This window comes from Flagellimonas maritima, assembly GCF_003269425.1.
Taxonomy (GTDB): Bacteria; Bacteroidota; Bacteroidia; order Flavobacteriales; family Flavobacteriaceae; genus Flagellimonas; species Flagellimonas maritima.
Genome location: NZ_CP030104.1, coordinates 1,275,576 through 1,333,246, shown reverse-complemented (window position 1 = coordinate 1,333,246; position 57,671 = coordinate 1,275,576). Strand labels below are relative to the sequence as shown.

The 57,671-nt window shown below is 37.9% G+C and carries 59 protein-coding genes (2 of these 59 cut by a window edge); 36 read left to right on the top strand and 23 right to left on the bottom strand.

The genetic code is table 11. The features are described from left to right. The 3 genes from HME9304_RS05875 to HME9304_RS05865 form a co-directional block, all read left to right on the top strand. Positions 1–2,501, top strand: partial view of a TonB-dependent receptor gene (locus HME9304_RS05875; RefSeq protein ID WP_112377695.1) — the 3' portion only. Its footprint begins 286 nt before the window's first position; 2,501 of the gene's 2,787 nt are visible here — the last part of the coding sequence; its start codon lies beyond the left edge, outside the window; its stop codon occupies positions 2,499–2,501. A gap of 163 nt (positions 2,502–2,664) precedes the next feature. Next, positions 2,665–4,173 (top strand): F0F1 ATP synthase subunit beta, encoded by a 1,509-nt coding sequence (atpD, locus tag HME9304_RS05870; RefSeq protein ID WP_112377694.1) that lies wholly within the window; start codon positions 2,665–2,667, stop codon positions 4,171–4,173. An 81-nt stretch (positions 4,174–4,254) separates the two neighbouring features. Next, positions 4,255–4,533, top strand: coding sequence for a F0F1 ATP synthase subunit delta/epsilon (locus HME9304_RS05865; RefSeq protein WP_112377693.1), 279 nt, complete (start codon positions 4,255–4,257; stop codon positions 4,531–4,533). Positions 4,534–4,635: 102 nt separating this feature from the next. On the opposite strand, the gene HME9304_RS05860 is transcribed toward HME9304_RS05865, so the two are convergent. After that, a complete protein-coding gene (locus HME9304_RS05860) occupies positions 4,636–5,115 on the bottom strand; it encodes a GNAT family N-acetyltransferase (RefSeq protein ID WP_239023396.1) in 480 nt (159 codons plus the stop codon). Positions 5,116–5,152: 37 nt separating this feature from the next. Here HME9304_RS05860 and HME9304_RS05855 point away from each other — a divergent pair, with 37 nt between their 5' ends. Genes HME9304_RS05855 through bioD form a run of 3 tightly spaced genes read left to right on the top strand, consistent with a single transcriptional unit; the run spans position 5,153 to position 7,304 of the window. After that, positions 5,153–6,307, top strand: a complete 1,155-nt coding sequence (locus HME9304_RS05855) for an aminotransferase class I/II-fold pyridoxal phosphate-dependent enzyme (protein ID WP_112377692.1) — start codon at positions 5,153–5,155, stop codon at positions 6,305–6,307. Then, positions 6,307–6,693, top strand: a complete 387-nt coding sequence (locus tag HME9304_RS05850) for a putative signal transducing protein (protein WP_112377691.1) — start codon at positions 6,307–6,309, stop codon at positions 6,691–6,693. Before HME9304_RS05855 ends, HME9304_RS05850 begins: the two co-directional genes overlap by 1 nt. Further along, the gene (gene bioD, locus HME9304_RS05845) at positions 6,690–7,304 is read left to right on the top strand and encodes a dethiobiotin synthase (RefSeq protein WP_112377690.1); all 615 of its coding nucleotides are present in this window, start codon (positions 6,690–6,692) and stop codon (positions 7,302–7,304) included. Before HME9304_RS05850 ends, bioD begins: the two co-directional genes overlap by 4 nt. On the opposite strand, the gene HME9304_RS05840 is transcribed toward bioD, so the two are convergent. Continuing rightward, entirely contained in the window at positions 7,296–8,780 is a 1,485-nt protein-coding gene (locus HME9304_RS05840; RefSeq protein ID WP_164674776.1) for an ArnT family glycosyltransferase, read from the bottom strand. The two genes, bioD and HME9304_RS05840, sit on opposite strands and share 9 nt — an antisense overlap. A 53-nt stretch (positions 8,781–8,833) precedes the next feature. Between HME9304_RS05840 and bioA the strand changes: the two genes are divergently transcribed. The 5 genes from bioA to HME9304_RS05820 all read left to right on the top strand — a co-directional run bounded on the left by bioA (position 8,834) and on the right by HME9304_RS05820 (position 13,761). Next, a complete protein-coding gene (gene bioA, locus HME9304_RS05835; RefSeq protein ID WP_239023395.1) occupies positions 8,834–10,129 on the top strand; it encodes an adenosylmethionine--8-amino-7-oxononanoate transaminase in 1,296 nt (431 codons plus the stop codon). Between the two features lie 3 nt (positions 10,130–10,132). Then, entirely contained in the window at positions 10,133–11,428 is a 1,296-nt protein-coding gene (locus HME9304_RS05830) for a beta-ketoacyl synthase N-terminal-like domain-containing protein (protein ID WP_112377688.1), read from the top strand. A 10-nt stretch (positions 11,429–11,438) separates the two neighbouring features. Further along, on the top strand, positions 11,439–11,603 hold the full coding sequence (locus HME9304_RS16900) for a hypothetical protein (protein ID WP_164674769.1): 165 nt from the start codon (positions 11,439–11,441) through the stop codon (positions 11,601–11,603). A 127-nt stretch (positions 11,604–11,730) separates the two neighbouring features. Then, positions 11,731–12,831, top strand: coding sequence for a biotin synthase BioB (gene bioB, locus HME9304_RS05825; RefSeq protein ID WP_112377687.1), 1,101 nt, complete (start codon positions 11,731–11,733; stop codon positions 12,829–12,831). A gap of 60 nt (positions 12,832–12,891) precedes the next feature. Next, on the top strand, positions 12,892–13,761 hold the full coding sequence (locus HME9304_RS05820) for a cupin-like domain-containing protein (protein ID WP_112377686.1): 870 nt from the start codon (positions 12,892–12,894) through the stop codon (positions 13,759–13,761). 19 nt (positions 13,762–13,780) lie between these two features. Here HME9304_RS05820 and HME9304_RS05815 read toward each other — a convergent pair whose 3' ends face one another. The 4 genes from HME9304_RS05815 to HME9304_RS05800 form a co-directional block, all read right to left on the bottom strand. Next, positions 13,781–14,251, bottom strand: a complete 471-nt coding sequence (locus tag HME9304_RS05815) for a regulatory protein RecX (RefSeq protein WP_112377685.1) — start codon at positions 14,249–14,251, stop codon at positions 13,781–13,783. Positions 14,252–14,269: 18 nt separating this feature from the next. Beyond that, positions 14,270–14,527, bottom strand: a complete 258-nt coding sequence (locus HME9304_RS05810) for a hypothetical protein (RefSeq protein ID WP_112377684.1) — start codon at positions 14,525–14,527, stop codon at positions 14,270–14,272. 84 nt (positions 14,528–14,611) lie between these two features. Then, a complete protein-coding gene (locus HME9304_RS05805; protein ID WP_112377683.1) occupies positions 14,612–16,159 on the bottom strand; it encodes an Rne/Rng family ribonuclease in 1,548 nt (515 codons plus the stop codon). Between the two features lie 269 nt (positions 16,160–16,428). Continuing rightward, on the bottom strand, positions 16,429–16,719 hold the full coding sequence (locus HME9304_RS05800; protein WP_112377682.1) for an HU family DNA-binding protein: 291 nt from the start codon (positions 16,717–16,719) through the stop codon (positions 16,429–16,431). A gap of 122 nt (positions 16,720–16,841) precedes the next feature. Between HME9304_RS05800 and mutY the strand changes: the two genes are divergently transcribed. The 4 genes from mutY to gldD are packed head-to-tail and all read left to right on the top strand — an operon-like array spanning position 16,842 to position 20,261. Next, complete coding sequence (gene mutY, locus HME9304_RS05795; RefSeq protein ID WP_112377681.1) at positions 16,842–17,879, top strand: A/G-specific adenine glycosylase; 1,038 nt, start codon at positions 16,842–16,844, stop codon at positions 17,877–17,879. Between the two features lie 23 nt (positions 17,880–17,902). After that, the gene (locus tag HME9304_RS05790; RefSeq protein ID WP_112377680.1) at positions 17,903–18,361 is read left to right on the top strand and encodes a single-stranded DNA-binding protein; all 459 of its coding nucleotides are present in this window, start codon (positions 17,903–17,905) and stop codon (positions 18,359–18,361) included. Between the two features lie 24 nt (positions 18,362–18,385). Beyond that, positions 18,386–19,714 (top strand): gliding motility-associated protein GldE, encoded by a 1,329-nt coding sequence (locus tag HME9304_RS05785; protein ID WP_112377679.1) that lies wholly within the window; start codon positions 18,386–18,388, stop codon positions 19,712–19,714. Further along, on the top strand, positions 19,704–20,261 hold the full coding sequence (gene gldD, locus HME9304_RS05780; RefSeq protein ID WP_112377678.1) for a gliding motility lipoprotein GldD: 558 nt from the start codon (positions 19,704–19,706) through the stop codon (positions 20,259–20,261). The genes HME9304_RS05785 and gldD overlap by 11 nt, the downstream gene beginning before the upstream one ends. A gap of 2 nt (positions 20,262–20,263) precedes the next feature. Here the strand turns inward: gldD and HME9304_RS05775 are convergent, their stop codons facing one another. The 4 genes from HME9304_RS05775 to HME9304_RS05760 all read right to left on the bottom strand — a co-directional run bounded on the left by HME9304_RS05775 (position 20,264) and on the right by HME9304_RS05760 (position 23,123). Continuing rightward, entirely contained in the window at positions 20,264–20,686 is a 423-nt protein-coding gene (locus HME9304_RS05775) for a hypothetical protein (protein ID WP_112377677.1), read from the bottom strand. A gap of 23 nt (positions 20,687–20,709) precedes the next feature. Then, positions 20,710–21,585, bottom strand: a complete 876-nt coding sequence (locus HME9304_RS05770; RefSeq protein WP_112377676.1) for a DJ-1/PfpI family protein — start codon at positions 21,583–21,585, stop codon at positions 20,710–20,712. A 65-nt stretch (positions 21,586–21,650) separates the two neighbouring features. After that, positions 21,651–22,670 carry a transporter gene (locus HME9304_RS05765; protein ID WP_112377675.1) on the bottom strand — a complete coding sequence of 340 codons (1,020 nt, stop codon included), beginning with the start codon at positions 22,668–22,670 and terminating at the stop codon, positions 21,651–21,653. 78 nt (positions 22,671–22,748) lie between these two features. Then, a complete protein-coding gene (locus HME9304_RS05760; protein ID WP_239023393.1) occupies positions 22,749–23,123 on the bottom strand; it encodes a hypothetical protein in 375 nt (124 codons plus the stop codon). An 88-nt stretch (positions 23,124–23,211) separates the two neighbouring features. On the opposite strand from HME9304_RS05760, the gene HME9304_RS05755 reads away from it, so the two are divergent. Beyond that, positions 23,212–24,117 (top strand): DMT family transporter, encoded by a 906-nt coding sequence (locus tag HME9304_RS05755; RefSeq protein ID WP_239023392.1) that lies wholly within the window; start codon positions 23,212–23,214, stop codon positions 24,115–24,117. A 7-nt stretch (positions 24,118–24,124) separates the two neighbouring features. On the opposite strand, the gene HME9304_RS05750 is transcribed toward HME9304_RS05755, so the two are convergent. Together HME9304_RS05750 and HME9304_RS05745 are read right to left on the bottom strand one after the other, a co-directional pair. Continuing rightward, positions 24,125–26,197 (bottom strand): M16 family metallopeptidase, encoded by a 2,073-nt coding sequence (locus HME9304_RS05750; RefSeq protein WP_112377672.1) that lies wholly within the window; start codon positions 26,195–26,197, stop codon positions 24,125–24,127. Between the two features lies 1 nt (position 26,198). After that, on the bottom strand, positions 26,199–27,521 hold the full coding sequence (locus tag HME9304_RS05745) for a M16 family metallopeptidase (protein WP_112377671.1): 1,323 nt from the start codon (positions 27,519–27,521) through the stop codon (positions 26,199–26,201). 177 nt (positions 27,522–27,698) lie between these two features. Here HME9304_RS05745 and HME9304_RS05740 point away from each other — a divergent pair, with 177 nt between their 5' ends. From HME9304_RS05740 to rpmA, 3 genes are all read left to right on the top strand, one after another. Next, on the top strand, positions 27,699–28,145 hold the full coding sequence (locus tag HME9304_RS05740; RefSeq protein ID WP_112377670.1) for a DUF4199 domain-containing protein: 447 nt from the start codon (positions 27,699–27,701) through the stop codon (positions 28,143–28,145). 103 nt (positions 28,146–28,248) lie between these two features. Next, positions 28,249–28,806 (top strand): 50S ribosomal protein L21, encoded by a 558-nt coding sequence (gene rplU / locus HME9304_RS05735; protein WP_112377669.1) that lies wholly within the window; start codon positions 28,249–28,251, stop codon positions 28,804–28,806. A gap of 24 nt (positions 28,807–28,830) precedes the next feature. Further along, positions 28,831–29,091 (top strand): 50S ribosomal protein L27, encoded by a 261-nt coding sequence (gene rpmA, locus HME9304_RS05730; RefSeq protein ID WP_112377668.1) that lies wholly within the window; start codon positions 28,831–28,833, stop codon positions 29,089–29,091. Positions 29,092–29,149: 58 nt separating this feature from the next. Here the strand turns inward: rpmA and HME9304_RS05725 are convergent, their stop codons facing one another. From HME9304_RS05725 to ahcY, 3 genes are all read right to left on the bottom strand, one after another. Next, on the bottom strand, positions 29,150–30,262 hold the full coding sequence (locus HME9304_RS05725; RefSeq protein WP_112377667.1) for a D-TA family PLP-dependent enzyme: 1,113 nt from the start codon (positions 30,260–30,262) through the stop codon (positions 29,150–29,152). Between the two features lie 12 nt (positions 30,263–30,274). After that, a complete protein-coding gene (locus HME9304_RS05720) occupies positions 30,275–31,378 on the bottom strand; it encodes an SDR family oxidoreductase (protein ID WP_112377666.1) in 1,104 nt (367 codons plus the stop codon). A 111-nt stretch (positions 31,379–31,489) separates the two neighbouring features. Beyond that, the gene (gene ahcY, locus HME9304_RS05715) at positions 31,490–32,806 is read right to left on the bottom strand and encodes an adenosylhomocysteinase (RefSeq protein ID WP_112379740.1); all 1,317 of its coding nucleotides are present in this window, start codon (positions 32,804–32,806) and stop codon (positions 31,490–31,492) included. 72 nt (positions 32,807–32,878) lie between these two features. Here ahcY and HME9304_RS05710 point away from each other — a divergent pair, with 72 nt between their 5' ends. The 7 genes from HME9304_RS05710 (at position 32,879) to HME9304_RS05680 (ending at position 38,934) form a co-directional block, all read left to right on the top strand. Continuing rightward, positions 32,879–33,520 carry a 4'-phosphopantetheinyl transferase family protein gene (locus tag HME9304_RS05710; protein ID WP_112377665.1) on the top strand — a complete coding sequence of 214 codons (642 nt, stop codon included), beginning with the start codon at positions 32,879–32,881 and terminating at the stop codon, positions 33,518–33,520. 36 nt (positions 33,521–33,556) lie between these two features. Continuing rightward, positions 33,557–33,817: a YkoF family thiamine/hydroxymethylpyrimidine-binding protein gene (locus HME9304_RS05705; RefSeq protein WP_112377664.1), complete on the top strand. Its 261-nt coding sequence runs from the start codon at positions 33,557–33,559 to the stop codon at positions 33,815–33,817. Beyond that, positions 33,801–34,439, top strand: coding sequence for a nicotinamide riboside transporter PnuC (gene pnuC, locus HME9304_RS05700; protein ID WP_112377663.1), 639 nt, complete (start codon positions 33,801–33,803; stop codon positions 34,437–34,439). The genes HME9304_RS05705 and pnuC overlap by 17 nt, the downstream gene beginning before the upstream one ends. After that, complete coding sequence (locus HME9304_RS05695) at positions 34,394–34,957, top strand: AAA family ATPase (RefSeq protein ID WP_112377662.1); 564 nt, start codon at positions 34,394–34,396, stop codon at positions 34,955–34,957. The genes pnuC and HME9304_RS05695 overlap by 46 nt, the downstream gene beginning before the upstream one ends. Then, a complete protein-coding gene (locus HME9304_RS05690) occupies positions 34,954–36,492 on the top strand; it encodes a DUF4301 family protein (RefSeq protein WP_112377661.1) in 1,539 nt (512 codons plus the stop codon). Before HME9304_RS05695 ends, HME9304_RS05690 begins: the two co-directional genes overlap by 4 nt. A 650-nt stretch (positions 36,493–37,142) precedes the next feature. Then, positions 37,143–37,448, top strand: a complete 306-nt coding sequence (locus HME9304_RS05685; RefSeq protein WP_112377660.1) for a hypothetical protein — start codon at positions 37,143–37,145, stop codon at positions 37,446–37,448. 136 nt (positions 37,449–37,584) lie between these two features. Further along, on the top strand, positions 37,585–38,934 hold the full coding sequence (locus tag HME9304_RS05680) for a sigma-54-dependent transcriptional regulator (protein WP_112377659.1): 1,350 nt from the start codon (positions 37,585–37,587) through the stop codon (positions 38,932–38,934). Here HME9304_RS05680 and HME9304_RS05675 read toward each other — a convergent pair. After that, complete coding sequence (locus HME9304_RS05675) at positions 38,909–41,380, bottom strand: ATP-binding response regulator (protein ID WP_112377658.1); 2,472 nt, start codon at positions 41,378–41,380, stop codon at positions 38,909–38,911. The two genes, HME9304_RS05680 and HME9304_RS05675, sit on opposite strands and share 26 nt — an antisense overlap. 448 nt (positions 41,381–41,828) lie before the next feature. Here HME9304_RS05675 and HME9304_RS05670 point away from each other — a divergent pair, with 448 nt between their 5' ends. From HME9304_RS05670 to HME9304_RS05660, 3 genes are read left to right on the top strand one after another with little or no spacing between them, the layout of a single operon-like run. Next, positions 41,829–44,075, top strand: a complete 2,247-nt coding sequence (locus tag HME9304_RS05670) for a TonB-dependent receptor (protein ID WP_239023391.1) — start codon at positions 41,829–41,831, stop codon at positions 44,073–44,075. 4 nt (positions 44,076–44,079) lie between these two features. Continuing rightward, on the top strand, positions 44,080–44,985 hold the full coding sequence (locus tag HME9304_RS05665; RefSeq protein ID WP_112377657.1) for an ABC transporter substrate-binding protein: 906 nt from the start codon (positions 44,080–44,082) through the stop codon (positions 44,983–44,985). Positions 44,986–45,006: 21 nt separating this feature from the next. Next, a complete protein-coding gene (locus HME9304_RS05660) occupies positions 45,007–45,984 on the top strand; it encodes a Gfo/Idh/MocA family protein (RefSeq protein WP_112377656.1) in 978 nt (325 codons plus the stop codon). Positions 45,985–46,115: 131 nt separating this feature from the next. Here the strand turns inward: HME9304_RS05660 and HME9304_RS05655 are convergent, their stop codons facing one another. After that, positions 46,116–46,556, bottom strand: coding sequence for a Rieske (2Fe-2S) protein (locus HME9304_RS05655; protein WP_112377655.1), 441 nt, complete (start codon positions 46,554–46,556; stop codon positions 46,116–46,118). A gap of 185 nt (positions 46,557–46,741) precedes the next feature. On the opposite strand from HME9304_RS05655, the gene greA reads away from it, so the two are divergent. The 4 genes from greA (at position 46,742) to HME9304_RS05635 (ending at position 51,349) form a co-directional block, all read left to right on the top strand. Then, positions 46,742–47,218 carry a transcription elongation factor GreA gene (gene greA, locus HME9304_RS05650; RefSeq protein ID WP_112377654.1) on the top strand — a complete coding sequence of 159 codons (477 nt, stop codon included), beginning with the start codon at positions 46,742–46,744 and terminating at the stop codon, positions 47,216–47,218. Positions 47,219–47,292: 74 nt separating this feature from the next. Further along, complete coding sequence (locus HME9304_RS05645) at positions 47,293–47,685, top strand: HIT family protein (protein ID WP_112377653.1); 393 nt, start codon at positions 47,293–47,295, stop codon at positions 47,683–47,685. A 180-nt stretch (positions 47,686–47,865) separates the two neighbouring features. Then, positions 47,866–50,055 carry a peptidase domain-containing ABC transporter gene (locus HME9304_RS05640; protein WP_112377652.1) on the top strand — a complete coding sequence of 730 codons (2,190 nt, stop codon included), beginning with the start codon at positions 47,866–47,868 and terminating at the stop codon, positions 50,053–50,055. 1 nt (position 50,056) lies between these two features. After that, positions 50,057–51,349: an HlyD family secretion protein gene (locus tag HME9304_RS05635; protein WP_112377651.1), complete on the top strand. Its 1,293-nt coding sequence runs from the start codon at positions 50,057–50,059 to the stop codon at positions 51,347–51,349. A gap of 182 nt (positions 51,350–51,531) precedes the next feature. On the opposite strand, the gene HME9304_RS05630 is transcribed toward HME9304_RS05635, so the two are convergent. Both HME9304_RS05630 and HME9304_RS05625 read right to left on the bottom strand, forming a co-directional pair. After that, positions 51,532–51,882 carry a hypothetical protein gene (locus HME9304_RS05630; RefSeq protein WP_112377650.1) on the bottom strand — a complete coding sequence of 117 codons (351 nt, stop codon included), beginning with the start codon at positions 51,880–51,882 and terminating at the stop codon, positions 51,532–51,534. A gap of 6 nt (positions 51,883–51,888) precedes the next feature. Then, entirely contained in the window at positions 51,889–53,037 is a 1,149-nt protein-coding gene (locus HME9304_RS05625; RefSeq protein ID WP_112377649.1) for a sensor histidine kinase, read from the bottom strand. Between the two features lie 125 nt (positions 53,038–53,162). On the opposite strand from HME9304_RS05625, the gene HME9304_RS05620 reads away from it, so the two are divergent. Genes HME9304_RS05620 through aat form a run of 3 tightly spaced genes read left to right on the top strand, consistent with a single transcriptional unit; the run spans position 53,163 to position 55,619 of the window. After that, positions 53,163–53,540 (top strand): DUF3127 domain-containing protein, encoded by a 378-nt coding sequence (locus tag HME9304_RS05620; protein WP_112377648.1) that lies wholly within the window; start codon positions 53,163–53,165, stop codon positions 53,538–53,540. Between the two features lie 6 nt (positions 53,541–53,546). Continuing rightward, positions 53,547–54,923, top strand: coding sequence for a short-chain fatty acid transporter (locus HME9304_RS05615; RefSeq protein ID WP_112377647.1), 1,377 nt, complete (start codon positions 53,547–53,549; stop codon positions 54,921–54,923). A 33-nt stretch (positions 54,924–54,956) separates the two neighbouring features. Continuing rightward, positions 54,957–55,619: a leucyl/phenylalanyl-tRNA--protein transferase gene (gene aat, locus HME9304_RS05610; RefSeq protein ID WP_239023390.1), complete on the top strand. Its 663-nt coding sequence runs from the start codon at positions 54,957–54,959 to the stop codon at positions 55,617–55,619. Here the strand turns inward: aat and HME9304_RS05605 are convergent. The 4 genes in view from HME9304_RS05605 to HME9304_RS05590 are tightly spaced (at most 43 nt apart) and all read right to left on the bottom strand, a layout consistent with a single transcriptional unit that may run on beyond the window. Next, the gene (locus HME9304_RS05605) at positions 55,608–56,249 is read right to left on the bottom strand and encodes a DUF2490 domain-containing protein (RefSeq protein WP_164674767.1); all 642 of its coding nucleotides are present in this window, start codon (positions 56,247–56,249) and stop codon (positions 55,608–55,610) included. The two genes, aat and HME9304_RS05605, sit on opposite strands and share 12 nt — an antisense overlap. 28 nt (positions 56,250–56,277) lie before the next feature. Then, a complete protein-coding gene (locus HME9304_RS05600) occupies positions 56,278–56,856 on the bottom strand; it encodes a hypothetical protein (protein WP_112377645.1) in 579 nt (192 codons plus the stop codon). After that, a complete protein-coding gene (locus HME9304_RS05595; protein WP_112377644.1) occupies positions 56,843–57,406 on the bottom strand; it encodes a DNA-3-methyladenine glycosylase I in 564 nt (187 codons plus the stop codon). Before HME9304_RS05595 ends, HME9304_RS05600 begins: the two co-directional genes overlap by 14 nt. A 43-nt stretch (positions 57,407–57,449) precedes the next feature. Further along, positions 57,450–57,671 carry the 3' portion of a hypothetical protein gene (locus HME9304_RS05590; RefSeq protein ID WP_112377643.1) on the bottom strand. Its footprint extends 144 nt past the window's final position, so the window shows 222 of its 366 coding nt (coding positions 145–366); its start codon lies off the right edge, out of view; it ends in the stop codon at positions 57,450–57,452.

The following is a 57,671-nucleotide window of genomic DNA, read 5'->3' as shown; positions in this document are numbered from 1 at the left end:
CATCCACAATCTTGGATGAAATTGTTATTTCAGCGTCTAGAACACCAGAACGTATTTTTGAATCCCCCGTTTCTGTTGAGAGGTTTGGTCTAAAAGAAATAAAAAATACTACGGCCGAGTCCTTTTATGGCGGTCTGCAAAACTTAAAGGGTGTTGACATCAATACCAATAGTTTAACCTTTCAGTCTATAAATACAAGGGGATTTGCAACCTTCGCAAATAATAGGTTTTTGCAGTTGGCAGACGGTATGGACAACTCTGCCCCAGGTCTAAACTTTGTCCTGGGTAACTTGGTGGGAATGTCGGAACTGGAAGTACAGAGTGTAGAGATACTTCCCGGCGCTTCTTCCGCACTTTACGGTGCTGGCGCTTTCAACGGTATTCTGTTCATGCAAAGTAAGAGTCCTTTTGATTTTCAAGGAATCAGTGCTTATGCAAAAACGGGAGTAACTTCCCAAGAAGCTGCGGGCGTTAATGCATATTACGACTTTGGAATAAGGGCGGCGCATGCATTTAGCGATAAATTGGCGGTCAAGGCAAATCTTTCCATATTGAAGGGAGAGGACTGGCATGCTGTAAATACTACGGATATCGATAATCCAAGCGCTGATAGAACTGATCCAAATTTTAATGGATTGAATATTTATGGCGATGAGGTCTCTACACTTTTGAATTTTGATACATTAGCTGGATTGCCTTCTGGTACTGTAGGTTCAGCCAATGTTTCCAGAACAGGGTATGCGGAAAGCGATTTGGTAGATTATGGAGCAGAAAGTGTAAAGACTGACTTTTCAGTTTTTTACAGACCTTTTGCAGATGATTTCGAGATTATTTATCAAGGTAGGGTAGGTCGCGGTAATACAATCTATCAAGGGGCCAACCGATATGCAGTCCGAAATTTCATCTTGCAGCAACATAAAATTGAATTCAGAAATAAGAATTTTTTCTTAAGGGGCTACATCACTTCTGAAAATTCTGGGGATTCTTATGATACGCGTTTTGCAGCGATTAATGTGAATAGAAGCTGGAAAAGGGATGCTCCAAATCCTAACGATCCCAGTGAAAGGTCTTGGTTTGGGGATTATGCCGGAAGGTATATACCTACATTCTTGGGACTTGTTCAACAGGGTACTCCACGTGATGACGCTTCAGTACAAGCACATGCGGCAGCAAGACAATTTGCAGACGAGGGAAGGTTGATACCTGGCACTCCAGAATTTCAAAGTGCATTTAATTCTGTAATAGCAGATGGAGATTTGAGTACGGGTGCAAAATTTATAGATAATACCAAGTTCCGTCATGTCAACGGTAATTATAATATAGCCCATTTAATAGATAATTGGGCCGATATTCAGATTGGTGGATCATTTAGAGAATATGAACTGAATTCAAGCGGAACAATTTTTACGGACATCGATGGCCCGATAACCTATAATGAATATGGTGCCTACGCACAATTACAGAAGAAATTTTTGGAAGAGCGTTTAAAATTTACAGGTTCAGTAAGATATGACAAGAACGAATTTTTTGATGGATTCTTCTCCCCTAGGGTTGCCCTGGGATATACTGCTGGTGAACAAAGAAACCATAATTTTAGGGTTTCGGCACAGCAGGGCTTTAGAAATCCTACGACACAGGATTTGTTCATTGGGTTAAATGCTGGGGCAGCTGTACTTGTTGGTTCGGCACCGGACAATTTGGATAGGGATATCAGAACTTTTGGAGTAAGCCAGAGTGGACAAGATTTGATAGGACAATCTACAGTCCAAATAGTGGGCAGGGCAGCATATGAGAATGCTTTTTCTGTGAGTTCAGTTTTAGCGGGGACCCCACAAGCAATTAACACGTCGTTGATCCAACCAGAAGAAATTACCACATATGAGGCTGGATATAGAGGCCAAATAGGGAAGTTCACCATTGATTTAAGCGGATATTACAATAGGTACAAAAATTTCATCTCTACGGTAAACGTTTTAGTGCCGCTTTACGGAGAAGCAGGAGATAATTCCCTCTCTCTTTTAGCGCTACAAAATGGGGATAGACAGGCGTACCAAGTATATACCAACTCGGAAGCAGATATTGATTCATGGGGAGGTTCAGTAGGTGTTGACACCAAAGTGTTGGGCAACTTTGATTTGGGAGTCAATTATACGTATGCAGAGTTTGATTTTGATAGGGAACGGTTTCCGGATTTTGAAACCAACTTCAATACACCAAAACATAGAGTAAAAGCATCTTTTGGGAACACAGAACTTTTTAAGAATTTTGGTTTTAACGTTAACTATAGATGGAGCGATAGTTTCTTCTGGGAAGCTACTTTTGAAGATGGTGATGTTCCAGCTTATACTGTACTGGATGCGCAGATCAATTATTCTGTGCCCAGCATCAAATCTATTTTTAAAGCAGGAGGCTCAAACCTTTTGGGAGATGAATATTTTCAAGCAATAGGCACAGGTTTAGTGGGTTCAATCTATTATGTTTCTTGGACCATAAATCCATAAGAAAAAATATAAAATTTTAAGAAAAGGTGCTGATTGTTTCAGCACCTTTTTTGTTACTAAAAAAAGGGTTTATAAGTTTCTGTTTAAAAATGGAAAAGTATATCTTTGCAGCCGGAAAAAAAGCAGTTTTTTTCTTCGTATTCAATTAAAAATAAACACGGTAATGTCGAAAGTTACAGGTAAGGTTGCACAGATTATAGGCCCGGTCATTGATGTTGAGTTTGAATCGGGAACAGAAATCCCAAAAATTTATGATTCCCTTGAAATCAATAAAGCCGACGGTTCCAAGTTGGTTCTAGAAGTTCAATCCCACATTGGTGAAAATACAGTTCGGACCATTTCTATGGATTCAACGGATGGTTTAAGCCGGGGTGTTGAAGCACATGCTACAGGAAGTGCAATCCAAATGCCAATTGGCGAAGAGGTTTATGGACGTCTTTTCAATGTAATCGGTGATGCTATCGATGGAATGGAAAATCTCCCAAAAACTGGGGATAACGGACTGCCAATTCACAGAGAAGCGCCTAAGTTTGAAGATCTTTCCACCTCTACCGAAGTACTTTTTACAGGAATAAAAGTGATTGACTTAATTGAACCTTATGCAAAAGGAGGTAAGATTGGATTATTTGGTGGTGCTGGTGTAGGTAAAACGGTATTGATTCAGGAATTGATCAACAACATTGCAAAAGGACACGGTGGTTTATCAGTTTTTGCCGGTGTTGGAGAAAGAACACGTGAAGGAAACGATTTGCTTCGTGAGATGTTGGAATCCGGTATTATAAAATATGGTGATGATTTTTTACATTCCATGGAAGATGGTGGATGGGATTTATCCAAAGTGGATAAAAATGCAATGAAAGAATCCAAAGCGACCTTCGTTTTTGGACAAATGAACGAACCTCCAGGAGCACGTGCCCGTGTTGCGCTTTCAGGTCTTACAATTGCAGAATACTTTCGTGATGGGGCAGGCGATGGACAAGGGAAGGATGTACTTTTCTTTGTAGATAACATTTTCCGTTTTACGCAAGCAGGTTCTGAAGTTTCCGCACTTTTGGGAAGAATGCCTTCCGCGGTAGGTTACCAACCAACTTTGGCTACAGAGATGGGTGCTATGCAGGAGAGAATTACATCTACTAAAAGAGGTTCAATTACATCGGTACAAGCAGTATATGTACCTGCAGATGATTTAACAGATCCAGCTCCTGCAACAACATTTGCCCACTTGGATGCGACAACGGTACTTTCACGTAAGATTGCTGAGCTGGGTATTTATCCAGCGGTGGACCCATTGGATTCAACATCAAGAATTTTGACTGCCGAGATTTTAGGAAAAGAACATTACGAGTGTGCGCAACGCGTAAAAGAATTATTGCAACGCTATAAGGAACTACAGGACATCATTGCAATTCTTGGTATGGAAGAACTTTCAGAAGAAGATAAATTAGCAGTAGGTAGAGCAAGAAGAGTACAACGTTTCTTGTCACAACCTTTCCATGTTGCTGAGCAATTTACCGGTATTCCCGGGGTATTGGTAGACATTAAGGATACCATTAAAGGGTTTAATATGATTATGGATGGCGAGTTGGACCATCTGCCAGAATCTGCCTTTAACCTAAAAGGAAGTATCCAAGATGCAATTGAAGCTGGGGAAAAAATGCTGGCTGAAGCTTAATATAGCACAGAGTAATTAGTAGTGAGTAATCAGAACTACTCCATACTAACTACTTAATACTAACTACTTAATACTAGAGTCATGTATTTAGAAATAGTATCACCAGAAGCCACCTTATTTTCAGGAGAAGTAACTTCAGTTACTGTTCCAGGGATAAATGGTGAATTTCAAATGTTGGAGAATCACGCGCCGATAGTTTCTTTACTTCAAGAAGGCAATGTAAAGTTTCAAGGAAATATTACTATCGATGAAGATTTTCAAAATAAATTTTCCAAAGGGGCAAATGGAGAAGCCATGCTGCCTATATCCAGTGGAACTATTGAAATGAAAGAAAATAAAGTGATTGTCTTAGCAGATTAGACTATTCATAATCAAAAATGATAAAAGAAGCCGTTCAATGAGAGCGGCTTCTTTATTTTAGTGCAATAAGTGACCATTGTTTATCTTGGGTGCAATATTGCTTTAGTTCCTTAAATCCAATTGCCTTGTTTGCATACAAAGAACGTTTATTGCTGGTATCCACTTCCGTAATAATGATATCAAAACCCTTTGGCAGACTTTTTTCATCTCTTTATATAGATTTCTAAAAACACCTTTGCCTCTATAATGTTTAGCAATGCAAATTTGACCCATAACCATGTAGTTGGTGTTCATATTTACCACTTTTGAAATTTCTCTGAACATAGGTTTCAATATTTCAACAGAATCTGCAAACCTGGGATGCATGCACAACGCATAACCAATAATCAAGTCATTTTCAATAGCTAGAATATGGCCGCATGCATCATTCATCGCTTTCAAGACAACAAAAGAGTGTTCTACTGTTAAAAAACCTTGATAGGATTTTTCCTTTTCAGTTAGATTTTTGGCAAGATTTTGTTTTTGTAAAAGAAGAATTTGCTCAAGTTCCTTTTTTGAAGATGCTTGCTTGTAGGTAACCATGCGCTACAAATTTCAATAAAGATAGTACATTTGGAACATGGCAAACTTCCCCAAAAAGCTGCAGCGAAAACTTGAGAAAAGAAAGCAGGAAAACGCTTTAAGGGCGTTACCTGAACCACAGCGATTAATCGACTTTTCTTCCAACGACTATTTGGGGTTTGCAAAGAAAAAAGAGTTTTCCATACAAGCAGCAAACTTATTGGAAGAATTTGATGTCCTTAAAAATGGAGCCTCTGGCTCCCGGTTACTTACAGGAAATCATAGATTGTACAAAAAACTTGAAGACTTCCTAGCTTCTTACCATCGGTCAGCATCAGCACTGGTTTTTAACTCTGGATACGATGCAAATATTGGATTTTTCTCATCCGTACCTCAACGGGGAGATTTGGTTTTTTATGATGAATTGATACATGCCAGTATACGTGATGGCATAAAAATGGGCAATGCCAATGCCTTCAAATTTGGGCACAATAATTTGGAAGATTTGAAATTGAGTATTGAGCGTATTCTAAACACTACCGATGGCAAATCAGAGATTTATGTCGTTACCGAATCCGTTTTTTCCATGGATGGAGATTCCCCGGATTTGAAAGTATTTTTAAATTTTTGCAAAGAACACGGTTATCATTTAATTGTTGATGAGGCCCATGCTACTGGAATAATGGGAAATGGAAGAGATTTAGTCTCTGGGTTAGGTATTGAAGATGGGGTTTTTGCCAGAATCATCACTTTTGGAAAGGCCTTGGGTAACCACGGAGCCGCGGTTTTGGGAAGCTCAACGTTAAAAAAGTATTTAGTTAATTTTGCCAGGAGTCTTATTTATACTACGGCCCTTTCCCCACATACCTTGGCATCCATACTATCTGCCTATCAATATCTAGAATTAAGGGGCATAAATGAGCGGTCAAAACTACAAGAGAATATTCTTTTCTTTAAGGAAAAGGTTAAAGTGCTGAACTTAGCAAATGATTTCATAGAAAGTGATTCTGCGATCCATTGTATGATAATCCCAGAAAACGAGAAAATAAAGCAGGTTTCAAAAAACCTTCAAAAAGATGGATTTGATGTGAAGGCGATTATTTCTCCAACGGTAAAGAAGGGACGGGAACGACTAAGATTTTGTTTACATTCATATAATACTGATAAAGAAATATCAGGAGCTTTATCAAGCTTAAAAAATCTAATTGGATAATGAAACAAGAATTTTATATACTTGGCAGTTTTGAGTTTCCTGCTGATGTACAAATCATAAAAGGTAAACTTGAATCTGAGGGTATACAAGTTTTTTTAAAAGATGAGAATACTATAAACTCAGACCCATTGATCAGTGCAGCTATTGGTGGAGTAAAGTTATTGGTATATTCTGTTGATAAGGATAGGGCCAGGACAATATATGACGACATTCGTAATTATGCGACGGACAAGGATGGAAAACCTATTATCTGCCCTAACTGCAGTGCCGCTAAATCAGAAATATACTATTCAAGAAATAGTATATTTTATAAACTCTTCCCTTTTTTTGAGCCCAGAAAATATAAATGTGCACAATGTAACTTCATAACCAAACCAAACCAATGAATTTTTTTATTACCGGAATATCCACCGACGTTGGTAAGACGCTTGCTTCAGCCATAATTGTAGAAGCTCTTGAAGCTGATTATTGGAAACCTATACAGGCTGGGGACTTGGAATATTCGGATAGTCATAAAGTTAAAGAGCTAATTTCGAATAACAAATCCAAAATCCACAAGAACAGCTATGCCCTCCATACACCCATGAGTCCACACGGAGCAGCTGATATTGATGGGATAAAAATTGACTTAAAAAAAATAGTTCCGCCACAAACCGAGAATCATTTGGTTATAGAAGGAGCGGGGGGACTATTGGTTCCATTGAACAATACGGACACCATTTTTGATTTAATTCGACCAGACTATAAGGTCATTGTAGTTTCCAGGCACTATTTGGGCAGTATCAACCATTCACTTTTAACTATTGAAAAATTGCAGGAAAAAAATTTGGAGATAGGGATTATTTTCAGCGGAAATGAACACCCAACTACAGAAAGTATTATTTTGAACAAGACAGGAGTTTCATTTCTCGGCAGGATCAATGAAGAAGATGCTTTTAATAAAATGATCGTGAAGAAATATGCTGATCAGTTAAAAACCGGATTGGAATCATTCTAGTCTTTGGTAAATCAATCCTCGATCTATAGTTTTTACTAAAGTGTAATGTTGGGCCAAATATAAATCTATGTAAAAATTGAAATCTACCAATTTTTTGTCGAAAATCCTTTTCCCATTTCGTGCGACAATAATTTTTGGCTGTAAAACCTCTAAAATATAGCGCAGTTCTTGCATCCCAGTTTTTCTTGGGTTTTTCATAAATGGGAAAAGCTCTTCCCTGGCTATACTACTGGGATGCGTGGCAGCTTTGGTTGGTGGGTTTACTCCCAAAACCCAATATCCAATATGATATTCCGTAAAGAATATATTTTTGGTCTCTAAATTATTTTCACTGATATAGTTAGGAACTTCAATGCCCTCTCCGTTATAATAAGTACCCTTTTCTGTTTTATTGGAAATGATATTCACATATTCCAAGTATGCTTCAATGGGTAGCAGGAACAGCAGTAATATAATGACACCTATAAACTTTTTGGGTATAGCGGAAACCTTGCTTGCGGCTATACCCGCTAGAATCAGTAAAAAAGGATAGATTTGAATCAAATAATGCCCGTTTACTTTCCCAGCTTGCATGAAGGAAAGTAAAACCCCGATAATGATAACAGCCAGGATTTGTATGGGCTTGGATTTAAAATTTATGGTCTTTGTCTTCAATCCAACAACCAACAAAAGCAGTACTATAAAAACAAATGGTAAGGTTTTTGAAATTGAATGGTGTTTTGAACTGGAATATGCCAAAGGAGCCTCAAAAATAGATTGCCACCATGTTGATATTTCACCTTGTAAATAGTAGGGTATAGCAGTTAGTATTACCAATAAAATAAATCCTATACCTATAAAAAAAAGATGTTTGAAATACATCCAAAACTGCTTTTCATTAATTCCTTTCCAGATCAGATAAATACTCAAGATAAGTAATGGGTAAGCCATATTCAATTTTGATAGCACGGAAAGCCCAAAGCTTAAACCAACAAAAAGATACCAAACCATATGTTTTTTGGTGAACAAAACATAAATGCCCATAACAAAGAATAGAATAGAAATGTGTTCGGACATGACTCCTTGCAGACTACCAAAAAGACTTTGTAAAAAAACACAGAAAACAGCACACCAAAAAGCAATTTTTTTAGATGTCAGTTTTGTAGCAATGCAAAATGTAAAAAGAGCTGTAATTGCCACAATGAGAGTTCCAAAAAAACGAATGGCAATAAAACTTTTGCCAAAAAAATAGATAACCATTGCAAAAGACAGAAATGTTATCGGGGGTTTTAGATCCCAAAGTTCTGTGTATGGCAAATGCCCTTCTACCCACGATTGTGCCATTATGATAAAAGTACTTTCGTCCCGGTCTATATAATCCCTAAAAAAGAATGGGAATCTAATAAAAAGAGCAATCAATAATAGTAGTAGAAAAACTGTTTTCCAATTTAGATTTTTGTAATCAGGAACAAGGAATTCGTTAACCTTTTTAAGCACTTTTAGGATAGAGTTTTTTACGTTTTAATCACGATCTTTGCAAGATAGATAAATTGAAGCGTTTGACTAAACCTGTTACATCGAAAAAAATTGCCGAAAGGGACAAAAAACACTTATGGCATCCACTTACCCAACATAAAATCCATTCAGAAATGTTGGCAATTTCGAGTGCAAAAGGAACAATTCTTTACGATGAGGAAGGAAAAGAATACGTGGATGGAATTTCTTCATGGTATACATGCATGTATGGGCATTGCAATCCTTATATTCTGAAAAAAGTGAGTGCCCAGATGCAAAAACTGGATCAAGTAGTTTTCAGTGGTTTCACGCACGAACCAGCGGTAAAGCTTTCCGAAGAACTCATCAAAATCCTTCCTGTCAATCAAGAAAAACTCTTCTTTTCCGACAATGGTTCCACTGCTACCGAGATTGGGATTAAAATGGCCCTGCAATACCATTTTAATAAAGGGGAAAAACGAAATGTACTTTTGGCTTTTGATGAGGCGTTTCATGGAGATACATTTGGAGCCATGTCGGTTTCCGGTCTATCCGTTTATAATGGTCCTTTCGAGGATTTCTTTATTGAGGTGAAGCGGATTCCCGTACCAACTCCAGAAAATATTGAGGATGTTCTAGAGATACTAAAAGATAGATTGAAGAATAGTTCCGTAGCTGGTTTTATCTACGAACCTTTGGTACAAGGTGCAGCAGCAATGAAAATGCATTGCCCTGTTGGTCTTAACATGATTTTATCTCTTTTAAAAGAGCACAATGTACTCACAATTGCTGATGAGGTAATGACGGGATTCGGAAAAACCGGAAAATTTTTTGCATCCGATCACATAGAAACAAAACCGGATGTTATATGCCTTTCAAAAGCACTGACCGCAGGATTATTACCAATGGGGCTTACTACCTGTACGCAAGATGTATACAGTGCATTTTATAGTGACGAGATGGCCAAAGGATTGTTTCATGGACATACCTATACTGCTAACCCTTTGGCATGTACAGCGGCTTTGGCAGCCTTGGAATTACTCCAGACCGATGAAGTTCAGGATAATATTGAAAACATTATCCAGTGGCACAAACAATTTAATGAATCGATCAAAAATCATCCTAAAATAGCTGCTACCCGCCAATTGGGAGTTATATACGCTTTGGATTTGAACGTAAAAATGGAACGTTATGGTAATTTAAGGGACAAACTTTTCAAACATTTTATGGACAATGGTGTTTTTCTTCGCCCACTTGGAAATACTATTTATATTCTGGCACCATTTACAACAACCAAAAAAGAAATGGAACAAATTTATAGCGCTGTAAAGTCCGCCATTGAAATGATATGATTCATGTTGAAAGAACCAATTTCCATTACCGCAATAGCTTCGATTTCTTCATTAGGGGATTCTCTCGAAAAAATATGGAACTCCTATCTAAATGACAACCATAATTTATCAAAAACCAGGATTGGTGAGCAGTATGTTTGGGCATCTCCTCTGCCTGAAAACACTATATCTAAAATAGAAGCCTTAAAAAATTCTAACGATACTTATAAAAATTTGGATGAATCTGTACTTTTCGCCATTTTTTCGGCAAGAAAAGCCATTGATAGTGCAGGTTGGAGAGGCACAGTTGATTTTGGAATCAATATCGGTTCTTCACGTGGGGCGACTTCACTTTTTGAGAAATACCATGAAGAATTTCTAAAACGGGGAAAATCATCTACCTTATCTTCCCCAACAACGACCTTAGGGAATATCTCATCTTGGGTAGCGCACGATTTAAAATCCAAAGGCCCGGAAATCTCACATTCCATTACCTGCTCCACGGCATTACACGCTTTGTTGAACGGTATTGCGTGGATTCAGTCTGGCATGACAGCTAAGTTTTTGGTTGGAGGCAGTGAGGCTCCATTAACACCTTTTACCATAGCCCAGATGCAGGCTTTAAAAATTTATGCCCCCTTCGACTCCGCTCAGGGTAAAAATTTGATAGCTTCGACTCTGCTCAGCTCCCAAGGAGATAATCCAAAACAGGACAATGAGGTAGCTGAGCGTAGTCGAAGCACAGGAACAGAAAATAAGGTAGCTGAGCGTAGTCGAAGCTACCCCTGCCAAGCCTTAAATTTTAACAAGAAAAAAAACTCCATGGTATTGGGAGAAGGAGCAGCAATGGCTTGTTTGGAGAGCGGAAAACAATCAAATGCACTGGCATTGATTCAAGGTATAGGGTATGCCACGGAACCTCTAAAACATAATGTATCTATCTCTACAGATGCACAGTGCTTTCAACAATCCATGAAAATGGCTCTTGGCAGTTTATCCCCAGAAGACGTAGATGTAATTGTGATGCATTCCCCAGGAACCGTGAAGGGTGATTTATCAGAATTGAAAGCAATTGAAAAAGTGTTTTGTAAAAAATTACCTTTTTTAACTACCAATAAATGGAAAGTGGGACACACTTTTGGAGCCTCGGGGATGTTGAGTATAGAAATGGCCATTTTGATGCTCCAATATCAAAAACATATTCAACCTCCATTATATCAACAAGAAGTAAAGAAAGAATCCATACAAAGAGTAATGGTCAATGCCGTAGGGTTCGGGGGGAACGCAGTTTCCGTTTTACTTTCTAAATGGACGCCCTAAAACTTATGATATGAACAAGAGAATTATTGGTTACATTTTAATAGGTTTGGCAGCTCTGGCAATGATTTTAAAATGGACTATTTTAAAAAACAGTGAATACACACATATCCTGTGGATTTCCCAATTAATTTTTTTAATTGGAGGTTTTTTGCTCCTTAGAAATGAAAAAAAGTAAATCAGCGATAGAATATAGCTACTTATTTTTTTAGTATATTCATTCTTGTCCAAGAAGAATTAAAATCCCTGAATTATAATTTCTAGTTGAATTGGCCTATTTTTGAAAGTAGATACAGCCTAAGTTTATGAGCGAATTAAGACACAACTGGACCAAAAAAGAAATTCTAGAAATTTATAACAAACCTTTAATGGAGTTATTGTACGATGCAGCAACTGTACATCGAAAACGCCATGACCCCAATACAGTCCAAGTTTCTACCTTGTTATCCATTAAAACAGGGGGTTGCTCAGAAGATTGTGGTTATTGTCCACAGGCAGCAAGATACCATACCGATATTGAAGGAAATGATTTAATGGGTGTTGAGCAGGTAAAGGCACAAGCATTAAGAGCCAAATCTTCTGGAAGTTCAAGAGTTTGTATGGGAGCCGCATGGCGTAACGTCAAAGATGGTCCAGAGTTTGATCAGGTTCTGGAAATGGTTCGGACCATAAATAAGTTGGATATGGAGGTTTGCTGTACTTTGGGAATGATTACTGAAAATCAAGCAAAACGACTGGCCGAAGCAGGACTGTACGCCTACAATCATAATCTGGATACCTCTGAAGATTATTACAAAGATGTTATCTCCACACGAGCTTTCAAAGATCGCTTGGACACTATAGAAAATGTACGGAAAAGCAATGTAACCGTTTGTAGTGGTGGTATTATTGGGATGGGAGAGAAATTGGAAGACCGTGCAGGAATGCTGGTCGCATTATCATCATTGAACCCTCAACCAGAATCAGTTCCCATTAACGCTTTGGTAGCAGTTGAAGGAACTCCTATGGAAGATATAGAACCAATTTCAATTTGGGAAATGGTCCGTATGGTTGCCACAACTAGAATTGTGATGCCGGAAACCCAGGTTAGATTATCGGCAGGCCGAACCGAAATGAGCAGGGAAGGGCAGGCTATGTGCTTTTTTGCCGGGGCCAATTCCATTTTTGCCGGCGATAAATTGTTGACGACCCCTAATCCAGATGTAAATGAGGATATGGAAATGTTTAAGCTATTGGGGTTGAATCCACAAAAACCCTTTACCAAAATTTCACAGCCCAAAACAGTTGAATCCGCCGATTCCCAATACCAATCATTGGGTGAAAAACCAAAATGGTCACGGCCAGGGCATACCATTGAGCGAAACGAAGAGGCAAAGCAAAAAGCTAAATTGGTCTCAGAGGATTAACCTTTGGGATACAGTTTAAAAACCTTTTAGTAATTTTACTGTTTCAAAATACTTTAAATTTTGGAACTTGACCTTAAACAAATCCCCAGAGTAAAGACACTTTCCAAAGAGGAGTTTCTTTCAGAATACTTCAAACCACAAAAGCCAGTTGTAATTGAACGCTTTATTGAGGACTGGCCCGCATACTCCAAATGGAATCTTGATTATATCAAAGAAGTTGCCGGACAAAAGACGGTTCCGTTGTATGATGACAGGCCCGTAAAACATGACGAAGGCTTTAACGAGCCGCATGCTACAATGAAGATGTCGGATTATGTCAATCTTCTAAAAACCGAGCCGACCAAGTTCAGAATTTTTCTTTGGAACATATTGAAGGAAGTGCCCCAGTTACAAAAGGATTTTACATACCCGGATTTCGGGTTGCGTTTGATGAAGGGATTGCCCATGCTTTTTTTTGGAGGTTACGATTCCCACACTTTTATGCATTACGATATCGACCTTGCAAATATTTTCCATTTTCATTTTGAAGGGAAGAAACAATGTATTCTTTTTCCTCAATCCGAAACCAAGTTTCTCTATAAAATCCCGCATTCACTTATTACACGGGAAGATATTGATTTTGCCAATCCTGATTTGGAAAAATGGCCTGCGCTAAAAAATGCAAAAGGCCACATTGCTCAGTTGGAGCATGGTAATGTTTTATATATCCCAGAAGGATACTGGCATCATATGAAGTATATTACGCCAGGTTTTGCAATGAGTTTACGGGCTATCGCTAGAAAGCCGCAAAATTTTGGGAAAGCGGTCTATAATATTCTGTTTATGCGTCACTTTGATGGTGTCATGCGAAGAATCAAAGGGCAAAAATGGATTGATTGGAAGAATGAACGGGCAATTACGCGCACCCATAATCTCCTATTTGGAAAATGATTATGGATATACCTAATATTTATATCAGTTCCCTAAGTTTTTCATAAACCAAATTACTTTCCCAACCACGGTAGAGTAAATAATCGGCGAGCTTCTTTCTTCTTTTTAAAATATTGGATTCACTGATTTGTGCCAATCGCTTTTTGGCCAGCTCATCGAGAGTGGTATGATAATCTTGCTCGTTTATTTCTGATAATGCACTATTTATATTATATCTGGAGATCTGACGAAATTTGAGTTCATTGATAATTCTGTTTCTGCCCCATTTTTTTATGTTGAACTTTCCTCTGGCAAAACTTTTGGCAAAACGTTCCTCGTTCAAATAATTTTCCTGGATAAGATGGGTCATGATTTGATCCACTGCTTCGGGAATCATGCGCATTGCCCTTAATTTTTCCTGTACGTCCTTATGGCACCGCTCTTGATAAGCACAATAACTTTCCAACTTTCTTTTTGCTTCGGTAAGGCTATACGCTCTATTGTGTGTCAAATCGATAAAAAAAAGGGTTTATGATTTTTCTCTTAAATCTAGCTCGGCCTGCATTTGTTTGGCCTGTTTTAGATTGAACAGAATTATTGGGATTGAAGAAAAAGCTACTACTAAAAGGGCCAACATTGAATTGTTCTTCTTGACTATTAAAAGATATAGGACTACAACCAATAGCAATATGGAGGTTCCTGCCAGCATACCTACAATTACCTTTATGGTCTTTATTTTTTGTCTTAACTCGTTAGAGGACTGAGATTCCAATTTTTCTTTTTCCATTGTAAATCAGATAGGCTTTATAAGCGGTTTCAATATACTAAAAACAAAAAAAGCGACCCCATCTCTGGAGTCGCTTTGTATTTATTATCTTATGGTTTTACCGTCTTTATCCTTAAAACGATATTCAAGGTAAGTATAAGCATCTCTGGGTTGGATCTTAACCCATTTCTTATATTCCACAAACCACTTATAACGTGGAGATGGAAATCCTTTTGTAAGATAAGCCGCTATAAAGGGATGTATGTTCAGAACAACACCATTGTTCTTCTGATTTCCTTTCATAATTCGCTCTAAATCATGATTGATTTTATCTATCAACACGATAGGAGCCTCTACTTCGGCACCTGAACCATTGGGATTTTCCTCACTGGTCTTGATGTTCATTTCTGGACGAACCCGTTGTCTGGTAATTTGAACCAGACCAAATTTACTTGGTGGCAAAATCTTGTGTTTTGCCCTATCGTCCTTCATTTCGTCTCTTAAGTGATCAAACAATTTTCTTCTGTGATCACCTTTGACCATATCGATGAAATCAATAACGATAATTCCACCCATATCGCGCAGTCTAAGTTGTCTTGCAATTTCGGATGCTGCGGAAAGATTAACTTCCAAAGCAGTATCCTCTTGATTTTTAGCCTTGTTGGAACGGTTACCACTGTTCACATCAATTACATGAAGTGCTTCAGTATGTTCTATCACAAGATATGCTCCGCGACTCATGGAAGCCGTACGGCCAAAAGAGGTCTTGATCTGGCGCTCAATTCCAAATTTTTCAAATATAGGGGACGAGCCAGAATATAATTTTACAATAGACTCTTTTTGGGGCGCAATTTCATGCAAATAATCTTTGATTTGATTGTAAAGTGTTTCATCGTCAACATGTATTCCAGTAAAGGAATCGTTGAACACATCTCTTAGTATGGAAGAGGCCCTGTTGAGCTCTATCAAAACTTTGGATGGATGGGATGCTTTTTGCAATTTCATGCACATTGTCATCCATTTGGATGACAAGTTCTGAAGATCTCTATCCAGTTCTGCAACTTTTTTGCCTTCTGCAACGGTACGTATAATAACTCCAAATCCTTTTGGCTTAATACTTTTTACAAGTCTTATAAGCCTATCTTTTTCTTCCTTGCTCCCTATTTTTTGTGATACGGAAACACGGTCAGAAAATGGGACCATGACCAAGTAACGTCCCGCTAGTGAAAGCTCTGAACTAATTCTTGGTCCTTTGGTTGATATGGGTTCTTTTACAATTTGTACCAATAATGACTGATTGGCCTTAATAACTTCGTTAATACTGCCATTCTTGTCTATATCTTTTTCAAATGGAAAATTTTTTAGCGAAAAGTCCTTGAGCTTTCCTGTCCTAACTTTTTTAATGAATTGTAACATGGAGGACAATTGTGGTCCCAGGTCATGGTAATGCAGAAATGCATCTTTTTCATAACCTACGTTTACGAATGCCGCATTTAAACCAGTGACGGGTTTTCTTATCTTGGCTAGGAAGATATCCCCAACAGAAAAGTTGTTGTCATCCTCATCTTTATGCAATTCTATTAATTTTCCATCTTTTAGTAAGGCAAAATCGACTGCATCAGGACTAGATCTTACGATTAATTCTCTATTCACCTGAATCGATTTTAATTTATCCGTCTAATGATCGGGATAAATGATTAAAAAATATATGTAGATCGGTTTTATTGCAAACCGACTGAAATTCTTTTGTTGAATCTCTATGTCAAAGAACGTTTGTGCTTAAAATGAAAAAGTAGTTGTTACAACTACTTTTTCTTGTGTCGGTTAGCTCTCCTGCGCTTTTTACGCTTATGGGTAGCTACCTTGTGTCTTTTTCTTTTTTTACCACTCGGCATATGGCTCTTTCTTTTATATTAATTATATTATTTTACTTGAACGTTGCTTTTTACACCCTCAACAAAAACCTTTGCGGGTTTAAAGGCAGGTATGTTGTGCGCAGGGATTTTTATGGTAGTGTTCTTTGAAATGTTTCTACCGGTCTTTTCTGCTCTCGTCTTTATGATAAAGCTCCCAAAACCTCTTAAATAAACATTATCACCATTCTCCAATGAAGTTTTTACCTCCTCCATAAAAGATTCAACTGTTGCTTGTACGTCTCCTTTTTCAATACCTAGTTTTTCCGAGATTCTAGTTACAATATCTGCTTTCGTCATTTCGTATTATTATTTTCTTATTTTTTAGGCTTGCAAATATAAAAATTAAAATTAATCTTTTGTTTAAACCCTTTAATTTTAAGTATATAAACTATTACATTTAACCATTAGTATTTTCCTTGATGTCTTTTTCCCAAAAAATTTTGAAATGGTACAGTGAGCATAAGCGTGAACTTCCATGGAGATCAACCAATGACCCCTATAAAATTTGGCTTTCAGAGATTATGCTGCAGCAAACACGTGTTGCCCAAGGAACACCCTATTATCATAAGTTTTTAAAGGCTTTCGCAACAGTTTACGATTTAGCAAATGCTGAAGAAGAACAAGTACTAAAACTTTGGCAAGGTCTGGGATACTATTCCAGAGCTAGAAACCTCCATGCTACGGCAAAAATTGTGGTTGAAGAGTATAAAGGAAAATTTCCCACTACCTATAGAGAGCTCAAATCATTGAAAGGTGTTGGGGATTATACTGCCAGTGCCATAGCTTCAATATGTTTTAATGAGCCAGAACCTGTTGTAGATGGGAATGTTTATCGCGTGCTGGCCAGATATTTTGGTGTGGATTTGCCCATTAACAGTACAAAGGGAATCAAATACTTTAAAGAATTGGCGCGCGAAGTAATGGATGCCAATAATATTCGGGACTATAATCAGGGCATCATGGAATTTGGAGCAATTCAATGCGCTCCCAAGAAACCGTACTGCTTGTTATGTCCTTTGAACAATAGTTGTGTGGCGCTTCAAGAAAACAAAGTGAGTGCCCTGCCCGTAAAGCTCAATAAAACAAAAGTTAAGAATAGGTTTTTTAACTATTTGGTTTTTCAGGACGATACAGGAAAGACTATGCTCGAACAACGAAAAGGCAGGGGTATCTGGCAGAACCTATATCAATTTCCCCTGTTGGAATCCGAAAGGATATTGGATAAATCAGAAATAAAAGCACTCATAAAACACCAAAAGGGAATTCCCAAGCACAATAGTACCCTATTGTATAACGAGCAACCTATAGTCCACAAACTTTCCCATCAACACCTGTATACCAAATTTTGGATTTTAAATACAGAAGATGCTTTAAAAGATGGAGTTTCTTGGGAAAATATCAGTTCTTTTCCAGTTCCTGTTTTGATTGCCGATTTCATTAAGACATATAAAATTTAGTACTTTTGACAAATTAAAGAATTATGAGCGGAACATTGAACAAAGTGATGCTGATCGGGCATTTGGGAGACGAGGTCAAAATCCATTATTTTGAAGGAGGAAACTGTATTGCAAGGTTTCCTTTGGCCACCAACGAAACATATACCAACAAGCAAACAGGGGAAAGGGTCACCAACACCGATTGGCACAACATTGTCATAAGAAATAAAGCTGCGGAAATTTGCGAAAAGTATTTGAGCAAGGGTGATAAGGTATATCTGGAAGGAAGGTTAAAAAATAGACAATGGCAAGGAGAGGACGGCAACACCAGATACACTACGGAAGTACACGTTCAAGATTTTACTTTCTTGTCCACAAAGAAAGAAAGTACGGAGAACGCACAGCAACCAGCTGGTAAAGTAGCACAGAATGAACCCGTAAGATCAACGACCGGTCCCTCTGGTACCGAAAAACCTGAACAGGACGATGACCTACCATTCTAAAACTAAGTTTAAAGCACTATAAATTTGGACCCTGACCCCTATTGTTTGGCGTTTTTCCTAACCACCTTTAGCGGTATCTTCACCATAAAAGTGATCGTACTCTTTTTGCTTCTTTGCTGCTCTGCTCTTATTTCTGGTGCTGAGGTGGCCGTGTTCGGCCTTTCCCAAACAAATTTGAACGAATTTGAAGAAGAGGATGCATCTAGGGGCAAGCTCATTGTTCAGCTTTTGGAAAAACCAAAAAAGCTTCTGGCAACTATATTGATTACGAACAATGCCATAAACATTGGTATCGTTTTACTTTTTAGTTCTATTGGTGATACTATATTCAGTGAGATTGATCAGACCCTTTTTGGAGTGCTTTCTGTTCGCTTTCTTTTGGAAGTTGTTGTGGCAACTTTCCTTATATTGATGTTTGGGGAAATACTGCCAAAAATATATGCCAACAGGAACAGGGTGCAATTTTCACAGTTTGTGGCCATACCCTTAAAGGTATTGAATACGATTTTTACCCCATTGAGCGCCCCCATGCGTTCTGCAACGCTATACCTTGAGGAAAAACTGGGAAAGCAGAAATCCAGCTTAAGTGTTAACCATCTATCTCAAGCCTTAGAATTGGCTTCAGAAGGAGATACAACCAAAGAAGAGCAAAAAATATTGGAAGGTATTGTAACCTTTGGAAATACAGATACCAAGCAGGTAATGCGCCCGCGGATAGATATTTTTGCACTTAACGAAGAAATGAAATTTCCAGAAGTCATTGAAGAAATAAAGAAAAATGGATATTCCAGGATTCCTGTTTTTTCAGAAAGTATGGACAATGTTCTTGGTGTACTTTATGTTAAAGATCTATTGCCCTACATTGACCGTAAAAATTTTAATTGGATGTCCTTGATACGGGAGCCTTATTTTGTCCCTGAGAATAAAAAGTTGGATGATCTGCTATTGGAGTTCCAAGAGAAGAAAAATCATTTGGCCGTTGTGGTAGATGAATATGGGGGTACATCAGGAATAGTGACTCTAGAAGATATAATCGAAGAGATTGTAGGGGATATCAGTGATGAGTTTGACGACGAGGATTTGATATTCTCGAAATTGGACGACTTTAACTATGTGTTTGATGGAAAAACAACTTTGAAAGATTTTTACAGAGTTGTTAAAATAGAGAACGAGGAGCTGTTTGAAGGTAAAAAGGGAGAATCCGAGACCATTGCCGGCTTTGTTTTGGAGATTTCGGGAAATTTTCCAAAGTTGGGAGAGAAAGTACTTTTTAAAGATTATCGGTTTGTAGTAGAGAGCTTGGACAAAAAAAGACTAAAACGTATCAAAGTAACATTGCCAAATGAAGTATAGTTGGACTGCATATCTTATTATTTTAATTTTTATCGCAGGCTGCAGAGATGAGGTTTTGCCCAAACCTGGTGCCATGTTACGTTTGGATTACCCCAATGCACAATATCAACATCTGAAAACCAATTGTAAGTATACTTTTGAACTTAATACATTATCAAACCTTAAAGAAAACAAAGACTGTTCTTTAATTTTGGATTATCCTATGATGAAAGGCTCTGTCTATATTACTTATAAGCCCGTAAGAGATAATCTGAAAACCTTGCTTACCGATGCTCAAAAACTATCTTACGAGCATGTGGTAAAAGCGGATAATATTGTGGAACAGCCCTTTGTCAATACTGATGAAAGAGTCTATGGTATGTTTTATGAAGTAAGCGGTAACGCAGCATCCCAATCACAGTTTTATGTAACGGACAGTACGGACCATTTTGTGACCGGATCACTCTATTTCTATGCCAAGCCCAATTATGATTCCATTCTTCCTGCAGCGGTTTATTTGCAGAAAGATATCAGAAGGATTATGGAAACATTGCGTTGGAAAAAATAGAATTATTTTTCTTTTTCCAATAAACTTTCAGCCTTTTCAATACTGGAATTTATCTGTTCCTTCAATGCCTTAACATTTTCTTCCTCTTCATTCAACCATTCTTGTTTTTGCGCACTGAGCTCCTTTCCATTAAGAATTTCATCAGAATCAAATCGGCTGCCAAAAGATTGCATCCAATCCATCATTGCAACATTGGCCTCTTGTAAATCTTTCATCGCCGCTTTATACTGTTGTCCGGTTTCAGTAGTGTCAACCTTACTTTTTAGTTCACCGACCAATTTGCCCAACTTCCCCATTTTTGGCATTACTTCGTCATGGATTGCCATTACGTTTTCCATCTGTGTTGATTTTTCAGAAGCTTTTTCTCCTTGTTTGCAGCTAATTGCCAAAAACAAGAAGGCGGCCAAAAATATACTATATTTCATTTTTCATATTTTTTCAAATGTATCTATTTTTCAATATATGGTTTTAATCCTTCATCGAACATTTTCTCGGTCATAATGGTTACCACGCGGTCAGCTTTGTCGGGATGGCCACTTTCAAAAGGGGGTTGGGGATCATATTCTAGGTTCAATGCTATAAATTCAGCGTAATTTCTACCCAAAATTTTATCTACGATTGCCAAGCCCATATCTATGCCCGCGGAAACACCTGCACTTGTCCAGTACTTACCATCATTGGTATAGCGTTCCTTTACGAAAGTTGCTCCGTATTGAGCTAACTTTTCCTCTGCACGGTACCAATGCGTAGTGGCCTTTTTACCTTCCAACAGTCCTGCAGCACCTAAAATCCATGCTCCCGTGCAGACGCTAACGGTATATTTGCTGTTCTGGTCTATTTTACGTATCCAATCCAATAGTTCTTGGTCCTTGGTAGCTTGGTAGGTCTGGATAAAGCCACCAGGTATGACCAACATATCCAACTGGTCTATATCTTCAATTCCATAATCAACTTCAATTTTTATATTATCGCTACTTGTAATAATTCCTTTCTCCCGCCCGATCAGAAGTTTTTTTGTAGGATACATGCTGTTCAATACCGAAAGTGGCCCCAGTGCGTCCATAGTAAAAAAACCATCATAAACGAAAATCCCAATGGTTTTCAGGGTATCTGTAGGAACTTCATAAAGTAAGGCCATGGATTCGGTGTGTCCCATGTTTTCCAATTCTTTATCGGAATAAGGTGTCCCATCAGGTTTTAGATTTCGTTCTGTTTTTTGTTCTGCAACTTCTTTTTTTTCGTCTAAATTGGCAGTTGACGCTGTTTTCTTTTCCTCACATGTCAAAAAACCTAATGCCAATATAATTATAATTGATTTTTTCATTCTATTTTTTTAAGAATTGATTAATGTTTTAAAGTTCGAAAACTGGGTCTTCGAGCTTTATTCAATCAAAATGCGTATTGTGTTCCGAACGTAATGGTCTCCTTTGTTCTTAATTGGATTCCATTCAAATCTTGGTATAGTGGATATCCAAATTCAACGCCAAACCTCAAATTCTTAAGCTTGCCCGTTGGAACATAAGTGTTTATACCAATTCCTGAATTGATAAAAGTTCCACCAGAATTATTGGTATCAGCGGTTATAACCATCATCGGGTTCAAATTTGGGTCTTCACCTTCAATCTCGCCTACAATAAGTCCCTCCAATCTCGCAGAAATACTTACCCAATCGCTTGCTTTTACGGCAACCCAATTATTTAGGCTGTAGTGGTTTCCGTAACGATATTCCCGATCATTTTCTCCAAAACGGAAAACTCCCCTTATTTGACTTCCCCAAGAAAGTGATTCATTTTGACCCAAATAAGTCAATGCCAAACTAGGATCAAAGGTGCCACTACCAATTTGCATTGGGTAAGGCAATTCAACTTCGTTTGGAGCGGTAGCTGGAGTAACATCACTTTCCGTAATACTTCCTGTGGGAATTGAGATGCCAAATTGCCCATGTAGTGTTTGCTTATTTTTATTGAAGAACCTATAAAGGATTGAAAATTGAATGTCCCCAAAACCATTGGCTTCAGTTGTAAATGTTCCGCCCATTCGCGTAATATGGTCCATCTCCATGGATAAATAATTGAACATTGCCATTAAAGTAACTTTGTTGCTAGGGGCGTACATAACGCCCAACATATGCATGTTCATTGGCATTTTTGTTGGGGTGACCATATAATTTGCCAAGGCATCATTAAAAGAGGCATTATCACTTCCTTGCTTGAGTTCATCCATGTTCATATACATGTAACGATAGGAAAACATCCATTCTCCTTTGCCATGCATGTGGTCTCCCATCACAGAGATGGGTGCATGTCCGTCTGGCCTGCCCGCAGACCATTTTTCAGATTCATCAGTTGTTTCTTGTGCATAGAATGCAGCGGTGGCTATTAGAAAAATAGCCGATATATAATTTTTCATCAGTTTATAAAATTGAATTGTAGGTGATTATTTTACAACATATGTTGCATCACCTAAAGAAATGTTTGTAAGCTTATGTTAAGAAAGGGCGCTGGGTGGATGAAAGCTATAAGAAGTGTATAAATAGGTATAGGAATTCCTGTAAACAAAATCATTTTGCTTTGGAACCGTATCCTTTTTCTTAGAGTCAAAAAATAATACATCAACAAAACCTATAGGGTATTCTTCCAAGGCTATTTTTGGAAGGTTCTGTTTTTTCTCGTCGTTCTGTTCGGAAAGGCGTTGCATAAGGTAACATTTACCATTACACTGTAATTCCACCTTGTCCTTATTGATACATAAAAACTCAGTAATATAGTCTTCGTAGATAATGTACTCCAACATGGGGCCAATAGGGCGGACCATGGCCATTAAGTAGAGCAATACGAATCCGTATACAATTGAATGTTTCAATTTTGATGCTTTAGCAACGCTAAATTAAGCTATAAAACACAAAAAAGTCTCAAATAAGATGCACTTTTGCATCTCTCAACATTCAACTGTGGGCAAACAAAACCGTAAGTGGGTTTATCTTATCGTACTTTCTGTAATCTGGGGCACATCCTATATATTAATAAAGAAAGGATTGGAAGGTTTTAGCCCAATTCAGTTGGGAGCTGTACGGATTGTTATGGCAGCTCTTTTTCTTTTTATTATCGGATTTAGATCTTTAAGAACTATTTCAAAAAAAGAATGGTTTTGGGTAGGGGTTTCCGGTATAATAGGAAGCTTTGTCCCAATGTTTTTGTTTGCTTATGCCGAAACCGAAATAGATAGTAGTATTGCATCCATATTGAACTCCCTGGTTCCTCTTTTTACTTTATTTATTGGATTAATGGCTTTTGGGGTTAAATTTACCAAGAACCAGTTTTTAGGGGTTACCATCGGATTAGTGGGGGCAGCTTTTCTTATTTTCTTCGGGACAAAAGTGAATCCAGATCAAAATTATTGGTATGCAGGATTTGTAGTTATTGCCACCATTTGTTATGCGTGCAACGCCAATATTATTAAAAATAAACTTCAGGATGTTTCCCCAATGGGTATCGCAGTTGGAAATTTTTCTGTGATTTTGTTGCCAGGCATAGTTATTCTGTTTTTTTCAGGTTTTTTGGATAAGGAAGTAGTTGAAGGCCCATATTTTTTGAGCTCATTGGGTTACATCGTTATTCTATGCATAATGGGTACCTGTGTCGCGAAAGTAATGTTCAACAAATTGGTTCAGATCTCCAATGCGGTATTTTCTGTATCGGTGACGTATTTGATTCCAATTGTTGGTATTTTTTGGGGCTTGATCGATGGCGAAAAATTCTCGATCAAACAGTTATTGGCAGCTCTGGTAATTTTGTTGGGAGTTTATCTTGTGAACAAAAAAAAGACGCCACAAAGGGCGTCTTCCAATAAAAATTGACTTTATCTTATTCAAAATCAGCAGCTGAAACTCCTTCATTAACTTTGATTTCCTTTACAAGAAAATCGAAACTTTGTGGTCCCATAGTCTGTGATAACTTAAATGGAAATTTGATTCCTGATACATCTTTATAATCACTATACTCCAGCGTATTTATCATTTGCTGTCCTTGTACTTCTTCAGTTCGTACTTCTTGAAGCTTAAGACCGGTTTCCATGTCATAAAAAGCGGATTTGGCATCTGTTATTTTGAGTTTATAGGCTTTTTTATCACCAACGGGTTCAACGCCCTCCAATGTTATATTGCCTGCCGCCAGATAATTCAGTTCAGGAAAAGCTGCCGATTCCTCTTTTACTTTAACTATTTCTTCATCGGAAAGGTCCTTACGCTGACCTTGAGCCACCATATAGCCCTTATCTCCATCCAAAACCTGTTTTTGCATGGAGTTGCCCATCACTTTTATATCTTGCATAAATTGGTCTTTGGTGGTTTTTTTCATTTCCAGTTCCAATTTCATTCCCTGCATTTCTGCCTCTGCAATCATGGCATAAGATTCAACAGCCTCTAGCTTTTCCTTACCTCCTATGGCTTCTATATATTTTGCAAGTATGGCGTCAACAGTTATGCCTTCAGGAATCGCAGCTTCATAGTCGGGCTTTTCTGTTTTGTTCGCATATTTATCATAATAGAGAACAGGTAATTTTTTGCCATCAAAACTTACCTTTTCAAGATTTTCCAAGACTTCACTTCCTTTGCCTGTAACCACAACCCTTGCATTATCAGTGGAAAAGTATTTTTGCGCAGCATTTTGTACATCTGCAATTGTAACGGCCTCAATTCTTTCTAAATAGGTCTTGTAAAAATCCTCTGGTAAATCTTCAGTTTCTATATTTAAAGCATAATTTGCAATTGTTTCAGGCTTTTCCAGTGCCATTACAAAACTTCCTGCATATTTAGCCTTGGCATTTTTGAGCTCTTCATCACTTACCGGCGCAGTAATCATATTATCGATTTCACCCAAAATTTGGACTACGGCACTATCAGTAACTACATTTCTTACTTCTGCGTAGGCACTGAAACGCATAGGACTGTATTTATTATCTCTAACGGAAGAATAGGAACCATAGGTATAACCCTTATCTTCTCTCAAATTTTTGAAGAGTCTTGCCTGGGAACCACCTCCAAGAATTCTATTGGCCAAAAGGGCATCCAAATAATCTTCGTCCTTCATTTTGAGTTCGGTAATATTTTGCACGGCCACTTCGGACTGTACTGCATTTGGAACATCTACAAAGTTAATTTGAGCATATTGTGCATCAGTTGGTTTGGAATAACTAAATGAGGGAGGAACCGCTTTGGACCAAGGTGTAAAATACGTGGTCACGAGTTCCTTTACATTGTTAAAATCAACATCCCCAATAATTACCAGATAAGCATTGGCAGGTACAAAGTATGATCTGTAATGCTGTTCTACATCTGCTAGCCTAACATTGTTAACGGTTTCCTCGCTGGTAATTTCACCATAAGGATGATTTTTACCGTAAGCAAGAGCCAATTGAACCCTTGTAGCAATGGCAGAAACATCTTTTTCCTGTGATTTTATTCCTGTAAGAAGCTTATCTTTTTCTTTATCAAATTCATCCTGTGTAAAATTTGGATTGATGGATGCGTCTGCCATAAGCTCCAAAATTCTAGGGAAATATTTTGAGAGACAGCGTGCCGATGCACTTTGGTCACCTATACTTATGGTTGCACCAAGAAAATCTACCTCTTCGTAAAACTCATCTTTAGGAATTGATTTGGAGCCTTTGCCCATTAAGCTTGATGTTAAATCTGCCACGCCCGCCTTGTTTCCTTGTAAAATTGGAGGGTTGTCAATAGTCAATTGCATGGAAACCCTTGGTAATTTGTGGTTTTCAACGACCATGACCTCTAGCCCATTATTTAAGCTGAAGCGTGCTGGTTCTTGTAAATTTATTTTTGGTGCAGGTCCTGGTTTTGGTTGTTTGGTTCTATCTATTTGTCCGTACGATACCATCATAAACAAGGATAGTAAAGAAAGAATTATATACTTTTTCATTTTAATTGGCTTCTTTTTGTTCTGGTAAATATTCTAGCTCCAACCTTTGATTTGTATTGAGATATTTTTTAGCAACTTCCATGATTTCTTCTCGAGTAATGGAGCGGTAAATATCTATCTCTGTATTGATGAGGTTGGTATCATCACGAAGCATATAATTTTCGGCAAGGGAATTCGCAATTCCTTGAATGCTGCTGTTTGCATTTACAAACCTGTTTTCAAACTTATTCTGTAGCTTTTGATAATCTTTTTCAGAAATCAATTCTGATTGTACCTTTAAAATTTCTTCATCAATTTCTTTCTTTAAATCCTGAATGGAATTTTCGCCCACTGGAAGGGCTCCCACAATATAAGAACTATAATCTTCGGCATCTATTGGCACTGAAAATATTTGAAGCGCCATTTTTTTCTCGTCTACCAATTTCTTGTAAAGCTTTGAACTTTCCCCGTCACTTAAATAAGTTGATATCATATTAATGACATATGCCTCTCTTTCCGCTTGACCAGGGGTTCTATAAGCCAATAATATTGCAGGAATCTGAATATTTGGGTCACGGTATTCAGCATTTATTGTTGTCGTAATGGGGTCTTCCACTATTTCTTTTCGCTGTATATCGGCTCCTCTTGGAATTGGTCCAAAGTAGTCGGAAATCAATTTTTTTGTCTTTTCCTTATCAATATCCCCTGCAACTACCAAAACGGCATTGTTCGGAACATAGTAGACTTTATTAAAGTTCTTAAAATCATCCAGCGTTGCACTTGCCAAATGGTCCAAAGATCCGATTACCCCCCATCTGTAAGGATGCTTTGTATAGAGGTTCTTCAAAATCTCATCGAAAAAAGCTCCATAAGGGGAATTGTCCACCCGTAGCCTTCTTTCTTCTTGAACCACTTCTTTCTGCGTATCGACACCTATTTGGCCTATAATGGGGTGAAGCAATCTTTCAGATTCCAACCAAAGGCCTGTTTCCAGACTATTGGACGGGAATGTCTCGTAATAATAGGTTCTATCCAAAAACGTATTGGCATTTCCGCTACCGCCGTTGGACGAGACTATTTTGTCCCATTCCCCACGTTCTATATTCTTTGTTCCCTCAAACAAGAGATGTTCAAAAAAATGGGCAAAACCTGTTTTTTGTGGATCTTCATCTTTAGACCCCACGTGGTACATAACTGCTGTAGTTACTACTGGCGCAGTATTATCCTGATGTAAAATCACATGCAGGCCATTGTTTAGATCATACTCTTCAAAAGTAACTTCTTGAGCTACAAGAAAATTGCTTGCTGTGAGTATGAAAAATGTTGATAGTAAGAGTTTTTTCATAATAGCGAACTTTGTGTTTATGTATTAAATGTATTTGTATAAATAAAGCGATGGAAGTTACACAAAAACAGTTTAAAATATAAAGGTTAAGCAGAATACACACCAAGTCTTTAACAAGATTTTTAGTATAATTCACCAACATTCAGTAAATTAAACATCCACCAAAAATTGTAAGAAATGAAAAATATAACACTGCCTATCCGTTTTGGAATAGTTACCAGTGCCTGTCTAATGGCTTATTTTTTGATTTTATCCCTTATGGGCAAGCATACCAATGTCTTTTTTAGCTTGTTTAATGGAGTTATCACGGGGTTTGGAATCTATGAAACCATAAAATATACAAAACTAAGACTGGGAAAGGAATTTTCTTATGGAAAAGGTTTTACGGCAGGCGTTACAACAGGTTTTGTGGCTACCTTGCTTTTCACTGTTTTCTTTGCACTATATGCGACTGAGTTGGATGTTGATTTTTTAGACGAACTCTCCAAAGTTTGGTCAAAAGACTATGCTAATTTCGAAGGGATAGTTTTCTTTACGGTAGCTATAATGGGATTTGCAACTGCTTTGGTTTTAACATTGTCTTTTATGCAGCTTTTTAAAACCTCCAATAATCCAAAAAAATAATGGGTCAAATGGTTGAATATAACTTGTGAATTAAGGATTTAGCAGTATATTTGCACCCGCTAATTTTGATAAAGCACAAATAAATAAATTTAATAAACGCATTATGTACGCAATTGTAGAGATGGCAGGGCAGCAATTTAAAGTTGCAAAAGACCAGAAAGTGTACGTTCACCGTTTGCAGACAGAAGAGGGTAAAAAAGTAACTTTTGATAAAGTGCTTCTTTTGGACGACGCAGGTGACGTTACCGTTGGCGCCCCGGTCATAGAAGGTGCGGCCGTAGAGGCCAAAGTAATAAAACACCTTAAAGGTGATAAGGTAATTGTCTTTAAAAAGAAAAGACGTAAAGGATACCGTGTAAAAAACGGACATAGACAGTCTTTAACAGAGATTGTTGTAGAAAGTATTTTGGCCAAAGGAGCTAAAAAAGCTACTTCAACTAAAGCCAAGGCAGAAAAACCGACTACAGAAGTAAAGAAAACTACAGAAGCAAAGAAAGCTAAAGAAACTAAGGTTGAAGCTCCAAAAAAAGAGGCTTCCAAAAAGACCGAGGATTTGAGTGCAAAAACGGTTGCTGAATTGAAGGAAATGGCGAAAGCCAAAGGAATTTCCGGAATATCTTCAATGAAGAAAGCAGAATTGATAGAAGCTTTAAGTAAATAAGAAAAGAACTAAAAATTATATATCATGGCACATAAGAAAGGTGTAGGTAGTTCAAAAAACGGTAGAGAGTCAGAATCAAAACGCTTAGGCGTTAAGATTTTTGGTGGACAAGCTGCCGTTGCCGGTAACATCATTGTTAGGCAACGTGGCACCAAGCACAACCCAGGCGAAAATGTATATTTAGGGAAAGATCATACATTGCATGCAAGAGTAGATGGTATTGTAAAATTTCAAAAGAAAGCTGGCGGAAAATCATTTGTTTCCATTGAGCCGTTTGAGGCTTAATAAACACCTCTTACTATTATATAAAAGAAACCTCGCTAACCAGTGAGGTTTTTTATTTTTAAAAGTTTATTTTACGTTTTCTAGCAGTGATTTCCCAGGTATTGGTCTTTTGACCATTTTCGATTACGGATACTTCATCGTGAAGGTTTATGGTTGGACAAACATGGTAAGGAACGCCATAAAGGACATCGCCGATTTGAAGCTCTTCCCAATTCCGAACCTTTAGAACACCGTGCTCCTCACTTTGCGAGAGCAATTCATAATCTTCCAAATTAAGAAACTTTACCCTTTTGTCGATTGGGTTTTCCGGTGCAACAGATTTATGGCCTAAATCCAATGTAACAATACCTTCGGTAGGTTTGGAAATGATTCGGGTTACCAACAGTGCGGCGTACTTAAAGTTTTGTTCCGTTAGCTTTTCACTGTATCCCCAATCCCAAAGCACGCAGGTTCCAGGGCTGGTAATTCGGTCTTTGTTCAATAGGTGAGAGGTAAAAGAAGGTGTTCCCCCACAAATCATCTGAATCGAAGGATACTCTTTTTTAAGATTTTGGAAATAATCGGTTACCGTTACAAATCCATTTTCTATTTTTTCGTTTCGGGTTGAAAAATCAGCATCGCGTAAATGTCCATCATATACATGTAATCCTTTAAATTGAAGCGCCTTGCAATCCTTCAAAAAAATAATAAGCTTATCCAAGTCTGTCCCAATCTTGATTCCTGAACGGTCCATACCATTATTGATATCAATGTAAATGTTGACTTTTATATCTATTTTGCTGGCTTTGGAGTTCAATAATTCGGCCGTTTCAATAGAATCGATCAGAGTCGAGAACGTCGTTTCTGAAAAATGGGAGATCAAAGAAAGAAATCGGTCTACTTTGGGCCCTACCAACTGGTGCGCAATCAAAACTGAATTTGCTCCCGTCTCCGCAGCGATTTCTGCCTCGGAAATGGTCGAAGCCTTAAAGTTGGAGATCCCAGCATCCATCAACAATTGCATTATTTTGGGCATTTTGTTGGTCTTGACATGTGGCATCAATCTTTCAACCTTGCCATTGACCAAAGCGACCATTTCTTTGATATTGTGCACCACATGGTTTTTAAAGATCGCAACTGAAGGCGAGTCTATCGTTTCTACGTTTTCTATTTCAAACCATTTATTATCCATTCTTTATAAAAATTACCATCGCTGATTTTTAAAACCGTTCATTTTAGCAAATTCGACCGTAGCTACAAGATAATCCTCTAGATTATACTTGGGCAAGGGCAAAATACTTTCCAACAACGTAGTATCCCACTCATAGGGTTTTGAAGTCAGGTATGGTGTAAGATGCACCCCAATGGTCTCATAATAAAACTGTTCCAACGAACTTTCAAATTCAGATGCAGTAGTAATTAGCTCTTGCGTAAGCTTAAAATTTTTAAAATTGACCGTTTCCAGGATTTTTGAAATTCCGTTAAAGATATTGGTGCCTTCAGAATTAACGATATTGAGTTGTTGAACATTGGTATCAAATACTTTGGCAATTACCTTGGCTGCATAATCCGTAGGGATAATATTTAGTTTACTATCGATATTTGCCTGTATCCGTACAGAATCGACCGAGGTGTTACGGTAGAAGAACTTTGCAAAAAGGTAGAATACCATGTACTTTGAAATAAAGAAACTTGGTTTGTCCATAATATTTCCGCCCAAAACACTAGGGCGCAATATCTGAATCGGGATTTCTTTTTTGATTCCTTCTTTAACCAAAAATTTTTCCGCTGCATGCTTTGATGCTTCGTAAAAGTTGCGATATTCCTTCTGTTCTACATTTACGTAATTATCGTTCAATAACCCATCTAATTTACCGATGGAAAATGCAGTGCTTATGTATATGAATTTTTTAAGGTAGGTCGAATACACTTCGAATATAGACTGGGTAAGTGCAAGATTTTCTCTAAAAATCTCCTCTTTACTATCAGGATTTACGGAAAGATTAACGTAGCCTGCCGAGTGAATAAAATAATATTTTTTGTTTTCCTCAAGAAATTTGTTTGGTTCCAACAACCTATCCGCACCAATTACGATTGTTTTTTTAGTAAGCTCTTCTTTATGCATCCCAATAAATTTTGGAGCTGCACTACTATCAAGCATTTTTAAAACCCTTTCTTTTGGGGAAGTCAATTTTTTCTTGCGTACAATGAGGTATACTTTTTCAAGAATATCAAATCTGTTTTCAAGTAATGAAAAAAGAATTTGAGAACCGAGTGTCCCTGTTGATCCAGTAAGGATGATATTCATTCGAGAACAATTAAAAGTGTAAATATCGCATATAATAATAAACCCTTGCAGACCTGCAAGGGTTTATTGGATTTATCTCTATTGTAAATCCTTCCAAAAACCGGAAAGTGACTAATATCTGTAATATTCCGGTTTAAAGGGACCTTCAACCGTTACACCTATATATTCCGCTTGGTCTTGTTTAAGCTCCGTTAGTTCGGCACCCAAACGCTCCAAATGTAATTTTGCTACTTTTTCATCCAGGTGTTTTGGAAGCATGTAGACATCATTTTCATAGTTGTCACTATTGTTCCATAACTCGATTTGTGCCAAAGTCTGATTTGTAAATGAATTACTCATTACAAAACTTGGATGTCCCGTTGCACAGCCCAGGTTTACCAATCGACCTTCGGCCAAGATAATAATGTCCTTACCGTCAATGGTATACTTATCCACTTGTGGTTTAATTTCATCCTTGGTATCGCCAAAAGTACCGTTTAACCATGCCATATCTATTTCATTGTCAAAATGACCAATGTTACAGACAATCGCCTTGTCCTTTAAGGCCTGGAAATGTTCTTCACGAATAATATCTTTGTTTCCCGTTGTGGTAATTACAATATCGGCTTTACCGATTACCGTTTCCAGTTTTTTGACTTCATACCCGTCCATACAGGCTTGTAAGGCGCATATTGGGTCAATTTCGGTAACGGTAACAATGGCACCTGCCCCTCTAAAGGAAGCAGCGGTTCCTTTTCCTACATCACCATAACCTGCAACCACTACACGTTTCCCTGCTAGCATGGTATCCGTGGCACGGCGAATGGCATCCACGGCACTTTCTTTACATCCGTATTTATTATCAAATTTTGATTTGGTAACGGAATCGTTGACATTGATTGCCGGCATGGGCAGTGTTCCATTTTTAACCCGTTCGTACAACCGGTGTACTCCAGTAGTAGTCTCTTCTGAAAGCCCTTTGATACCGGAAGCCAATTCTGGATATTGATCCAGAACCATATTGGTCAAATCCCCACCATCATCCAAAATCATGTTCAGAGGCTTTCTATCTTCCCCAAAGAACAAGGTTTGCTCAATACACCAATCAAATTCTTCCTCGTTCATTCCTTTCCAGGCATAAACGGGAACTCCAGCTGCTGCAATAGCTGCCGCTGCATGGTCTTGGGTAGAAAATATGTTACAGGAACTCCAGGTTACATCTGCGCCAAGTTCGACCAAGGTTTCGATCAAAACTGCTGTTTGAATTGTCATGTGCAGACATCCTGCAATACGTGTACCTTTTAAAGGCTGTTCATCTTTATATTCTTTTCTCAATGCCATAAGACCGGGCATTTCGGCTTCGGCAAGGTTAATTTCTTTTCGGCCCCAATCCGCTAAAGAGATATCTTTCACTTTATAAGGTACATAGGGAATTGTCTTTGTGCTCATAGCTTTTTTTAAATTTACTTTTGTAGTTTCGCTTAACAGCCAGCAAAGGTACAAATTACTTAACTTTTAGTCGTGCCCCTTTACAAAACCATAACAGTCTCGTCCACTACCCAAGTTTTTATTTGGAAGGTTACCGAACCTGAAGAGGAACTACAGCATAATATTCACCTAACGCCCCATTGTCAAGATCGAATGAACGGTATGAAGTCCCAAGCGCATCGAAGGGCCTTTCTGAGCATACGGCATCTACTGGCAGAAGCGGGTTATTTGGATAGTGATTTATTTTATGACGAGGTGGGGAAACCACACTTAAAAGATGGTAATTACATTTCTATTACGCACTCCCATGATTTTACGGGAATCATAATTAGCAATACCGACGAGGTTGGAATAGATATTGAAAAACAACGGGATAAAATATTGCGCATAGCCCACAAGTTTACTCCAATACAAGAATATAGGACTTTGGCAAACACAGAGGCCATAGTTAGAAAATTGACCATTGTTTGGGGTGCAAAGGAATCGCTATATAAAATTAATGCAACCCAAGGGCTTAGTTTTTTGAGACATATTGATGTCACTGATTTTCTGTTTGATGATAGAAAAACAAGTGCTCAAATTTTGTACAAAGGGAAAGAATCACATTATCATGTTGAGTTTTTGGAGTTTGAAGGTTTTACCTGCGTTTATGCCTTGCGTATGATAGGCGGATAGGATTTCCTTTAGTAGCTTTGCCATTAATTTTTGATAATGAAAATATCTGTTGAACTTGCGTTGACTCCCCTACAAGATGATTTTGAGGCACCTATCATAAACTTCATCCAAAAACTTCGAGCTTCTGGACTTACCATTTTAGAAAACCCATTGAGTACCCAGGTCTATGGTGAGTACGATGAGGTGATGAAAACCCTACACAAGGAAATAAAAGATACGTTTGAAAATGTCGAGCACATACTACTTAATATGAAGATTGTAAAATCTGACAGAAGCGGGTATGAGCCACATTTTTGATTGGATTTTTGCACAATACGAAGGTGTTCCAACACATTTGATCGTGTTGGAAATGATTGGGGTGGTTTTTGGACTGCTCAGTGTTTGGTACTCTAAACGCGAGAATATCCTAGTCTTTCCTACGGGCATCATCAGTACGGGAATCTTTGTATATATCCTTTTGGTCTTTGGTCTGTTGGGCGATATGCTAATCAACGCGTATTATTTTGTTATGAGTATTATAGGATGGTACCTGTGGACCCGAAAAGTGGATGCTACACATTTTGTTCCCATTACCAAGACCACTTCCAAAGAAAAGAAATGGTCGGTGCTTTTATTCATTGGGGCCATTGTCTTTGTATTGGTCGTTTATATTGTATTTAAAAAGTTCGATACGTGGACCGCCTATGTGGATACCCTCACTACGGCTATCTTTTTTGTGGGAATGTGGTTGATGGCAAAGAAAAAATTGGAGAACTGGGTCTATTGGATCGTTGGTGACATTATCACCGTGCCGCTATACTGGTACAAAGGACTGATTTTCAGTTCTTTGCTGTATTTTTTATTGACTATAATTGCTATTTTCGGTTACAGAGCATGGAAGACAAATTTGGGCAAGAGCCCTCAAACCTTATTAAAGTAGTTCTTTTTGGCCCTGAGTCTACAGGAAAAACTACATTATCACAACAACTGGCAAGACATTATAACACTGTGTGGGTGCCCGAATATGCGCGAGAGTATCTACAAGATAAATGGAACAACGAACGTAAAACCTGTGAACCGCAAGATTTGTTGCCTATCGCTGAAGGACAGATCCGTTTGGAAAATGAGTTGACCAAAAAAGCTACAGATTTACTGATTTGCGATACGGATTTATTGGAAACCAAAGTATATTCCGAAGCATATTATATAGGTTATTGTGACCCTGTTCTGGAAAAGTATGCGTTGAAGAATACCTATGACCTTTATTTCTTGACCTATATAGATACCCCGTGGGAAGCGGACGACCTTAGGGACAAGCCCGACGAAAGAAAAAAAATGTTTGCATATTTCCATGATACGTTGAAAAAATACAATCGGAATTTCGTTATCTTGAAAGGAGATAAAAAAACAAGGCTCAAAACTGCAGTAGAACATATAAATAAACTTTTGGAACAATGACCGACTTTAGTCAGCAAGACTTAGAACAACTAGAAAAAAAAGGAATTTCCAAGGAAAAAGTACTCGATCAAATAGAAACGTTTAAAGAAGGAATCCCATTTGTGAAATTGGAAAGGGCCGCTGTTATCTCAGACGGTATTTTAAAGTTTTCCGAAAAAGAGGAAAAGGAGCTCATTCAATATTTTGAAAGCGTTCGTGGTGACTTGGCACTTCTGAAATTTGTTCCAGCTTCCGGAGCGGCATCTAGAATGTTTAAGGCGATGTTCAATTTTTTGGAGGCCTATGACCCTTCCCAAGAAACACTTTCAACTTATATTGAAAGGACTGGTGATACAGCGGTACAACAGTTTACGTCCGAAATGGAAAACCTTCCGTTTTACGAGCATATTATGGATAGGGTCTCAGCAAAAGCGAACAATTTAGATGAAAAAGCCTATCTGTTCGTAAAGGAAATGCTCATGGAAGATGGACTTAATTACGGGTTTTATCCAAAAGGGCTATTGCCATTTCATAACTATGGCAAACAAAGTGCAACACCGTTCGAAGAACATTTAAAAGAAGCAGCACTTTATGCAAAAACAGGAGGTAATGCCAATCTTCATTTTACAATATCCGAGCAGCACGATGCCATGTTCAAAAAAGAACATATGCAGGCAGGGCCAAAGATTTCCAAAGAAACAGATACCCAATTCAACATCACATATTCCAATCAAAAACCATCTACGGATACCATTGCCGTGGATATGAAGAACAAACCATTTAAGGACAATGATGGTTCAATGCTGTTTAGACCAGGAGGCCATGGTGCCTTGATAGAAAATTTAAATGATCAAGATGCCGACGTTATTTTTATAAAAAATATCGATAACGTAGTGATTGATGAAAACTTACAGGAAGTAGCCGACAGTAAAAAAATACTGGCGGGTGTTTTAACTAAAGTTCAGGCAAGGGCGTTTGAATATGCTAAAATGCTTGAACATGATACTGTTTCCAATGAAAAACTCGATGAAATCAAGACATTTTTAGAGAATGAATTGAATGTACGGTTTTCCGATAACTATGAAAAGTTGAATCCAGAAGAACAGCTAGTTCTGGTAAAAGACAAAATAAATCGCCCCATTCGTGTATGTGGCATGGTAAAGAATGAAGGTGAACCTGGCGGCGGCCCTTTTTGGATATATGATTCAGAAGGAAATGTTTCACTTCAGATTATTGAATCCGCTCAAATTGATACCTCCAATAAAGAACAAGCATCAATTCTGAAAAATTCAACGCATTTTAACCCTGTCGATTTAATTTGCGGTGTAAGAAACCACAAAGGCAAGAAATATAATCTGTTGGATTTTGTAGATGCCAAACAAGGATTCATCACAGAAAAGACAAAAGAAGGCAAAGAATTAAAAGCATTGGAACTTCCTGGATTATGGAATGGAGCCATGGCATTTTGGAACACTATTTTTGTAGAAGTACCGTTGGTGACCTTCAATCCGGTGAAAACGGTCAATGACCTTCTAAAACCGACTCACCAAGCATAATAAAAATTATATTTATTTAAAAAGACCGTTGCTGGAAACTTCAGCAACGGTCTTTTTGTATACGCAATGTGACCTTTTTTTAAATCTGTGTCCTACAATACGTATAATGGACATCTGGGCGTGGGTGCCTAGATTGTCTTGGTTGGTTGATTTGGTTGAAAAGGCCGTACATCGTACGGTCTTTTTGTGACCAATGTTCAAAAAATGTGTCCAATAAATAGAAGTAAAAAAGATGCCTTATATAATAGCTTTGATTCTAAGTGTTCTATCCTTTATAATATCAATTTTTTTATTGGCTTCTTATTTAAAAAAAGAGTACAAGGAAAAAAAAGACAAATAATTCGGATGATGCTATGCAAACACTAACCATGCATTATCCATTTTGCTGATAAGGACTATGAAGAGTTTCTTACCGAGAAACAAATGAGATGATATCGGCAAAAGTTGGAAAGGCTGCGCAAGCAGCCTTTTTTTGTATAAAAAATACACATGAAAAAGCTGTTGTATACACAAATACACAGTATCGTTATCTTTCAAATATTATATAACCAATTCATTATCAGATGATTGAATGAAAAACGATGATGTAAAAAATGTTGGCACTAGATTTTCATATAGGTTAGCAAGTTTAATTTTTAAATATATACACAATGAGAAAGTTATTTTTTGCAACTGTTTTATCTTTTGTAGGTCTTACAGCAATTGCCCAAGAAGAAACTGCTGAGCTACAAGCAGACGAAACAACTGTAGTAACTGCAACACAGGATTTTGAGGAAATCAGTGTTTCCGATCTTCCAGAAGCTGTTACAGCTGCTGTGGCAAAGGATTATCCAACCGCAACTGTGAATAAAGCCTATAAAAATGCATCTGAACAATACAAATTGGAGCTATCGTTGGAAGATGGGACTTCAGGAACTTTGTATGCCGATGCTGAGGGAAATTGGATAGAGATATAACACAGCTTTGATTAATCGTGTTAGGTTAGTTTGGTTAGGAGAGGTCTGCTTTTGGTGGACCTCTCCTTTTTGTGATAATTTTACCACGCCCTCAAAGTCCATAACCTTTGCAGTATCGTATATTTGATACTGAGATATGCCCAAAATCTTAATCATTGAAGATGACACAGCTTTTTGCCAAATGCTCCATAAGTTTTTGGCCAAGCATAATTTTGATATTTCCACAAGCTATACAATTATCGATGCCAAACAGCAATTAAAGGCTAATCTATTTGATGTTATCCTATCTGATGTAAGACTGCCCGAAGGAGATGGAATTGCATTACTTTCAAGAATAAAATCCGAATTTCCCAGTACACAGGTGATTTTAATGACGGGTTATGCAGAAGTAAAAACTGCGGTAAGTGCCATGAAAAAAGGAGCATTCGATTATATATCCAAACCTTTTACCCCCGAAAATATTCTCAAGATCATTACCAGTGCCCTCAATACAAAGGTGCCTGAAAGAGTGCAATCCGTAAAAACCGAAGATACCAAAGAACAATCCGAGGATTCGACCCAATCGGGAATTATTATTGGAACCAGTGATGTTTCAAGAAAGTTAGAACAGTATATAGATTTGGTAGCTCCGACAAACATGTCGGTTCTAATTACCGGAGAAAGTGGAACGGGCAAGGAAGTCACGGCCAAGGCCATTCACGATAAAAGCAAGCGAAAGTCCAAAAATTTTGTAGCAGTGGATTGTGGAGCCATTCCCAAGGAAATTGCGACCAGTGAATTTTTTGGACATGTAAAAGGGAGTTTTACGGGAGCCATTGATGATAAAATGGGTCATTTTGAAGCTGCGAACGGGGGCACGCTTTTTTTGGATGAAATAGGAAATCTTTCCTATGAGAACCAAGTGCAATTGCTCAGGGCCCTTCAAGAAAGAAAAATAAAACGGGTAGGCAGTACAAAAGAGATTTTTGTAGATGTACGAATCATAACCGCTACCAATGAAAATTTATTGGATGCTGTTGCCAAAGGCAGTTTTAGGGAAGATTTGTACCATCGTTTAAATGAGTTTTCCCTTGAAATCCCATCACTAAAAGAGCGTGATGATGATTTGATGCTATTTGCCAATTATTTTTTGGACAATGCGAACCGGGAACTTGATAAAAATGTAATCGATTTTTCAGAAGAGGTCAAACATACGTTTCGCAACTACACTTGGCCTGGAAACCTTCGGGAATTGAAAAATATAATCAGGCGTGCAGTGTTGTTTACAGAAGGGGGCACAGTTGCGTTAAGCTCCATCCCCAATATGATTGATGATGAAGTTGGCAATTTATCCCAATCCAAATTTTCTAAATCAGACTATGAAAAGGAAAAAATTCTAAACGCCTTGAAACAAACCAATTTTAACAAGAGCAAGGCGGCCAAATTGCTACAGATTACCAGAAAGACACTTTACAATAAAATCAATCAATATCAACTGGAAGTGTAGGCAAGAAAGCACGGATTGCCTTTTCCAGATTTAAAATCGAAAGCTTCAACTTTTTAAAATCTTGTACCGTTTTTTTATGGGACGCATCGTGTGAAAGACGCTCAAATTTTTCAAGAATCGGAATCGCGCTATCCACGTTCAGCTGACGGAACATCGGCAACATTTTATGGGAAATCGATTTTATCTCGTCGTAGCTTAGATTTTTGACCGAAAACGAAAGTTGCTCCGTATTATCTTGAGTGTCTTCAAGAAAACGTTCCAAAACTTCCTGAATGCTTTTAGGGCTGTCCAGAAAAGATGAAATAATTTCTAAATTGAACACTTTAGAATTGGATTTGATTGTATTACTGTCCTGATCAAGCTCGGAAGCAGTGTGGTGATGGGATAAGTCCAGAAGAGTGGTAAGTGTACGTAACAAAGCCGTATGGGCAAACGGTTTTTGTAGTACTCCGGAGAAGCCGGTATTTATATAACTGTCCTTATCTACGTTTCTTTGTCCCGTCATGGCGATAATGGGCTGATTTTTATAATGCTCGAATTGCCCCGACTTTAATCTTTTTACCACCTCGTAGCCATCGACCAAGGGCATTTGTATATCGGTCAAGACCACATCATAACAGAAATCATCCAAGGAGCCTAAATCCTCAAAATTTGTAAAAGCCTTAACAGACATCTCATGGATACTGCATACTTCTTGCAAAAGCCCCAACAGTGTTTCGTCATCATCAAAAATCAATAAAGAAGGTTTTTTATGATAATTAGTTTGTTGCTGTTTTTCGGCAATAACCTCAGTACTCGAAAATTCAAGGGGCAGGGAAACCGTAAAAGCGCTTCCTTTGCTTTCTTCACTTTTCAAGTGTAGAGTTCCACCCAGTAAATAGGTCAATTTTTTGGAAATGGTCAATCCCAGTCCATACCCGCCGTATTTTTTTTCGATGGAATCGCTTGCTTGTGTAAATTCATTGAAAATCAATTCTTGCTGTCCCCGTTCAATTCCGATGCCCGAATCAAGAACGGTAATGTCCACAAATGGGCGAGCATCTTTTTTTATGATTTGGGCCGTTACCTTTACAAATCCTTTATCGGTGAACTTAAAGGCATTGCCGAGCAGATTGGTCAGTATTTGGCGTATTCTAAAAGGATCCCCGATTATAGGTTTTTCCAAATCTTTGGGAATTTCCATTGTAAACGCTATAGCTTTTTTCTGATAAACTTCTTCAAAACCCGAAGCCAAGTCCGCAATCAAGTCCTTGAGAACGAAAGGCACCTTTTCAATCTGGATTTTTCCAGCTTCCAATTTTGAAAAATCCAAAAGATCATTTACCAGATCATCGACATATTTTGAAGCGGATTTAATGTTTCGTATGTATTGCTGCTGATTGGCGCCCAAGCCACTGTGCTCCATCAGTTCGGTATATCCGCCAATAGTGTTCAGTGGAGTCCTGAGGTCGTGGCTTACGGTAGATATCAACTGTTCCCTGCTCTTCAACAAGGATTCGGAATATTTCTTCTCCTTTTCCAATTGTTCCCGATACCGTTGCACTTTCCAAAAGTCCCTGGTGATCAAAAAAGTAAACAAAGAAACCACGATCAGCCCTAAAATAACGGCCATCCCGGTTAAACGAACGCTCCGCTTTAGTATTTGCTCCTTGTTGACATTATCCAAGTAAGCGTTCATGATAATTTCCTGTTCCAAATCGGAAATCATGCTCCGTAGTTTTTGGGAAAGTTCCAAATCGGCCTTATAAATCTGAAGCTCTTTTCGGATTACGGACTGTTCCATCCTTGTATTTTCCAATTTTGCCTGCTGTAGCAATGATTTGGAGAGTTGTAATAAAGAATCTATATCTGCGGTAGGTGCATTCTCTTTATCTTCTGATGGAATATTGTTATTAAGAATGGTCACATATTCTCTAATGGAGTTTTGAGTCTCTAAGGACAATTCTGTAAAATTGGGAACAAAGGTTTCAGGCGTTATTCTGCCCAAATCAACCTCCATTTTATTGAATTTTTTCAGTAAGGAATCAAGAGGGGCACTTTTTGTATTTCTAACTTTTAGATTTCTAAGTTCCGCATTATTATAAACTTTCTGTTGCAACAGTTTTTGAACACTATCCAGTTTTAATATCTGATTTTCGTTGGCGGTAAAGAGTTTTAAACTATCGATAGAATTGAATATGGAGTCTACTTTTTGGGCATACGCATTAAGATTTGCCCTTTCTTTGGTCTGTAATGCCAGCTTTGATAGATTTTCGGCTTCGTACAGTTCGGTCAACAAAGAGTTGGTTTTTAATAACTTATTATTTTCCTCCTCTTTATTCTGAGAAGCATTGTAGTTTTTAAATTCTAAATAAACAAAAAAGGCCGCCAAAAACGCCAATACACCTAAAACTAGATAGCTGGTAATTATTTTAAATGTAAATCTACGTTTTGATTTGGGGTACATATCAACCGTTCTATTTTAATATACGTAAAGGCATAGGGATATGGGTTGTTCCAAAAAGTTAATTAACGTTGTTTTTGTTATGAAAAGTGAATGCAGGGAATTACATTTGCTCCATCTCAAAGGGGTGCTTTTGATAAGTGCTAAGTTTGAAGTCTAATGTTTTAAGTTGCGAATAGTATTTCTATTGACCAATTTACCACTTAAAACCAACAACTTAGAACCTAGAATAAGGCTGAGATTATACCCAATGAACCTGGGCGGGTAATGCCGCCAAGGGACAGCAGAGCGTTGAAGAGTAGACGTCATTCTGAATTTATTTCAGAATCACATCATCAAAAAATGAGACCCTGAATCAAGTTCAGGGTGACGAAAAACTCCTTGGGTCGCTCAAAAAAATCAAATACTAACAAGGAATAATGGCCCCTTTTATTCGTAAAATTTTTTACGGATGAAACCATTCTATTCAAATTCTTATGAAGCAACCACTGTAGTTAAAAGTGGTTCAATGCGACGGTCAAAAACAAACAAACGGCATCGCATTAAAACATTTCTTACAATTTTTACCAGTTGTGGATTTGCACTCTTGGCAAGTGCACAGGAAAAACCCAAAGACTCTTTAGAAGGTAAAAAAATCAATCTGGATGAAGTTGTAGTCTCCGCTTCGCGGGCTACGGACAAGATTCCTGTTACATTTACCAACATCGACAGGGAAGAGATACAGAAAGTAAATTTAGGCCAGGATATCCCCGTGTTGTTAAATTATATGCCTTCGGTGGTTTCCACGACATTTGATGGTACTGGAATAGGCCCGACCGATTTTAGGATTCGAGGAGCGGATAATTCCCGTATCAATGTAACCATTAACGGAATTCCTTACAACGATGCAGACAGTCAGACCACATTTTTTGTTAACCTTCAGGATTTTGCATCGTCTATCGAGAACATTCAAATTCAACGGGGTGTGGGAACGTCCACGAACGGAGCAGGAGCTTTTGGTGCAAGTGTCAATATTTTAACGGACAACTACTCGGAAGAAGCTTTTGCGCAGTTATCCAACAGCTTCGGAAGCTTTAACTCAAGAAAACACTCCATTCGCTTTGGCACAGGAATGTTGAACGACCACTTTGCCTTTTCTGGAAGGCTTTCCAGGATAAAATCAGATGGATATATTGACCGTGCATTTTCAGATTTAAGGTCTTATTTTCTGGATGGTGTCTACAAAGATGAAAATACCTTGATAAAAGCCGTGGTTTTTGGTGGAGAGGAAATTACGGGACTGTCGTTTTTTGGACTGAACGCGGCAGGGCTAGAAGAAAACAGAACCTTCAATAACGACGGTCTTTATTTGGATTCGGATGGAAATACGCAGTTCTACGATAGACAGACAGATAATTACAAGCAAGACCACTACCAATTGCACATTACCCAACAATTTGATAAGCATTGGACAGGGAACATATCGTTACATTATACAAAAGGACGTGGATTTTTTGAGCAATACATAGAATCTGACCCTAGCTTTTTTAACGGGGATTTGGCATTTTACAGATTGCCTAATTTCGAGTCCAATGGTGAAACCATAGAGCGTTCAGACTTGGTCACGGAACGTTTTTTAAACAGTAATTTTTACGGTACCGTGTTTAGTTTAAATTATAATGACTCCAAATGGGATGCCGTTTTTGGCGGAGGCTTCAATCGTTACGATGGCGAACAATATGGTGAGGTCACTGTTGCCGAATTTGCACAATTGCCAAGTATTCCTTTCCGTTTTTATGAAAATGGCAGTGATAAAAGAGATTTCAATGTGTATGCAAAAGCTACCTATCAACTTAATGGGCAATTTTCTTTGTTCGGCGATTTGCAGCTAAGAACAATTAACTACGAAGCTTCAGGAGGGCTGTTCGACCCTAGTGGTGCATTGAATGTGGATGAGAATTTTTCATTTTTCAATCCAAAAACGGGAATCACGTATAGGCCCAATAATCAAAACAGTATTTATTTCTCGTACGCACGTGCGAATCGCGAACCAGCACGTGTAGATTTTGAAACGGGTGCTCCAGAACCTGAAAGCCTGAACGATTTTGAATTGGGGTGGCGCTATATCTCCCCAAATTTTCAACTGAACACTAACGTTTATTACCTCGATTTTAAGAATCAGTTGGTATTGACGGGAGAATTGGATGAGGTAGGTTTTCCTATTCGCCAGAACAGCGGTCAAAGCTATCGTTTAGGTTTGGAAATCGATGCCAATATTACATGGGATAAATTCAGTATTCGACCCAATCTGGCAATCAGCACCAACAAAAACCAGGATTTTTTGGTCGAAGATGGCACTGATGGCTTTACCAATTTAGGCAACACCAATATTTCGTTCTCGCCCGAGATTATTGCAGGAAACATTTTAAGCTATAATGCTTCGGATAACTTTAGTGCAAGCCTGTATTCTAAATATGTTGGGGAGCAGTTTATGACGAATACGGATTCCAATGCTATAGACGCTTATTTTGTAAACGATGTAAACGTGCAATACACATTAGCGAATATTTCAATTATAAAGTCGATTGTTTTCACTGGGCAAGTGAACAATATTTTTGATTTGGAATATGAAAACAACGGCTATGTATTTTTTGGGGAATCGTTTTTCTATCCACAGGCAGGAATCAATTTTCTTTTAGGAGCAACATTAAATTTTTAAGGATATGGAAAAGTTGAAAATAGCATTGGATTGGACCGCAAACACGAACCATAGCGGTTTTTATGTGGCACGGGAAAAAGGTTTTTATCGGGAGTATGGAATTGATTTGGAGATAAACACGCCAGAAACAGACGATTATAGCAAAACACCTGCCAAAAAAGTGGAATTGGGAGAAGCTGACATAGCCCTTTGTCCGTTTGAAAGTATACTGAGCTACAATACCAAAAAAGACCACTTTGATGCCGTAGCCATCGCCACAATTTTTAAGAAGGACATCAGTGCAATCACTGTTTTGGAAGAAAGTGATATAAAAACTCCTAAAGATTTGGATGGAAAGGTTTATGCTTCCTACAAAGCACGTTATGAAGACGATATCGTAAAAAGAATGATACGAAATGACGGAGGTACGGGCGACATCAAAATTGAATACCCTAAAAGATTGGGTATCTGGGATACACTTATAAATGGTTCCTTGGATGCTACCTGGATTTTTACCAATTGGGAAGGGGTTCATGCAAAATCCAAAGGGGTTGCACTGCGAAACTTCAAAATGGGAGATTATGAAATTCCTTATGGCTATTCTCCAGTGATTTTTGCAAGTAGAAGTAAAGTCGATAGTAATAAAAAATGCTATCAAGATTTTCTTAGTGCAACAAAGCAAGGTTTTTTATACGCTATAGAATATCCGAAATATGCAGTAGATTGTATTAAACCCCACATAGCCAAAAGCGATGCCGATATCGATTTGTTGGAAAGTCAAAAGCTCTCAAATACATTTTATGGCAACCAAAACAATTGGGGAATGATGGAAAAGGAAAAGGTGGATTTATTCTTAAATTGGTTGTACGATTCAAATCTTGAAACAGCTGGATTGAAATATGAAGATTTAGTTTTTATAAACTTGCTGTGATGAATTGAAAAATAGCATGATATGGACAATTTAAAACCGTTGCGGTGGGGAATTATTGGTTGCGGAAATGTTACCGAAGTAAAAAGCGGCCCGCCCTATAAAAACACGAAAGGTTTTGAATTGTCCATGGTAATGCGGCGTAATGCAGAAAAAGCAGCGGATTATGCCAAAAGACATCAGGTGCCGTTTTGGACGACCAATGCGAGTAAAGTCATTGAAAACCCTAAAATAGATGCCGTTTATATAGCTACACCTCCAGATACCCATAAGCTATATGGTCTTCTGGTAGCAGCAGCTGGAAAACCTTGTTGTATTGAGAAGCCTATGGCGCCATGCTATGCGGACAGTCTTGAGATTTACAACGCTTTCCAGAAAAACGGAATTCCACTTTTTATTGCCTATTACCGTCGTTCTTTGCCCAGGTTCAATAAAGTTAAGGAATGGTTGGATAAAGGTCTGATAGGAGATGTAAGGCACATTCGTTGGTATAAGAGCAGAACGCCCAGTGAACTCGATTTGAGCGGGACATACAACTGGCGCACCGACGCAAAAATTGCTCCGGCTGGCTATTTTGATGATTTGGCAAGTCACGGACTTGATTTGTTCACCTATTTATTGGGCAATATAAAAGATGCGAAGGGTTTTGCCGTGAACCAACAAGGATTATATTCGGCCAAAGATGCCGTCACGGGCAGTTGGCTCCATGAAAATGGAATAACCGGAGAAGGCAGTTGGATTTTTGGGGCCAATGAACAACAGGACAAGGTTGAGATTTTTGGTTCCAAAGGTGAAATACGGTTTTCTGTATTAAATGAGTTACCAATAGAATTAATAAGTCCGAAACTGAAGGAATCTTTAATTATTGAACATCCCAAACACTTGCACCGATATCATGTAGAAAATATACAAAAACATCTTTCAGGAATAGCACAGCATCCATCAACGGGAGCCACTGGGCTACATACCAGTTGGGTAATGGATAAAATCTTGGGGAATTAGTAGCGTCTTTATGATAGTTTTATTTCCTTGCTAAGGGCTAAGGGCTAAGGGCTAAGGGCTAAGGGCTAAGGGCTAAGGGCTAAGGGCTAAGGGCTAAGGACTAAGGGCTTAGGGTGTATAGCCAATTTAATTTAATTAAATACCGTTACAGTATTTCCACTTAGCGTTGTTCTATAAAAGAGTAGGTCATAGTATCTATTCCCGTCATCTGGCCTGTTCAACTGTTGTCCTGTGAAAAGACTGTAGGTGAAATCCTCGCACTGGCAAACCACGTTTTGGCCATCTATTTCCATCGTGGAACAATTATTTGGTGCATGATTGGGACAACTTGCCTCAAATGCGATGAAGTTATTGTCTATTGAAGTTTTCATTACAAAAGCTCCTCGTGTTCCTACTCCACTGTTCCCAACAAAAACAGGATTTCCAATAGTATTCAGATTGTTGTAAAGTGGAAGATTTAAGTTTAGCTCAAATCTAAAACTCACTTCTTGGAGAAAAGGATTTCGGTTGGTATCATTGGAATCACAAGAAATTATAAAAGTCAAAAAAATACAGCTCCAGAAGCGCCTCATGGTATGGATTTCAAAACATTAGTTGGACAAATTTGAACAAAAATTACCTATATTTGCGTTAAATCCTCGATAAAAATCCTATGCGTGTCATAGAGGTGGTCGGGGATTTTTTGTATTTACAACGATGAAGTACATTGGGAAAATTTTCATTTTCTCCAGTGTCCTTTTGCATAAAATATTACGATATGAGTAAAATATCTTATTATACGGAAGAAGGATTAAAAAAATTAAGGGAGGAACTCAATTATTTAAAAGACGTAGAGCGGCCCAAAGCCTCGCAGGCCATTGGTGAAGCAAGGGATAAAGGGGACTTGTCTGAAAATGCGGAATATGATGCCGCAAAAGAAGCACAGGGACTTTTGGAAATGAAAATCTCCAAAATGGAAGAAACATTGGCAAATGCCAGACTTATTGATGAATCGCAACTGGATATCTCAAAAGTGTTGGTGCTGTCGACAGTAAAATTAAAAAACCAAACCAATGGTATGGAAATGAAATATACATTGGTGGCAGAGAGTGAAGCAGACTTAAAAAAGGGGAAAATATCCGTTACTTCCCCAATCGGAAAAGGTTTATTGGGAAAGTCTGTTGGTGATGTTGCCGAGATTACCGTACCCAATGGAACGTTAAAGTTTGATATTTTGGAGATTACACGGGATTAACATCCACTAATTGGTTATATTTAATCCTGTCACCCGACAGGATTTTTATTGTTCAGGACCAAACCACACCAGGCATGCCAAGTATTTTTACCAAAATAATCAATGGAGAAATTCCCTGTTATAAAATAGCAGAGGACGAGGATAATTTTGCATTTCTTGATATAAACCCAAATTCCAAAGGGCACACGCTTTGTGTACCAAAAAAAGAAGTGGACAAACTATCGGATTTGGATGAAGAATCCTATACTAAACTTATGGCATTTTCCCGAAAAGTGGGCAAGGCCATTGAAGCTTCAGTGCCCTGTAAACGTGTGGGGATGACGGTTATTGGCTTGGAAGTCCCGCACGTCCATGTACACCTAATTCCGTTGCACACCATGAAAAACGCCACTTTTCAGTATAAAGAAAAAATGGAACCTGAAGAATTTGAAACGATTGCAGAAAAGATTAAAAATAACTTTAAATAAAATTGTTTTTAATCTATGCATCATAAAACTATTGTCCCAAATACCTAACAAAGCATTATAATCTCTATAATTAGTAAATTTTTTAATTCCTAAATTTTATAGTATAAGAAAAAACGCATAATTGTACTAAAATACTTATATTTAAGTATAGAATTTTCTTTTTAGCCTACACTATCCCATATGCGTAATTTTCCACATTACAAACAGCCCGATTTTAAGGACTGTGGCCCTACGTGTTTAAAAATCATAGCAAAATTCTACAAGAAGATAATTTCCTTACAAGAATTACGAGATTTAAGTCAAACCAATAGGGCAGGTAGTAATCTTCTTAGCCTAAGTGATGCCGCGGAGGAATTGGGTTTTAAGTCATTGGGAATAAAGATCTCGCTACAACAACTGAATGAGGTCCCGTTGCCTTGCATACTTCATTGGAACAAGCACCATTATGTTGTTCTGTACAAAATAAGGAATACGACCTATTATATTTCCGACCCTGCGCATTCATTGTTGGTTTACAATAAAAAGGATTTTTTGGAAAATTGGATAGGTAATAACTCAACTGATAGCACTGAAGAAGGAATTGCATTGTTATTGGAACCCACGCCAAAATTCTATGGCTCCAATTTTGATAATGAAGAATCCAAACTTGATTTGGCTTTTCTATCCAAATATGTTTTTAAGTATAAAAAACTGATATGGCAACTGGTTATTGGTTTAATAGCGGCAAGTTTACTTCAACTTATTTTCCCTTTTTTAACACAGAGCATTGTAGATGTAGGGATTAAAAATCAAGATGTTCAATTTATTTACCTTATACTTTTTGCACAATTGGCTCTTTTTATTGGAAGGACTGCGATTGAAGTTGTCAGGAGTTGGATTTTATTGCATCTGAGCACACGTATAAATATTTCTTTGGTGTCTGATTTCTTTATCAAGCTCATGAAACTGCCCATTTCTTTTTTCGATACAAGGATGACGGGCGATATACTTCAAAGAATCAATGATCACAAGCGTATTGAAAGTATTTTGACCACCTCATCGTTGAATATACTTTTTTCAATGGTAAACCTTGTAGTATTCAGCCTTGTTTTAGCGTACTACAATCTAACGATACTCGGCATTTTTTTCTTGGGAAGCCTACTGTACTTTTTATGGATTATCATCTTCCTTAAAAAAAGGAAGACATTGGATTATAAGCGTTTTGCCCAAGTAAGTGATGAACAAAGCAAAATCATCGAACTTATCAATGGAATGCAGACCATTAAACTACACAATGCTGAAAAGAAAAAGAGATGGAGCTGGGAATTTTTACAGGCAAGAATATTTAAAATCAACATAGAGGGATTGATTTTGGAACAATACCAAAGTGTTGGGTCTGGGTTTATAAATGAGCTCAAAAACATTCTTATTACCGTTTTATCAGCTAAACTAGTTGTTGATGGAGAGTTAACATTGGGCATGATGCTGGCCATAACATATATAGTCGGTCAGCTCAATTCCCCGATAGCCCAACTGATAAACTTCATTAGGGAACTGCAAGATGCCAAAATTGGACTGGAACGCCTTTCGGAAATCCATAATAAAGAAGATGAAGAGCCTGATAGCAGTTCTAAAATTCAAAATATCCCTAATGATTTCGGTTTTGAAATCGAGAACCTCTCCTTTAAATATATTGGTTCGGATGCAATGGTTTTACAGGATTTAAACCTGCATATTCCCCTTAAAAAAGTAACTGCGATCGTAGGGGTCAGTGGCAGTGGAAAAACAACTTTAATGAAATTATTGCTCAAGTTTTATGAACCCAACTTGGGCACCATAAAATTTGGGCATCACAATCTTGCCAATGTGGCCCAGAGAGAATGGCGTGAGAAATGTGGAGTGGTAATGCAAGAAGACTATATTTTTAATGACAGCATTGCTAACAACATCGCTGTAGGCGTGGACCATATTGATAAGAAGAAGCTAGGATATGCAGTGGATGTTGCCAATATAAAAAAGTTTATTGAAGAATTACCACTGTCTTACAATACAAAAATAGGCATGGAGGGGGTGGGTCTCAGTACAGGCCAAAAGCAAAGATTATTGATTGCCAGAGCAGTTTATAAAAATCCTGATTATCTTTTTTTTGATGAAGCCACTTCCGCACTGGATGCCAATAACGAAAAAGTGATTATGGAAAAACTGAACGAATTCTATAAGGATAAAACCGTTATTGTTGTTGCGCACAGGTTGAGTACCGTTAAGAACGCACATCAAATAGTTGTCTTGGATGAGGGTAAAATTGTGGAAGTGGGAAATCATTCACAACTTATAAAGAACAAGGGAAATTATTACAATCTAGTTAAAAACCAGTTGGAACTGGGTAAATAAGATGCCAGAACATTTAAACGATATAGAATTAAGAAGCGAGGAAGTACAGGATATTCTAACACGTGTGCCCAGTTGGATGGTGCGCTGGGGGAATACACTGTTCCTATTCCTGATTCTTTTGTTATTGTCGATATCTTGGCTAATAAAATACCCTGATATCATTACCGCCGAAGCAATTATTACCACCAAAATACCTCCGCAAAAAGAATATGCCGCCATAACTTCAAAATTAGATACCATATACGTAAAAGATTCACAACCTGTTTCCAAAAACAGCATATTGGCGGTTTTGGAAAATACGGCCAATACCGAAGATGTTCTTTATCTTAAATCGATTCTGGATACCGTAAAGTTCAAGGACAGGTCATTTTCATTTCCATTGAACGAACTGCCAATATTGTTTCTTGGAGATATCGAGGAAAGTTATGCCCTTTTCGAAAATAATTACTCACAGTATATGTTGAACAAAGAATTACGACCTTTTTCCAACGATGCCATGGCAAATAGAATATCCTTATCAGAACTAATGGGAAGATTGGGAAGCTTAATGGGACAATATAGTTTGAACGAATCCGAGATGAGCTTGAAGAGGAACGATTTGGAACGGAACAAGAAGCTTTTTGATAAAGGAGTCATTTCCGCCCAAGAATACGAAAACAAACAACAAGAGTACTTACTGGCGGAACGGAATTTTAAAAATCTTGGCGTTACAATTTCACAAGTACGTGAAGCGATAGGAAATGCACGTAATACCTCAAAAGGAACCGAGATTTCAAAAACTAAGGAGGAACTGCAGCTGCTCAAAAGTTCCATTCAGTCATTAAATCTACTAAAAAAGGCAATTGTGGATTGGGAAGATATATATGTCTTTAAATCCAATATGAATGGAAAAGTATCTTTTTCAAACTTCTGGAGCAAAGGCCAAACTGTTGCCCAGGGGGATTTGGTATTTACGATAATACCTACGGAAAGTTTACATTATTTGGCAAAAGTAAGAGCTCCATCCCAAAACTCTGGTAAACTAAAAGTAGGGCAGCATGTAAACGTCAAACTTCAGGATTATCCCGATACAGAGTTCGGGGTACTTTCCGGAAAAGTGGAAAGTATCTCTCTTACACCCGATGAAGAAGGTTTTTATCTAATAAATGTGTCTCTGCCAAAACAGTTGATTACCAGTTATGGGAACGAAGTGGAGTTTAAACAGGAAATGCGGGGAACAGCAGAAATTATAACCGAAGATTTGAGATTGGTCGAGCGTTTTTTTTATCAATTCAAAAACTTATTGAATAATTAAAAAGGAAAACTTTACACGCTTTTTGTTCACAAAAATCACTTGTATTTATTTTTCTCGGCATGGGCGATAACCTATGTATGCCGACTAATAAATCATTCAACAATAACAACATAATAGTCAAAAGAATTATTAGTGTGAAAGAGTTATGGAAAATAAAATCTTAATTTAACTTATATATGTGATTAGCTAACACCCTCCAAGTAAAAATAAATCCCCGTGGCCACTAAACAAATTATAAGCACGAGCACTATAAAGAACAGGGTTGTAAACCTTACCGAAGTTCTGTCTGGGCTTACCAATTTGTTATAGTAATCAAAAACCCTTTCAATATCAGGAGTCCAGTTTACGGGATAAATAATGGAGTAACATTTTTTGCATTTTATCTCATGGGTTACTTCATCAGTTGTTCTATGGTAAAAAGCGTTGTAAGTGTGTTTTTGATAGAAGGAAATCTTTAGTTCTTGGTTAAAGCATTCCGGGCAGTTGTTGGTGATTTCCGCATCCTTAATTACAATCTTTTTTTCCTTTGCCATAGTTTATCAGACTTTTGCTCGCAGGGAGATTTGCATGATTGTTCCTTCTTTGCTTGACGAAAGTACTTTAATTTTTCCTTTGTGGTATTCCTCCACAATTCTTTTTACCAGTGAAAGGCCCAGTCCCCAACCCCTTTTTTTTGAAGTTACCCCTGGATTGAAGATATTCTGAAAATCACTTTTTGAAATTCCGTGGCCAGTATCCGATACCAAAATATTGACAAATTGACCCTTTTTTTCAATTTGAATGGCAATATTGCCCTTCCCTTTCATCGCATCTATACCATTCTTAACGAGATTTTCTATGCTCCAATTGTACAAAGGTGGATTTAAAAGTACAGGCAGTTCATCAATTTCAGAACTAAAGGCAAAATGTATGAGTTTGGAACTTCTACGCTTTAGGTATTCGTAGGCCTTCTCCGTCTCTTTTACAATATCATGTACTTCCAAATCCGGAATCGACCCAATTTTGGAAAAACGATCCGTTATGGTTTCCAACCGGGTAATATCCTTTGCAATCTCTTTGGTGATGTCAGGATTGATTTTTTCGGATTTTAAAAGCTCGTTCCATCCCAATAAAGATGTCAATGGCGTACCTATTTGATGTGCCGTTTCCTTCGCCATCCCCGCCCAAAGTTTGTTTTGTTCCGAAGCTTTGTTGGTCTTGAAAAAGAAGAAAATCACGGTTCCAAAAAGAAAAATTATCAGAAGCAAGGCCAGGGGATAGTACTTTAATTTGTTCAAAACTTCAGAATTCCCATAATACAGTGTTTCCAAAAGCTCCCCTTCCTGGATAATGTGTATGGGCTCGTTCTCGCTTTCAAACTGTCTTATCTTCCTTTGGATATAGACAGTGTCCATCGCTTTTTCCAAAGAGATGTTGTGTGTTTTAATAGACCCTTCTTCGTTTACCAAGATCATGGGTGTAGAGGTATTGTTTCCCATCACTTTTAATGTAAGGTTTCCCAGTTCTTGGTCTACGGAGGATTGGATCAGTTCCAGTTGGGCAGTTGCCCATATTTCCATCTTTAGGCGTTCTTCCTCTTTAAAATTTTTGAAGAAGCTGTTGGTATTCCACAGAATAAGGCTTACGATAACGAACGATGAAATCAATAAAATGATATTGGAAGCCTTTTTCCTAGGGTTGAAATTCATATTCGAGAACAATTCTGATTAAAGATAGCGGAAAATGTAAAAATATGTTGATACTTCATTAGCAAGTATGGTTTTTATTAGGCTTCATTTTATGTATTTTTGATGCTTATTGAAAAGTAGATAAAATGGAAGTTCAGGGAAGAATTAAAATGATCGATGAGACCAAAACCTACGGTAACAACGGTTTCAGAAAAAGAGAAGTTGTAATCACTACAGAGGAACAGTATCCTCAACATATACTAGTGGAATTCGTACAGGACAAGTGCGATTTACTCAACAACTACAGTGTTGGTCAAATGGTAAAGGTCAGTATTAACCTAAGAGGTAGGGAGTGGGTAAACCCAGAAGGTGAGACCAAATATTTTAATTCCATTCAGGGCTGGAGAATTGAAAATCTTCAAACAGAGGCCAGTGGAGACAACGTCCCTCCCGTACCGCCCATGGAAGCTTTTGAACCTGCGGATGATGTGAACGAAGGAGAGCACGACGATTTACCTTTCTAATACACTTTGGGCCTTACCAAAGTTATAGCGCTTGCTTTTAGAAGGTATTTGCCTTCACCATTTACAATTGCAGTATTTCTTACGGTGCTAACATTGATTTTAGCGCTGGTCTTTACTGAAAATACTTCAGATAAAAACCATGTTGTTCTCCTTCTATCCTATTGGGAAAAAGGCATATGGAACAATGGTTTGTTGGTATTTGCATATCAGATGATGCTTATTTTGGTTTTGGGCCATGTTTTGGTTTTGAGCAGACCAATGGAGCGTTTGATATTGGGAATTACCAAATTTGTAAAGAACACGTCCAACGCAGCGGTTTTGGTTGCATTGCCAACCATGTTGGTTTCTTTTTTCAATTGGGGGCTGGGACTCATTTTTGGAGCTATTTTGGCACGAAAAGTCGGTGAATATGCGCAAGCGAACAATATACCCATAAACTACCCCTTGATCGGGGCTTCAGGCTATGTTGGTCTAATGGTTTGGCATGGCGGGATAAGTGGTTCTGCTCCAATAAAGGTTTCGGAGATGGGGCATCTTCAAAATCTACTGGAAAGTATTTCCGATATAGCTATACTATCGCAATTGCCAGAAACTATTTCCACTTCGCTCACCGTTTTTAGCTATTGGAATCTTATTTTGTTTGCCGTCGTTGCCTTTTTCATATGTATTTTGGTCTATTATTTGGGAAAAAGAACAAGTCACACAAAGATTGACTTAAAGGAATATAGGTTTAAAGCGATTGATAAAAACAATCTTGAAGGGGCTGAAAAACTCGACCATTCCAGAATTGTAGCAATCGGTTTTGGTATTTTGATCTTCATGGCTTTCCTTTTGCAATACCTGCCGTCAATAAGAAATTTGAACATTACCCCCAATATGCTCAATTTTTTCATGTTGGGTTTGGCAATTGTTCTTCACGGAAACTTTAAAAGTTTTTTGCTTGCCGTGGAAGAGGCGATAGGGGATACTGCAGGAATCTTAATCCAGTTTCCGCTGTATTTCGGGATTATGGGAATTATGGGCAATAGTGGGATGATTACAGGTATTTCTGATTTTTTCGTATCCATCAGCACAAGTACGACCTTGCCTATTTTCACCTTTTTTAGTGCAGGTTTGGTCAATATATTCGTTCCCAGTGGTGGAGGCCAGTGGGCCGTACAGGGACCACTTGTGGTCGAATCTGCGTTACAGCTTGGGGTTCCATTGCCAAAAGCGATTATGGCCTTGGCCTATGGCGACCAGGTTACAAATATGTTTCAACCGTTCTGGGCTTTGCCCCTTTTGGGAATTACAAAGCTAAAAGCTAAAGAAATTTTACCTTACACATTGATTTTCATGCTTATAGGAAGTGTAGTTTATATAGGAGGGCTTCTTATATTCTAGCACTTTTTCCGTAATTTTATTAAAAATTGCATCTTGGAAAAAAACAAAACAAATCTCCCGTTGTTTTTTTTGGGTGACCGATTGGAGTTCCCCCCTATCGAAACAGCTACCGAAGATGGGCTTCTGGCAGTTGGTGGCGATTTATCCTCAGAACGCTTGTTGTTGGCCTACAAGAACGGAATCTTCCCTTGGTTCAATGAAGACGCCCTTATTTTGTGGTGGAGCCCAGACCCCAGGATGGTATTGTTTCCATATAAAGTGAAAATTTCAAAAAGCATGCGTAAAATTATGCGCTGCAACAAATTTACCTTCACGCAGAATTTACGTTTTGAAGAGGTAGTGGATAACTGCGCAAAAGTGCAGCGCAAGGGGCAAGAGGGCACATGGATTACACCAAAAATGAAATTGGCATATTTAAAGCTTTTTGAAAAAGGGTTTGCCAAATCTTTTGAAGCATGGCAAGGAAATCAATTGGTAGGTGGACTTTATGGTGTGGATTTAGGAAACGTATTCTGTGGTGAAAGTATGTTCAGCACCCAAGCAAATGCTTCCAAGTTTGCATTTGTTAAAATGGTCGAAGCATTGGAAAAGAAAAATTATAAACTTATAGATTGCCAAGTCCATACAGACCATCTTGAAAGTTTGGGAGCAGAACTGATTTCCCGAGATGCTTTTATGGAAATTTTAAAGGGATAACTGAATGTTGGTCAATAAAAACACAACATTTTGTGGAAAGTCTGAAGCAAAGTCCTCCATCCGATATTCCAACCCCGCCTGAACTTTCAGACCTTTTTTGAGTTGCCAACCTATTTGTCCGCTGAGTCTCAAATCAAATTCCGGGGAATTTGCTTTGGCTACGCTTAGCAGATTTTCAAAGCTACCTACAAAATAAGGTTCGCCCATGTTCAACTCTTCCCCTTTTAACGGAAAATCCAATGCAAACCTATATCGGAATCTATGCGTTGTCAAATTTCTGGTAATACGCTGTTCTGAACGCAAGCGATGCCCATACCTTATTACAAAAGGCCGTTTTGTATAGTTATACTGTTGTGTTAGACGAAGTTCGTTGCTGCTGTCTTCAAAAATATCCCTAAATCGGTATTGTATTCCTAGTGCCACACTTTTATTATCGGCCACTTTTAAATTGGAAAAATGTACCACATCGATTTGCCTTACATTGAACCCGTAGTCTCCTTGATCAATAAGATAACTTCGCTTTGCCACGGAAAAATTATGCGAATAGGTCTTGGTTACGTCATAATTTATTGCTGTTTGGGGCTGCCAATAACTGGTTAGGTTTTCTTGGGAAAATGAAGATAACGCCATAAAAAAGAAAATAAGCGGAAAAACCCACCTAGTACAAAACATGGTCATATGCGGATGATAGGGATTTCCTTAGCTTTAAGAACATGCCTTTAGCATCAAATAGCGCTTCATAAGTTTGATAACCTTTGTTTGCTTTTGAGGCGAAGACAATTTCGTAATTGATATGGGGCAATATTAGATTTTGAAAGGCTTGGTATATGAGTTCTTTTTCTATAATCCCGTTACTACGATACTGTTGTTGAATTTTTTTGATACGTACCTTTTCAAAATTATCTTGTAAATAGGTATTGATTTTTTTCCAGCTTTCTTCTGGAATGTCTTTTTCTTCAATTATAAATTCTACATCTTCCAACTTTCCATTTTCATCAAATTCTACACTATAATGTAATCTTCCTTTCTTAAACTTGGCCTCATAACTTTTTTTAAGGCTATCGGTTTCAAAATAGTAGCGAATCCTTTTTGCGGATGCCAGTTGTTCTGAAATCAGTTCATAGGCGTTGGAAGGAAATTCGGGTTTTGATATCCGAAATTCTTTCTCGTTCTTGTCCTGCGACCAACAAATGCAGGTCAATGACAGAAAACCAATAAAAAACTTATACTTTATCATATCTAAAACAACTTATCTCGTGATCATTGACCATTCCGGTAGCTTGCATATGGGCGTATACGACCGTACTTCCCACAAACTTAAACCCCCTTTTTTTCAAATCCTTGCTTAAAGTATCAGAAAGGGAAGTGGTAGCAGGTGCATTTTTATAGTGTACCACTTTATTTTTAATAGGCTCATTGTTTACAAAACCCCAAATATAATTGCTGAAACTTCCAAATTCATTTTGTACTTCCATAAATGCCCGAGCGTTAGATATAGTGGCATTTACTTTTAATTTGTTTCTGATTATACCTGAATCATCAAGAAGCTCATCAATTTTTCCCTGGTCATATTCAGCAATCTTGGCGTAATCGAAATTGTCAAATGCCTTTCTGAAGTTCTCACGCTTTTTCAATACGGTAATCCAACTTAGGCCGGCCTGAAAAGTCTCCAAAATGAGAAACTCGAACAAGGTGTCGTCATCTTTTACAGGTACGCCCCACTCTTTATCGTGATATTCTTCATAAAGTGAATCGCCTTCGCACCAGCCACATCTATTTTTTCCCATTGAAAACTTTTATTACTAAAATATACCTTTTAGAAGTTTCAATTTATAAAGGAATTAGTTCTCTTGCAATGATAGCTTCATTAATAAGCGAGTACAGTCGACTTTGTCCCCTGTAGAAATCATTTTTATCCTTTCGTTCCAAAATCGCTTTGTACCTACCGTTGCTCATTTCCAATATACCGATGACGACAACTGTTTGATTAATAATTTTATGTACGGGTAGATTTGGTGAATTTTCGGGAATGTTTTCCAAGAGAGAATCTGC

Coding starts and splice junctions, on each gene's coding strand:
- atpD (WP_112377694.1), top strand. CDS start 2,665: ATGTCGAAAGTTACAGGTAAGGTTGCACAGATTATAGGCCCGGTCATT.
- HME9304_RS05865 (WP_112377693.1), top strand. CDS start 4,255: ATGTATTTAGAAATAGTATCACCAGAAGCCACCTTATTTTCAGGAGAA.
- HME9304_RS05860 (WP_239023396.1), bottom strand. CDS start 5,115: ATGGTTACCTACAAGCAAGCATCTTCAAAAAAGGAACTTGAGCAAATT.
- HME9304_RS05855 (WP_112377692.1), top strand. CDS start 5,153: ATGGCAAACTTCCCCAAAAAGCTGCAGCGAAAACTTGAGAAAAGAAAG.
- HME9304_RS05850 (WP_112377691.1), top strand. CDS start 6,307: ATGAAACAAGAATTTTATATACTTGGCAGTTTTGAGTTTCCTGCTGAT.
- bioD (WP_112377690.1), top strand. CDS start 6,690: ATGAATTTTTTTATTACCGGAATATCCACCGACGTTGGTAAGACGCTT.
- HME9304_RS05830 (WP_112377688.1), top strand. CDS start 10,133: ATGTTGAAAGAACCAATTTCCATTACCGCAATAGCTTCGATTTCTTCA.
- HME9304_RS16900 (WP_164674769.1), top strand. CDS start 11,439: ATGAACAAGAGAATTATTGGTTACATTTTAATAGGTTTGGCAGCTCTG.
- bioB (WP_112377687.1), top strand. CDS start 11,731: ATGAGCGAATTAAGACACAACTGGACCAAAAAAGAAATTCTAGAAATT.
- HME9304_RS05810 (WP_112377684.1), bottom strand. CDS start 14,527: ATGGAAAAAGAAAAATTGGAATCTCAGTCCTCTAACGAGTTAAGACAA.
- HME9304_RS05800 (WP_112377682.1), bottom strand. CDS start 16,719: ATGACGAAAGCAGATATTGTAACTAGAATCTCGGAAAAACTAGGTATT.
- mutY (WP_112377681.1), top strand. CDS start 16,842: ATGTCTTTTTCCCAAAAAATTTTGAAATGGTACAGTGAGCATAAGCGT.
- HME9304_RS05790 (WP_112377680.1), top strand. CDS start 17,903: ATGAGCGGAACATTGAACAAAGTGATGCTGATCGGGCATTTGGGAGAC.
- gldD (WP_112377678.1), top strand. CDS start 19,704: ATGAAGTATAGTTGGACTGCATATCTTATTATTTTAATTTTTATCGCA.
- HME9304_RS05775 (WP_112377677.1), bottom strand. CDS start 20,686: ATGAAATATAGTATATTTTTGGCCGCCTTCTTGTTTTTGGCAATTAGC.
- HME9304_RS05770 (WP_112377676.1), bottom strand. CDS start 21,585: ATGAAAAAATCAATTATAATTATATTGGCATTAGGTTTTTTGACATGT.
- HME9304_RS05765 (WP_112377675.1), bottom strand. CDS start 22,670: ATGAAAAATTATATATCGGCTATTTTTCTAATAGCCACCGCTGCATTC.
- HME9304_RS05750 (WP_112377672.1), bottom strand. CDS start 26,197: ATGAAAAAGTATATAATTCTTTCTTTACTATCCTTGTTTATGATGGTA.
- HME9304_RS05745 (WP_112377671.1), bottom strand. CDS start 27,521: ATGAAAAAACTCTTACTATCAACATTTTTCATACTCACAGCAAGCAAT.
- HME9304_RS05740 (WP_112377670.1), top strand. CDS start 27,699: ATGAAAAATATAACACTGCCTATCCGTTTTGGAATAGTTACCAGTGCC.
- rplU (WP_112377669.1), top strand. CDS start 28,249: ATGTACGCAATTGTAGAGATGGCAGGGCAGCAATTTAAAGTTGCAAAA.
- rpmA (WP_112377668.1), top strand. CDS start 28,831: ATGGCACATAAGAAAGGTGTAGGTAGTTCAAAAAACGGTAGAGAGTCA.
- HME9304_RS05725 (WP_112377667.1), bottom strand. CDS start 30,262: ATGGATAATAAATGGTTTGAAATAGAAAACGTAGAAACGATAGACTCG.
- HME9304_RS05720 (WP_112377666.1), bottom strand. CDS start 31,378: ATGAATATCATCCTTACTGGATCAACAGGGACACTCGGTTCTCAAATT.
- ahcY (WP_112379740.1), bottom strand. CDS start 32,806: ATGAGCACAAAGACAATTCCCTATGTACCTTATAAAGTGAAAGATATC.
- HME9304_RS05705 (WP_112377664.1), top strand. CDS start 33,557: ATGAAAATATCTGTTGAACTTGCGTTGACTCCCCTACAAGATGATTTT.
- pnuC (WP_112377663.1), top strand. CDS start 33,801: ATGAGCCACATTTTTGATTGGATTTTTGCACAATACGAAGGTGTTCCA.
- HME9304_RS05695 (WP_112377662.1), top strand. CDS start 34,394: ATGGAAGACAAATTTGGGCAAGAGCCCTCAAACCTTATTAAAGTAGTT.
- HME9304_RS05690 (WP_112377661.1), top strand. CDS start 34,954: ATGACCGACTTTAGTCAGCAAGACTTAGAACAACTAGAAAAAAAAGGA.
- HME9304_RS05685 (WP_112377660.1), top strand. CDS start 37,143: ATGAGAAAGTTATTTTTTGCAACTGTTTTATCTTTTGTAGGTCTTACA.
- HME9304_RS05680 (WP_112377659.1), top strand. CDS start 37,585: ATGCCCAAAATCTTAATCATTGAAGATGACACAGCTTTTTGCCAAATG.
- HME9304_RS05675 (WP_112377658.1), bottom strand. CDS start 41,380: ATGTACCCCAAATCAAAACGTAGATTTACATTTAAAATAATTACCAGC.
- HME9304_RS05670 (WP_239023391.1), top strand. CDS start 41,829: ATGAAACCATTCTATTCAAATTCTTATGAAGCAACCACTGTAGTTAAA.
- HME9304_RS05665 (WP_112377657.1), top strand. CDS start 44,080: ATGGAAAAGTTGAAAATAGCATTGGATTGGACCGCAAACACGAACCAT.
- HME9304_RS05660 (WP_112377656.1), top strand. CDS start 45,007: ATGGACAATTTAAAACCGTTGCGGTGGGGAATTATTGGTTGCGGAAAT.
- HME9304_RS05655 (WP_112377655.1), bottom strand. CDS start 46,556: ATGAGGCGCTTCTGGAGCTGTATTTTTTTGACTTTTATAATTTCTTGT.
- greA (WP_112377654.1), top strand. CDS start 46,742: ATGAGTAAAATATCTTATTATACGGAAGAAGGATTAAAAAAATTAAGG.
- HME9304_RS05645 (WP_112377653.1), top strand. CDS start 47,293: ATGCCAAGTATTTTTACCAAAATAATCAATGGAGAAATTCCCTGTTAT.
- HME9304_RS05640 (WP_112377652.1), top strand. CDS start 47,866: ATGCGTAATTTTCCACATTACAAACAGCCCGATTTTAAGGACTGTGGC.
- HME9304_RS05635 (WP_112377651.1), top strand. CDS start 50,057: ATGCCAGAACATTTAAACGATATAGAATTAAGAAGCGAGGAAGTACAG.
- HME9304_RS05630 (WP_112377650.1), bottom strand. CDS start 51,882: ATGGCAAAGGAAAAAAAGATTGTAATTAAGGATGCGGAAATCACCAAC.
- HME9304_RS05625 (WP_112377649.1), bottom strand. CDS start 53,037: ATGAATTTCAACCCTAGGAAAAAGGCTTCCAATATCATTTTATTGATT.
- HME9304_RS05620 (WP_112377648.1), top strand. CDS start 53,163: ATGGAAGTTCAGGGAAGAATTAAAATGATCGATGAGACCAAAACCTAC.
- HME9304_RS05605 (WP_164674767.1), bottom strand. CDS start 56,249: ATGGCGTTATCTTCATTTTCCCAAGAAAACCTAACCAGTTATTGGCAG.
- HME9304_RS05600 (WP_112377645.1), bottom strand. CDS start 56,856: ATGATAAAGTATAAGTTTTTTATTGGTTTTCTGTCATTGACCTGCATT.
- HME9304_RS05595 (WP_112377644.1), bottom strand. CDS start 57,406: ATGGGAAAAAATAGATGTGGCTGGTGCGAAGGCGATTCACTTTATGAA.